Origin of the sequence: Pseudomonas fluorescens (assembly GCF_902497995.1) — a bacterium.
Classification (GTDB): Bacteria; Pseudomonadota; Gammaproteobacteria; order Pseudomonadales; family Pseudomonadaceae; genus Aquipseudomonas; species Aquipseudomonas fluorescens_BK.
Genome location: NZ_CABVII010000021.1, coordinates 1 through 57,251, shown reverse-complemented (window position 1 = coordinate 57,251; position 57,251 = coordinate 1). Strand labels below are relative to the sequence as shown.

The following is a 57,251-nucleotide window of genomic DNA, read 5'->3' as shown; positions in this document are numbered from 1 at the left end:
TGGCAATCAATCTCGATGTTGCCACCGTGTTCGATGACCAGTGCCTGCGCATCTTCAAGTCCCAAACTGACCAACGCATTGGCCGAACGTTCGCGCGAGCAGCTGCAACGGAAGCGCAGTTTCTGCACATCGAACAGACGAACCTGCTCTTCGTGGTAGAGGCGATGGAGTACGGTTTCGTTGTCCAGGCCGAGCAATTCATCGGCGGTCAGGGTGCTGGCCAGCGCGGTGATGTGCTGCCAGCTAGCGGCGCGTTCTTCTTCATCTTTCAGACGGTCGGCGGGCAATTGCTGCAGCAACAGGCCGCGGGCGCGACGACCATCGGCGTACAGCCAGAAACGCGTATTCACCTGCTGCGACATGACGAAGTAGTTGGTGAAACAATCCGACAGGGTTTCACCGTCGAGATCGACGATACCTTGGTAACGCTGGCCCTGGACCGGATCAACGGTCAGCGCCAATACGCCGTTGGGCATCAGGTCGGCGAGGGTCGCGTCAGGTGCGATCTGGTCTGCCTCGTAACGGGCCAAGCCACGGATTTCGCGCTCGCTGGAGCATTCGATCATCAGTAGCGGCACCGGGCCATCGGAACGGGCCTGAAGAATCAGCAAACCGTCGAACTTCAAAGTGCCGACCAGCAACGACGCTGCCGCCATCAGTTCGCCGAGCAGTTGTGCGACCGGCTCCGGATAGGGATGTTTGGCAAGGACTTCGGCATAGCTTCGCTCCAACGTAACCAGCTCGCCGCGGGTGTCGCTGTCATCGAAGATGAAGCGTTGGGTGTAGTCGGTATCCGTCAGGTCGGTCATAGGTCTGGGTATCTGAAGTAATGGCAATAGGGTTACAAGCGTTTAACATTGCGTCTGTTGCACTCGAGTGGTGCGCAACGTTCAGCCAAGAGCGGCATTTTATGAACAATCCGTGGTTTGTTCCAGGCAAGGTGCAACCTGCGCCGGTCGGGCTTCGTGCAATTTCGCCCGAACGACACACAATCAAACAGCATTACTCGTCGTTGCTGCTGCCGCGAAACTTGAACAAATCCCGTCGCTGTTTCTTGCTGGGCTTGCCATCGGTGCTCATGCCCAGCGAACCGGCCTTGCGCATGGCGGCCGCCGCTTCGCGTTTGGCGATGCTGGCTTCGGTCTCGGTGTATAGCGCATGAGCCTCGGGCGCGCCACGGCGCACGATGGATAATGCCTGGACCACCACCGTGCGTTCCTCGAAGCCTTGGCGAATCTGAAACTCGTCACCGATCCTCGGTTCCTTGCCCGGCTTGCAGCGCTCGCCCCGGCAATGCACCTTGCCGCTTTCAATCGCCGCCTTGGCCAAGGCACGTGTTTTATAAAAACGCGCAGCCCACAACCACTTATCGAGACGGACCTTGTCGTCCTCTTCGCTTTTTTGTGCCATGGAATTTCCTCATCCAGAAATATTGGTGAACTGTACTACCGTTTCTGTCGTGCCAAGAAATCCACCGTCTCGGACTACAATATGCACATTCCAGAGCCTCCCCGAAGGACTGGAAATCCGGGCCGTAGATATCTGTCGCCTTTTAACCATTATTCTGCGTGAATACCGCGAATCCGGCCGTTTTCGGCCCGAGCGGTTTATGCCGGTTGAGTACCTTTGAAGACATTTGACCATTTGACCGTTGTCGGTCTGCGCGAGTGGGTGGCGCTCCCGGATTTGGGAGTCGCAGGCCTGCGGGCAAAAATCGACACCGGCGCCAGCACCTCCAGCCTGCATGCCACCGACATCGAGCCATTCGAGCGCGAGGGCGAACAGTGGGTGCGCTTTACTGCGCACCTGGGCACGGTGGTGCAACTGCGTCACCGGCGCTGCGAAGCACCGCTGGTGACGCGCAAAACCATTAAAAGCTCCAACGGCCACGCGCAGATGCGTTACGTAGTCAGCACTACCCTGGCCCTCGGTGATCGGGTCTGGCGGGTCGAGTTCACGCTCGCCTGCCGCAAATCCATGCGGTATCGCCTGTTACTCGGCTCCAAAGCCCTGATCGATGGCCAGCTGGTGGTCAATCCGGGCATTAAATACGTTCAAGACAAGCCGGTGTTCCCGGTATCTACCTCCTCCACAGGTGTTGCATGAAGATCGCTGTGCTGTCGCGGAACCCGCGTCTGTATTCCACTCGTCGTCTGGTTGAAGCCGGGACCGAGCGTGGCCATGAAATGGTGGTGATCGACACCCTGCGCGCCTACATGAACATTGCCAGCCACAAGCCGCAGATCCATTACCGCGGCAGGCCGCTGGAAGGTTTCGACGCGGTGATTCCGCGGATCGGTGCGTCGGTGACGTTTTATGGCTGCGCGGTATTGCGCCAGTTCGAAATGATGGGCGTATTTCCGCTCAACGAATCGGTGGCCATCGCCCGCTCGCGGGACAAACTGCGTTCGCTGCAATTGCTGTCGCGCCGCGGGATCGGCTTGCCAGTCACCGGTTTTGCCCATTCCCCGGACGACATTCCCGATTTGATCGCGATGGTCAACGGCGCGCCGCTGGTGATCAAGGTGCTGGAAGGCACCCAGGGCATCGGCGTGGTGCTGTGCGAAACCGCGACCGCAGCGGAGTCGGTGATCGAGGCGTTCATGGGCCTCAAGCAGAACATCATGGTTCAGGAATACATCAAGGAAGCCGGCGGTGCGGACATTCGCTGCTTCGTGGTCGGTGACAAGGTGATTGCGGCGATGAAACGCCAGGCCAAGCCCGGGGAGTTTCGCTCCAACCTGCACCGGGGCGGCAGCGCCAGCCTGATCAAGATCACGCCGGAAGAGCGCATGACCGCGTTGCGTGCGGCGAAGGTGATGGGGTTGTCGGTGGCCGGTGTGGACATCCTGCGCTCCAATCATGGGCCGCTGGTGATGGAAGTGAACTCTTCGCCGGGGCTGGAGGGGATTGAAACCACCACCAGCAAGAACGTGGCGGGGATCATCATTGAGCATCTGGAGAAGAATGGTGGGCCGAATATGACTCGGACCAAAGGTAAGGGTTAAGACCCGGGTTTTATAGCGGCTGTAAGGCCGCCTTCGCGGGCAAGCCCGCTCCCACAGGGTTTCAGGTCTTACACAGAATCTGTGATCCACCTGAACTACTGTGGGAGCGGGCTTGCCCGCGAAGGGGCCATCGGCGACACCGAAGATGCCAGCGCTTAAACCGCATCCCGAGGCAACATCAACCCCAACGGCAGCCGCACCCGCGCTTCCAGCCCGCCACCGGACCGGTTGCGCAGTTCGACATTGCCGCCATGCATCGAAGCAATCCGCTTCACGATGGCCAATCCCAACCCGGTCCCCTTCCCGCCCCGGGCACGATCACCGCGAGTGAACGGGTTGAAGATCGCTTCCAGCTCTGACGGATCAATCCCCGCTCCCCGGTCCATGACACTGAGCACCACATAGGGTGCACTGACATCCCCGGACACATAAGCCGCCACTTCAACCCCGCTGCCAGCATGATGCAGCGCGTTGCCGATCAGGTTATTCAGCAGCCGCTTCATCGACACCCGACGCAAGGGGAAGGGTTGAATCGGCTCCAGGCGCAGCCGGACTTTTTCTTCATTCTGGTTGTACGGCGCGGCGACTTCACGCACCAGGTCAGTCAGGTCCACCTCTTCCACCGACTCGTCACGGCCATCGCGGATGAAGGCCAGGAACTGATCGAGAATGGCGTCCATGTCTTCGATGTCGCGGACCATGTCGTCAGTCAGGTCGCTATGGTCGCCCATCAACTCCAGGGACAGCCGCAAACGGGTCAACGGCGTTCGCAGGTCGTGGGACACGCCGGCCAACATCAGCTCGCGCTCGCGGCCAGCCTGTTCGACGTCTTCGGCCATCTGGTTGAAAGCGCGGTACACCTCGGTCATTTCACTGGGCGTATCGCTGATGGGCAGGCGCACGCTGCGGCCCTGACCGAGTTGCCGAGCGGCATAGACCAGACGTTTCAAGGGTTGGTTGAGCTGGCTGACGAAGATCCACGCCGAAGCTGTGGACAGCAAGCCAATGGCGAGGAACCAGCCGAGCACGTTCCAGATTTTCTGGCCCCGCAACGGATGCGGGTAAAGCGGCACTTTCAGCCAGCCATCGCCCAGGCTGGGTGCCCGAACCCACAGTGCCGGCGGCGAGTGCATGCGTAATCGCACTTCGGTGTCGGCCCCCAGTTCGGACTGCATCTGTCGCTGGTAGATCTCGCTGTACGGCCAGTGCTGTTCACCTTCCGGCACACCGGCGCCCACCACCCTGATCAGGGTGGCGGCATCGGCGATCTTCTCGCGGTTTTCTTCATCCGCCGCCCAATAGGCGCGTAGCGTCAGGGCGACGCCGTGGCTGTATTGGCGGTCCACCAGCACATCTTCGTTCATCAACAGGTAAACCAGGGTCAGCGCCTTGGAGAACAGGACGACGATCAGCACCAGCCAAAGGGTGCGTGAAAAAAAGCTCTGGGGGAACCAAACGGGGGTTTTCATGAATAACCGCTACATACATGCAGAAGCGAGCGATGCTCGCATATTGCAGATCGCGAGTCTGCGGGCAAGATCATATGATCCGTCGCCCGCTCGACTCGCCCCTACAAATCGCCGATCACTTGGTGGCGGCGCCATCCGGAACGAACACGTAACCCACGCCCCATACCGTCTGGATGTAGCGTGGCTTGGATGGATCAGGCTCGATCATCCGGCGCAGACGGGAAATCTGCACGTCGATGGAACGCTCCAGCGCATCCCACTCGCGACCACGGGCCAGGTTCATCAGTTTATCGCGGGTCAGTGGCTGGCGAGCGTTCATCACCAGCGCCTTGAGCACGGCGAACTCACCGGTGGTGAGCATGTGCACTTCGTCGCCGCGTTTGAGTTCGCGGGTAGCCAGGGACAGCTCGTAGTCACCAAAGGTCACGCTTTCGTCTTCGCTGCCCGGCGCGCCCGGCACCGGTGCTGCCTGACGGCGCAGGACGGCTTTGACCCGAGCCATCAGCTCGTCCGGGTTGAACGGCTTGGCCAGGTAATCGTCGGCGCCCAGTTCGAGGCCTTTGATGCGGCTCAGCTCATCGCCCTTGGCGGTGAGCATGATGATCGGAATCTGATTGTTCGCGCCGCGCAGGCGGCGGCAGGCGGTCAAGCCGTCTTCGCCGGGCAGCATCAGGTCGAGGACAACCAGGTTGAACACTTCACGCGCCAGCAGGCGGTCCATTTGTTCGGTGTTCGGGACGGCGCGGGCGCGGTAGCCCTTGCTGACGAAAAAGCGTTCCAGCAGGCTGCTGAGCCCCGGATCGTCGTCAACGATAAGAATTTTTTCGCCTTCAGCAATGTTTGCAGTGCTGCTCATTGGATGCTCCTTTGATCTCGGCGCGCATTATGGCGTAGCTGTCGTTATACGCACCGTGTGCATTGTTAGCAGATTTTTCCTTTACCGCCAGGAATCCGGGCAATGTGCCTACAGCCTCTGATGCCCCCGAATGACCGAACGCTGGTTATAATGCGCGGCCTTTTGTGTCAGGCAACGTCTGATCATTACTGCAGCGGCCGCTTTTTATTTTCATGGCGCTGGCAGTAATTGTTCGATTTCACGGGTCAACGGGAAGCCTGTTGATCCAGGTAGCGGCGCAGGCCAGGCCGCTCAACCAGACTCGTCGCGCCTTTAACCCTGTGCCTGCGAGCCTGCTTTCACAATTTGTCAGGTGGTTTTATGGACAGCATCAACAGCCGCATCGCCGAGGAACTCGGTGTCCGCCCACAACAGGTCGAAGCGGCCGTCGCGCTACTCGATGAAGGCTCCACAGTGCCCTTTATCGCCCGTTACCGAAAAGAAGTGACCGGCAGCCTCGATGACATCCAGCTGCGTCATCTGGAAGAGCGTCTGCGCTACCTGCGAGAACTCGATGAACGGCGTATCAGCATCCTCTCCAGCATCCAGGAGCAAGGCAAGCTGACCCCACAGCTTGAGCGCGACATCAAACTCGCCGACACCAAGACCCGCCTCGAAGACTTGTACCTGCCGTACAAGCAGAAGCGCCGAACCAAGGGCCAGATCGCCCTGGAAGCTGGCCTCGGCGAGTTGGCCGACGGTCTGTTCAACGACCCGACATTGACGCCGGACACCGAAGCGGCACGCTTCATCGATGCCGAAAAAGGCGTGACCGACGTGAAGGCGGCCCTTGAAGGCGCCAAGTACATCCTGATGGAACGCTTCGCCGAAGACGCCGGCCTGCTGGACAAACTGCGCAGCTACCTCAAGCAGGAAGCTACCCTCAGTGCCCGCGTAATCGCCGGCAAGGAAGAGGCAGGCGCCAAGTTTCGCGACTACTTCGAACACGACGAACCGCTGAAAAGCATGCCATCGCACCGTGCGCTGGCGATTTTCCGTGGCCGCAACGAAGGCATCCTCAGCTCTGCGCTGAAAGTCGGCGACGAGCTGCCGGGCACCATGCACCCATGCGAAGGCATGATCGGCCAGCAATTCGGCATCCAGAACCAGAACCGCGCCGCCGACAAATGGCTGGGCGAAGTGGTGCGCTGGACCTGGAAGGTCAAGCTTTACACCCACTTGGAAACCGACCTGCTGGGTGAGCTGCGCGACGGCGCGGAAACCGAAGCGATCAACGTGTTCGCCCACAACCTGCACGACTTGCTGTTGTCGGCCCCGGCCGGCCCGCGTGCCACCCTGGGCCTCGACCCGGGCCTGCGCACCGGTTGCAAGGTCGCCGTGGTCGATGCCACCGGCAAGCTGTTGGATCACGCCACGGTTTATCCGCACGTGCCGCATAACAAGTGGGACCAGACCATCGCGATTCTGGCTGCCCTGTGCGCCAAGCATGCGGTGGACCTGATCGCCATCGGCAACGGCACCGCCAGCCGCGAAACCGACAAGCTGGCCGCTGAGCTGATCAAAAAATACCCAGCCATGAAGATGACCAAAGTCATGGTCTCCGAGGCCGGCGCATCGGTTTACTCGGCGTCGGAACTGGCTTCGAAGGAATTCCCGGACCTCGACGTATCGATCCGTGGCGCGGTATCGATCGCTCGCCGCCTGCAGGATCCACTGGCTGAGCTGGTGAAGATCGACCCGAAATCCATCGGCGTCGGCCAGTACCAGCACGACGTGTCGCAGCTGAAACTGGCGCGCGGCCTGGACGCCGTGGTCGAAGACTGCGTGAACGCCGTGGGCGTCGACGTCAACACCGCTTCCGTGGCGCTGCTGGCCCGTATTTCCGGCCTCAACGCGACGTTGGCGCAGAACATCGTCAGCCATCGCGACGAGCATGGCGCATTCAAGACCCGTGCGGCGCTGAAAAAAGTCGCGCGCCTGGGCGAAAAAACCTTCGAACAAGCCGCCGGCTTCCTGCGCGTGATGAACGGCGACAACCCGCTGGATTCGTCTGCGGTTCACCCGGAAGCCTATCCGCTGGTTCAGCGCATCGCCGCCGAGACCGATCGCGACATACGTTCGCTGATCGGCGACGCCACCTTCCTCAAGCGTCTTGACCCGAAGAAGTACACCGACGAAACCTTCGGTCTGCCGACGGTCACCGACATCTTGCAAGAGTTGGAGAAACCGGGTCGCGACCCGCGTCCCGAGTTCAAGACCGCCGAGTTCCAGGAAGGTGTCGAAGACCTCAAGGACCTGCAACCGGGCATGATCCTCGAAGGCGTGGTGACCAACGTGACCAACTTCGGTGCGTTCGTCGATATCGGCGTGCATCAGGACGGTTTGGTACACATCTCTGCGCTTTCGGAGAAATTCATCAAGGATCCTCGTGAAGCGGTCAAGGCCGGTGATGTGGTGAAGGTGAAGGTCATGGAAGTCGACATCCCGCGCAAACGCGTTGGCCTGTCAATGCGCATGAGCGACACCCCGGGCGAGAAAATCGACGGCGCCCGTGGCGCGCGTCCTGGTTCGGCTCCGCGCCAGTCCCAGAACACCGCGCCACGCAAGGAAACCACGGCGGCGGCCCCGACAAACAATGCCATGGCTTCGCTGTTCGCCAACGCCAAACCGTTGAAGAAACGCTGATGGACATTCCTGTCGGGCTGACCGAAAGCGCTTTTTTCAAGCTGCTGGGGTGTCGCTTGCACAGCCTGGAGACCGGGGTGGCGCAAGTCGCCCTGGCGCTTGAACCAGAGCTGCGCAACCGCGGTGGCAAGCTGCACGGCGGGGCCTTGTTCAGTCTGGTGGACATTGCCATGGGGCTGGCCTGTTCCAGCACCCACGGCTTTGACCGGCAGAGTGCGACCATCGAGTGCAAGATCAACTACATTCGCGCCGTGTCTGACGGTGAAGTGATGTGTACGGCGCGGGTGATCCACCCGGGCCGCCGCACGTTGGTGGTCGAAGCCGATGTAATGCAAGGCGACAAACTCGTCGCAAAAGCACAAGGCACGTTCGCTGTCCTGTAGATGAATGCCATCATTTTGAGTTAATTTCAGCGCTATAAAACCTGTGGGAGCGGGCTTGCTCGTGAATGCGGTGTGTCAGGCAACTGTTACTTGACTGAAACACCGCATTCGCGAGCAAGCCCGCTCCCACAGGATTGTGGTGACTTGGCTGACTGACATTGGTCTGACCGGTCCAAAAACCAGGCGAAAACGCCAGTTTTAACTTCACCCTTGTAGACCGTCTTGCCCACCCCCATATTGGGGCGACTGACGCGTGAAGGAATCCAACTTGAGCGAACTTCTCAACCGCCGCCTGGCTCTGCTCGGCGAGCGCGCTAACCTCTCTCTGCTCGAACAGTGTCTTCACGGCATCGAACGTGAATGCCTGCGCGTGACCGGCGAAGGTCGCCTGGCGCAAACGCCGCACCCGGAAGAATTGGGTTCCGCGCTGACCAATGAACAAATCACCACCGACTATTCCGAGTCGCTGCTGGAGTTCATCACCCCGGCCCTGCCCGATCCGGCAGACACCTTGGCGAGTCTGGACAGCATTCACCGTTTTGCCTACAGCAAGCTCGGCAACGAGTACCTGTGGAGTCCATCGATGCCGTGCCCGTTGCCGGCCGAGGAAGATATCCCGATCGCCTATTACGGCACCTCCAACATCGGTCAGCTCAAGTACGTCTACCGCAAGGGCCTGGCCCTGCGCTACGGCAAGACCATGCAGTGCATCGCCGGGATCCATTACAACTTTTCCCTGCCGGAAAAGCTCTGGCCGCTGCTCAAACAGTCTGAAGGCTTTGTCGGCACCGACCGCGACTACCAGTCGTCGGCCTATATCGCGCTGATTCGCAACTTCCGTCGCTATAGCTGGTTGCTGATGTACCTGTTCGGTGCTTCGCCAGCGCTGGACGCCGGTTTCCTGCGTGGGCGTTCGCACCAGCTGGAACAGTTGGACCCGGACACCTTGTACCTGCCGTATGCCACCAGCCTGCGCATGAGCGACCTGGGTTACCAGAGCAACGCCCAGGCCGGTCTGACGCCGTGCTACAACGATCTGGCCAGCTACACCGACAGCCTGCGCAAAGCGGTGGCCACGCCCTATGCACCCTATGTCGAGATCGGTACGCACAAGGATGGTGAGTGGGTCCAGCTCAACACCAATATCCTGCAGATCGAAAACGAGTACTACTCCAACATCCGCCCGAAACGCGTGACCTACACTGGCGAACGGCCGATCCAGGCGCTGGTGGCCCGTGGCATTCAGTACGTCGAGGTGCGCTGCCTGGACATCAACCCTTTCCTGCCGATGGGCATCGACTTGCCGGAGTCGCGGTTCCTCGACGCGTTCCTGCTGTACTGCGCGCTGAACGACAGCCCGCTGCTGACCAATACCTCATGCGGTAACGCGACCTCGAACTTCCTCAGCGTGGTCAAGGAGGGTCGCCGTCCGGGCTTGCAACTGCAACGCGATGGTCAGCCGGTGGATATGAAAGAGTGGGCCAGCGAATTGCTGGAGAAGATTGCGCCGCTGGCAGCGCTGCTGGATCAGAGCCATGGCGGCGAGGCCCACAGCAAGGCACTGGATGCGCAACTGGCCAAGGTCAGGGATCCGTCTCTGACGCCATCGGCCCAAGTGCTGGCGGCGATGGCTGAGCACAAGGAAAGTTTTGCCCGGTTCTCCCTGCGTCAGAGCCAGGTGCATGCGCAGTATTTCCGCAGCGAGCCGTTGAGTACCGAGGAGCAAGCGAAGTTTGAAGAGCGGGCGCGTTCGTCGCTGGCTCAGCAGGTGGAGCTGGAGCAGAACGAAGTTGGCGATTTCGATGTGTTTGTCGGGTCGTATCAGGCGAGCATTTTGGCCATTAGCAACTAATCTCCGAAGGTCCTGCGGACCTTATCGCGGGCAAGCCTCGCTCCTACAGATCCGGGATCACACACAATCGCGGAACCAACACAAAACCCTGTAGGAGCCGGCTTATCGGATCGCCGCACCGCAGCGAAGGCGGCCTGAAATCCACCGCAAATCTTAAGGGCCTCATCACTGTAGGAGCGAGGCTTGCCCGCGAAGGCCGCGCCGCGGTCTCCCTTAGAATTTTCCGCTCATAAGCTCATTCTAAAAAGTTATTTATTTTCCAGTTCTTATATCATTTAGTCTCCTTTCACGCCGACCCTCGGTCGCCTGACAAGGAGCTTCCCCATGAAAATGAATTTCCCCCTTCGCCTCCTGGCAGCCGCATCGCTGGCTGCGGCGAGTTTTTTTACCCAGGCAGCCGACATCACCGTCGCCTACCAGACCACCGTTGACCCGGCCAAAGTCGCCCAGGTCGACGGCGCCTACGAAAAAGCCACCAACGCCAACATCGATTGGCGCAAATTCGACAACGGGGCCGACATCATCGCCGCCATCGCTTCCGGCGACGTGCAGATCGGCTACCTCGGTTCCAGCCCCTTGACGGCTGCAATCACCCGCAAAGTCCCGGTAGAAACGTTCCTCATCGCCACCCAGATCGGCGCCGCCGAAGCCCTGGTCGCCCGCGACGGTTCCGGGATCAAGACCCCGCAGGACCTCATCGGCAAGAAAATCGCCGTGCCGTTCGTTTCCACCGGCCATTACAGCCTGCTCGCCGCGCTGAAGCACTGGAACATCGACCCGTCGAAAGTTACCGTGCTCAATCTCGCCCCGCCAGCGATCATCGCTGCGTGGAAACGCGGTGACATCGACGCCACTTACGTGTGGGACCCCGCGCTCGGCGTGGCCAAGGAAAACGGCAAAGTGCTGATCACCTCCGGCGAGCTGGCCAAGTTTGGCGCACCGACCTTCGATGCCTGGATCGTGCGTAAAGATTTCGCCCAGAAGCACCCGGAAATCGTCACCGCGTTCGCCAAAGTGACCCTGGACGCCTACGCCAATTATCGCAAAGACCCGAAAGCCTGGCTCGCCGACCAATCCAACGTCGACAAGCTTGTGAAACTCTCCGGTGCCAAGGCCAGCGACATTCCATTGCTGCTGCAAGGCAACGTCTACCCGCTGGCGGCTGATCAGGTGATCACCCTCGGCGCGCCAACCACCAAGGCCATCACCGACACCGCTGCGTTCCTCAAGGAACAAGGCAAGGTCGAAGCCGTGCTGCCGGACTACGCGCCGTATGTCAGCGCCAAGTACATCACCCACTGACCGGGAGTTAACTGCCATGGCTCTGCTACAACTGGAGCGCATCAGCGCACAGTACCCAGGCAGCCCGGAACCGGTGCTGGCGGATATATCCCTGAATCTGGGGCCCCGGCAATTGCTGGTCGCCCTCGGCCCGTCCGGCAGTGGCAAGACTTCGCTGTTGAACCTGATTGCCGGCTTCGTCGAGCCCAGCGCCGGGCGCATCACCCTCGATGGCGTGCCGGTCAAAGGCCCGGGTGCCGAACGCGGCGTCGTGTTTCAGGACGACGCCTTGCTGCCTTGGCAGGATGTGTTGGCCAACGTCGGATTCGGTCTGGAACTGGCCGGCGTTTCCCGTGATAAACGCGAAGTTCGTGCCCGGGAAATGCTCGCGCTGGTGGACCTTTCCGATTTCGAGAACCGACGCATCTGGCAGCTCTCGGGCGGCCAGAAGCAACGCGTCGGCCTGGCCCGCGCACTCGCCGCCGACCCTCGGGTTCTGCTGATGGATGAACCCTTCGGCGCCCTCGATGCCTTCACCCGCGAACAAATGCAGGAGTTGCTGTTGCAAGTCTGGCAGCGCACCGCCAAACCGGTGTTCCTGATAACCCACGACATCGAAGAAGCGGTGTTCCTCGCCACAGACCTGATTCTGCTGGCGCCGAACCCCGGGCAAATCGTCGAGCGTCTGAGCCTGGATTTCGGCCAGCGTTACGCCGCCGGTGAATCGGCACGGTCCATCAAGTCCGACCCGCGCTTTATCGAAACCCGTGAACACGTGCTCGCCAAAGTGTTCTCCCAACGCAGTGCCGTCCAGCGGCAGGAGCGCGCATGAGCAGCTATGAAATTCCCGCCGCGGCGCTGAAACCGGGCTCTACGGTGACTCCGGTCCGTCGCGGCTTGAGCACGCGCTGGATCAGTGTACTGACACTGGTCTCGCTCATTGCCATCTGGTGGGCCGTCACCGCCACTGGAATGATCGAACCGCTGTTCCTGCCGCCGCCTTCCGCCGTGCTGCACAAAGGCTGGCTGCTGGTGACGACCGGCTACATGGATTCGACCTTGTGGCAGCACTTGGGCGCAAGCCTCGGCCGGATCGGCCTGGGTCTGGGCTTCGCGGTATTGACCGCGGTCCCGGTCGGCATTGCCATCGGCCACAATCGTATCGCCCGCGGCATTCTCGATCCGCTGATCGAGTTCTACCGCCCGATTCCACCGCTGGCTTATCTGCCGCTGATCGTGATCTGGTGCGGCATTGGCGAGTTGTCGAAGGTGTTGCTGATTTACCTGGCGATCTTCGCCCCGATTGCCATCGCCACCGCCACCGGTGTGCGCACTGTAGACCCGGCCAAGTTGCGCGCCGCGCAGTCGCTGGGCGCAACCCGGGCGCAGTTGATTCGCCATGTGATCCTGCCAAGTGCCTTGCCAGACATCTTGACCGGAGTGCGCATCGGTCTGGGCGTGGGCTGGTCGACCCTGGTCGCCGCCGAGTTGATCGCCGCCACCAGCGGCCTGGGCTTCATGGTGCAGTCGGCTGCGCAGTTCCTGGTCACCGATGTGGTGGTGCTGGGGATCCTGGTGATCGCGCTGATCGCCTTCGCCATGGAAATGGGCTTGCGCGCCCTGCAACGCAAACTGGTGCCGTGGCATGGCCAGGCCCACTAACTAACCCTGTGGGAGCGGGCTTGCTCGCGAAGGCGATTTAGCATTCAACATCCAAGTTGACTGACAGGGCCTCTTCGCGAGCAAGCCCGCTCCCACAAAAGCTCGCAACTTTGGATTAAAGAACATGAGCAACCTGACCATCGTCCCCCTCAGCTCGGCCCTCGGCGCGCAAATCAGTGGCGTCGACATCAGCCAGCCGCTGAACCTGGAACAGCGCAACGAGATCGAGCAGGCGCTGCTCGAATACCAGGTATTGTTCTTCCGTGATCAGCCGATCGAGCCACAGCAGCAGGCGCGATTTGCCGCGTATTTCGGTGACCTGCATATTCACCCGATCTACCCGAATGTGCCGGAACAGCCGCAAGTGCTGATCCTCGATACCGCCGTCACCGATGTGCGTGACAACGCGATCTGGCACACCGACGTGACCTTCCTGCCGACCCCGGCCATGGGCGCGGTGCTCAGCGCCAAGTTGCTGCCGGAGTTTGGTGGCGACACGCTATGGGCCAGCGGTATTGCCGCGTATGAAGCGTTGTCCGCGCCGATGAAAACCTTGCTTGAAGGACTGACCGCCACCCACGACTTCACCCGTTCGTTCCCGCTGGAGCGTTATGGCAACACGCCCGAAGCGCTGGCCCAGTGGGAAGAAACGCGCAGGAAGAATCCGCCGCTGTCGCACCCGGTGATTCGCACGCACCCGGTGAGCGGGCGCCGCTCGTTGTTCGTCAATGAAGGCTTCACGGCGAAGATCAATGAGCTGTCGGAAACCGAAAGCGAGACGATCCTGAAATTTTTGTTCGCCCATGCGACCCGGCCGCAATTCACCATTCGCTGGCGCTGGCAGAAGGATGACGTGGCGTTCTGGGATAACCGCGTGACCCAGCATTACGCGGTGGATGATTACCGGCCGGCGCGGCGGGTGATGCAGCGGGCGACGGTGTTGGGGGATGTGCCGTTTTTCAGGTAACCACCCAGCCTCTTTACTGACTTTGATGGCCTCTTCGCGAGCAAGCCCGCTCCCACAGTTGATCGCATTCTTATTGAAAGACTCGATCTAATGTGGGAGCGGGCTTGCTCGCGAAGGCTATCTGACAGACGCCAGAAGACCCGGCGCCAGACACTATTCAGCCGTCGAAGGCTTCTCCCAAAGATTAACCCCACCCTCTTGGGCAAACCGGTCAATCTGCGCCAACTCCTCCGAACTGAAGCTCAGATTCTGCAACGCCCCGACGTTCTCGATAATCTGCTCCGGCCGGCTCGCGCCGATCAGTGCCGAGGTCACCCGCGGGTCTCGCAGCGTCCAGGCCAACGCCAACTGCGCCAGGCTCTGGCCACGACGCTGGGCGATTTCATTCAACGCACGCACGTGAGCGATATTCGTGTCGGACAAGTGCGACGCCTGCAACGAGCCACCGCCCGGACGATTGACCCGCGCATCCGCCGGCACACCATTGAGGTACTTGTCGGTCAACAATCCCTGCGCCAGCGGAGTGAAGGCAATCACCCCCGTGCCGAGTTCGTCGGTGGTGTCCAGCAGGTCCTTTTCCACCCATCGATTAAGCAGATTGTAGGCCGGTTGGTGAATCAGCAACGGTACTCTCCACTCTTTGAGCAGCGCCGCCATTTCGCGGGTTTTCACCCCGGAATACGACGAGATGCCGATGTACAGCGCCTTGCCCTGCTGCACCGCGGTAGCCAGTGCGCTGGCGGTTTCTTCCAGCGGGGTGTCCGGGTCGAAGCGGTGGGAGTAGAAGATGTCCACATAGTCCAGCCTCAGGCGCTGCAGACTCTGATCCAGGCTGGCCAGCACGTACTTGCGCGAACCGCCGCCCTGGCCATAAGGGCCGGCCCACATGTCCCAACCGGCCTTGCTCGAGATGATCAACTCGTCACGGTACTGCTTGAAGTCTTCGCGCAGCAAACGACCGAAGTTGATCTCGGCGCTGCCGTACGGCGGGCCGTAGTTGTTGGCCAGGTCGAAGTGGTTGATGCCCAAGTCGAACGCGGTGTGCAACAGCGAGCGCTGAGTGTCGATCGGGGTGCTGTCGCCAAAGTTGTGCCACAGGCCCAGGGACAGCGCAGGCAGCACCAGACCGCTGCGACCCACGCGGCGGTAAGGGATAGAGTCGTAGCGGTTTTCGGCAGCGGTGTAGGTCATCGAATCCTCTCTTGTGTGACTTGAAATTGGTATCGATTGCTTCGCAAGTGGCCCAGCATACGCCCGGACAATCGCCAATAAACCCCGGATTCGAGAAAAAGATGAAACGTTTCACCTATTTCATCTTGGCCGGCGGAGACGACCAGAAGACACCTTCCGCGTCGTGTCCTTCCTGGTGGGTCCTGACTCGGGCTGGGTCAATTGGCAAATTCTGCGGGCGAATGGTGGGTTGGTTTAACTATGCTCGATGTGTAGGGTGAAACAGTCAGGCCGCCTTCGCGGGCAAGCCTCGCTCCTACAGGTTCCGTGTCGGACGCAATTGCGTGAACGACATTGAATCTGTAGGAGCGAGGCTTGCCCGCGAAGGCGGCCTGACAGGCACCACACATCCGCAGGGAGGAAACTCACCATGCACACCACCATCATCATCTTCTTCGGCCTGGTCCTACTGGCACTGATGCTGTTCATCGGCGAAAAAATCGGCTTCAGCCGCCAGACCCTGACCTACAGCTTCATCGTGCTATGGCTGGCACTGACGATGATCAACGGCGCCATCGGCGTGGTCACCGCCGGCCAGTCCGTCACCACGGAACTGGTGGTCGGCAGCATTGTGTTTGGCGTGCCGGTGGCGGCGCTGGTGTTGTTCATGGTGTTGAGCACTGATACCTGAACAATCCAGCCCCGCCGCCTATGGGGTCAACGCACCAAATGCAAAAACTGCAGGTGCCGCTCGTACTGGTCGAGGATGTCGTTGATGACCTGCTCCTTGGTGTAACCCACCAGATCGTAATCCTGACTGCCCTCGCTCAAATGCACTTCGGCCCGGTAGTAACGACGGTTGTTGAGTTCCTTGGAACCCATGCCGCCACGAGCGAAAGATGGCGTGAAGTAGCCACGCATCTGCACCTGATAGATGAATGGATGCTGCTCGCCATGGCCGATTTCCAGGCTGACGCTGTCGTTGGCCGGATCGGGCTGGGCGACGACGTGCAACCCTTTCTCGACGAACACCGCAGTCACGTCTTCAATCGCTGGACGCACCGTCGTTTCGAGGAAACGGTAAACCTCATCCCGCGAAGGGAAATGCACCGCCTGACTCAAGCGCTGACGCCAACCGCCACGGCGCGAGCCGGATACCGGTGCCAGGGAGTGCAGCTGCGCGATCTGCTTCTGCGATTCCAGATAGAACGCCTTGTGCAGTCCCCACATCATCAACAGTAGAATCATCGAGAACGGCAAGGAGGTCAGCACCACCGCTGACTTCAGTGCATCGATGCTGCCGGAGAACAGCAGCGCACTGGTAACCAGCGCAGTCATCGCGCCCCAGAACACCCGCAACCATTTCGGCCCGTCTTCATCCGGATTGCCGCCCTTGGCGGACAGCGTCGATAGCACCACGGTGCCGGAGTCGGCCGAGGTGACGAAGAACACGAAGCTGATGAACACCGTGACCGCGATCACGGTTTTGCTCCACGGATAGGTTTCCAGCAACAGGTAAAGCGTCATCGATGGATTGTCGATGGCCGACATGCCCAACGCGCTCATCCCGTGATTGAGCACTTGATCGATGGCGCTGTTGCCGAAGATCGACATCCAGGCCAGGGTGAACCCGAGCGGAATCAGCAGCACGCCGAAGACGAATTCCCGGATGGTCCGGCCACGGGAAATCCGCGCGATGAACAGGCCCACGAACGGCGACCACGCGATCCACCAGGCCCAGTAAAACACCGTCCAGCCACCCAGCCAGTCGCTCGGTTTGTCGTAGGCGTAGAGGTCGAAACTCTTCATCGGCAAGGCGCCGAGGTAATCGCCGATGTTCTGGATCAGGGTGTTGAGCAAGTGCTGGGTGGGACCGGCGAACAACACAAACAGCAGCAGCGCGCAGGCCAGCAGCATGTTGATGTCCGACATCACCCGCACGCCTTTATCGACACCGGACACGGCCACGATGATCGCCGCGCCCATCATCAGCGTGATCAGGCCGACCTGAATCCACTGGGTATGAGCGATGCCGAACAGGTAGTCCAATCCCGAGTTGAGGTGCAATACGCCAAAGCCCATGTCGGCGCCGAGACCGAATACCGTGGCGATGATGCCGAAGCCGTCCACCGCGTAACCGATCGGGCCGTTGATGCGCTTGCCGATCAGCGGATAGAGCGCCGAGCGCAGGGCCAGCGGCAGGTTGTGACGATAGGCAAAGTAAGCCAGTGCCATGCCGACGAAGGCGAACACGCCCCAGCCGTGCAGGCCCCAGTGCAGAAACAGAATCTGCATCGCCTGGCGCGCCGCGTCCGCCGTGCCCGCCTCACCCTGAGGCGGCTGCGCCAAGTGGGTCAGCGGTTCGGACACACAAAAGAAAAACAGCGTGATGCTGATGCCGGCGGCGAACAACATGCCAGCCCAGGACAGGTAACTGAATTCGGGTTCGTCGTGGTCGGCACCGAGCTTGATCTTGCCGTAGCCGGACAAGGCGGTGACCACCACGAAGACCAGATACAGAGTCATCGCGAGCATGTAGTACCAGCCGACCGTGTTGGCCGCCCAGTTTTGCGCCGCCAGCAACCAGGCACCGGCTTGTTCGGGCATGACGATCACGACAACGCCGAACAACAGAATGAAACTCGCCGCGAAATAGAACACCGGCGGATTCATGCGGACCTGGCCGCTAGGGGGGAGGGACGATGCACTCATGAAAGGGGCACCTCGAGGGGGTGAAACAGGGCAATCAGTAACGGACTCGGCAAAGGCAAGCCTCCTGTTGTGAGCGGGCAGCAAACCGGTGGTTTAACTTGAATGAGCGTTCAAGTTAAACATAAATAGCCAGCTAAGGACTAATCGCAGGGCTCGGCGGTGCAGTTTGTACGCTAGCTCAAGGAGGGGGATGACGCGGGGGTTGGGGGCTTCGTTCAGCGGGAAATCAGCTAAATGCCTTTATCTCGATCCGGTTTGAACCATTCGCGGGCAAGCCTCGCTCCTACAGGATTTGAGTCGTACACAAATATTGCGTACGACTCAAATCCTGTAGGAGCGAGGCTTGCCCGCGAACGGCTGCCTGACAGTCAGCGGAGATTGGGGGCCTTACTTCTGCGTCCCATCATCATGCTGCAGATTCGCCTGCGTCAGGTTGCTCCCCGCCGGCACGCTGCGGGTCAGCCAGACATTGCCGCCAATGGTCGAACCCTGGCCGATGGTGATCCGGCCCAGGATTGTCGCCCCGGCATAGATCACCACATCATCCTCGACAATCGGATGTCGCGGTTGCCCCTTCTGCAACTGGCCGTCCTCATCCGCCGGGAACCGCTTGGCACCCAGGGTCACGGCCTGATAAATCCGCACACGCTCGCCGATGATGGCGGTCTCGCCGATCACCACGCCCGTCCCATGATCGATGAAAAAGCTGCGACCGATCTGCGCCCCCGGGTGAATGTCGATACCGGTGGCGGAGTGGGCGATTTCTGCGCTGATCCGCGCGAGCAGCGGCAGCCCGGCGCGATACAAGTGATGGGCGAGGCGATGGTGAATCACCGCCAGGATGCCCGGGTAGCAGAGCAACACCTCATCGACGCTACGCGCTGCCGGGTCGCCGTGATAGGCCGCCAGCACGTCGGTATCCAACAGACTGCGCAAGCCTGGCAGGGCGAGGGCGAAGTCCTGAATGATCTGAATGGTCCTGGCCTCGACTTCGGTCTCGCCCCGGGCGCCGTGGCGGGCGGCGTAGCGCAGTTCCAGTCGCGCCTGAGCCAGCAACGCATTCAAGGCCACGTCCAGCGTGTGACCGACATAGAAGTCTTCACTCTCTTCGCGCAGGTCTACCGGGCCCAGGCGCATCGGGAACAACGCACCACACAAGGCTTCAAGAATCTCCGCCATGGCCGCTCGGGAAGGCAACTCGCGACCGCCCTGCTCGCCGCTGGCGCGGCCGTTTTGTGCACGCCACTCGTCACGCGCCGAACGCAGCTGACTGACGATGGTCTGCAATTGCCAATGGCTGGAACGCTCGCTCACGGTAAAAACTCCTCATGGGCGGCCGGACTGTCTGGCCGCGCTGACGGCGATTACTTTACGGCAAGGTCTGAACGGCGGATTAAGAACCAATAGTGCTGAATCAAACACTTTTGGCTATAAGCGATTGGCGGTTGCCCCGATAAATAGGCGTGCCTATAGTCCTGACACCTATTCCCTGCAGGAGCAGCCGGTCGACGCTCGATTGCTCGCGAAAAACTCGAACCCGCCGCGGGGTGTCAGGTTTATCGCGGTATCGTTAGCGACCATCGTCGGAACGCCACCCGGACCACGCCCGCTCCTACACTCTTGCGCCAGTACGGAAATCATGATCAAACAACAGCTCGCCCGTTTTGACCGCCTCGATCTACTCGGTCACCCCACGCCACTGGAAAAACTCGAACGCCTGTCGACCTGGCTGGGCCGCGATCTCTACGTCAAACGCGATGACCTGACGCCGCTGGCAATGGGCGGCAACAAGCTGCGCAAGCTCGAATACCTGGCGGCCGATGCCCTGGCACAAGGCGCAGACACGTTGATTACCGCGGGTGCGCTTCAGTCCAACCATGTGCGTCAAACCGCTGCCGTTGCGGCCAGGCTGGGTCTCGGCTGCGTGGCATTGCTGGAAAATCCCCTTGGCACCGACGATGCCAACTATGTCGGCAATGGCAATCGGCTGTTGCTGGATCTGTTCGATGCCAAGGTTGAGATGGTAGAAAACCTGGATAACGCCGACGAACAGTTGGAGGCGTTGGCCGCACGACTGCGCAGCAACGGCAAAAAGCCGTATCTGGTTCCGATTGGCGGCTCGAATGCGCTGGGCGCTTTGGGTTATGTACGCGCCGGGTTGGAACTGGCCGAGCAGATCAAGGACACCGGCATCACATTCGCCGCTGTGGTTCTGGCCTCGGGCAGCGCCGGCACTCACAGTGGCCTGGCGCTGGCATTGAGCGAAGCACTGCCGCAATTGCCGGTGATTGGCGTCACGGTTTCGCGCAGCGATGAAGATCAGCGACCAAAGGTCCAGGGGCTCGCCGAGCGGACGGCGCAGTTGTTGGATGTGAAACTGCCGGCGAGTTTCAAAGTCGAGTTGTGGGACGAATATTTCGGCCCGCGCTACGGCGAACCGAATGCCGGAACGCTGGCGGCGGTGAAGCTGGTGGCGAGCCAGGAAGGTTTGCTGCTCGACCCGGTTTATACCGGTAAAGCCATGGCCGGGTTATTGGACGGGATGGGGCGTCAGCGTTTCGATGAGGGGCCGATTATCTTCCTGCACACCGGTGGGGCGCCGGCGCTGTTTGCCTATAAAGATTTTCTGTAACGAAGCGAAAGATCAAAGATCGTCCGAACGCGGCCCGAGCCTTCGGCAGCTCCTACAGAGCCAGGGAACATGCCGTAATTTTTGCGACGACGTTGAACTGTAGGAGCCAGGCTTGCCGGCGAAGGCGATGGTGGCCGTGATGGCGCATTCGCTGCGGTGCGGCGATCCGATAAGCCAGCTCCTACGGCGAACCAGGCGCCGCGGTGTCTCTGTAACACCGCGTCATCGTTCTTCGCCGGCAAGCCTGGCTCCTACAGGGGAGCGGCGTTCACCTGAGCTGCCGCAGGCTGCGATCTTTCAGAGATCGCCACATATACCAAAAAAGAATAATAAAATTAAATTTTATTATTTTCCAATCTAAAAGCCTCGTCATATAGTCGCGCCGCAGGCGAATTTGAAACAAGACGCATAGACTGCTTTAGGGCAGGATATCGCAGTCGTTAAAATCCCGAATTTGCCAACTTTCCTAAAAGCGTCTTCATAAGAAAATACAGGGGCTTGTCATGAATTTTTCCGCACTACGTCGAAACCTGCTGGTAGGTTCGCTGGGCCTGGCACTCAGCGCCGGCCTGTTGGGACAAGCAGTTGCCGGTGAGCAGCTGCAAAAAATCAAGGACGCCGGCGTGATCAACGTGGGTCTGGAAGGCACTTACCCACCGTTCAGTTTCGTCGACGCCAACGGCAAACTGGCCGGCTTCGAAGTCGAGTTCTCCGAAGCCCTGGCCAAAGAGCTGGGTGTGAAGGTCAAACTGCAACCGACCAAATGGGACGGCATTCTCGCAGCCCTGGAATCCAAGCGTCTGGACGCCGTGGTCAACCAGGTGACCATTTCCGAAGAGCGCAAGAAGAAGTATGACTTCTCCGAACCGTACACCGTTTCCGGTATTCAGGCCCTGGTTCTGACAAAGAAGGCCGCCGAGCTGAACATCAAGACCGCCGCCGACCTGGCCGGCAAGAAAGTCGGCGTTGGCCTGGGCACCAACTACGAGCAGTGGCTCAAGGACAATCAGCCGAAAGCCATCATCAAGACCTATGACGATGACCCGACCAAGTTCCAGGATCTGCGAGTCGGCCGCATCGACGCCATTCTGATCGACCGCCTCGCCGCGCTGGAATACGCCAAGAAGGCCAAGGACACCACCGCCGCCGGCGAAGCGTTCTCCCGCCAGGAAGCCGGCATTGCCCTGCGCAAAGGCGAACCCGAACTGCTGGCTGCGGTAAACAAGGCCATCGACAAACTGCGCGCCGACGGCACCCTCGCCAAGCTCTCGCAGAAATATTTCAACGCTGACGTCACTCAATAATGGAAGAAGCTTTCCAACTCGCACTGGATTCCGCGCCCTTTCTGCTCAAGGGCGCGTATTACACGGTGATCCTCAGCCTGGGCGGGATGTTCTTTGGCCTGGTGATGGGGTTTGGCCTGGCGCTGATGCGCCTGTCGCGCTTCAAACTGGTGAGCTGGATCGCCCGCGTCTACGTGTCGTTCTTCCGCGGCACGCCGTTGCTGGTGCAACTGTTCGTGATCTATTACGGTTTGCCGCAATTGGGTATCGAACTCGATCCGCTGCCGGCAGCCCTGATCGGCTTCTCGCTGAACATGGCCGCCTATGCCTGTGAAATCCTGCGTGCCGCCATCAGCTCCATCGAACGCGGTCAGTGGGAAGCCGCTGCCAGTATCGGCATGACTCGGGCGCAAACCTTGCGCCGGGCCATCCTGCCGCAAGCCATGCGTACGGCACTGCCACCGCTGGGCAACAGCTTCATTTCGCTGGTCAAGGACACCGCACTGGCAGCCACCATCCAGGTGCCGGAACTGTTCCGTCAGGCGCAGCTGATTACCGCCCGCACCTTTGAAATTTTCACCATGTACCTTGCCGCCGCGCTGATCTACTGGGTTCTGGCCACGGTGCTGTCGCACCTGCAGAATCAGTTGGAAGCACGGGTCAATCGGCACGACCAGGAGTCCTGACCCAATGATTGTCGTGGAAAAACTGACAAAGCAGTTCAAGGGTCAAGTGGTGCTCAACGGCATCGATCTGCAAGTGAAGGAAGGTGAGGTGGTGGCGATCATCGGGCCCAGTGGCTCGGGTAAAACCACCTTCCTGCGCTGCCTGAATTTCCTGGAGGAGCCCACCAGCGGCCGGATCAAGGTCGGTGACATCGAGATCGATGGCAGCCGCCCTTTGAACCAGCAGCAGAGCCTGGTGCGTCGCCTGCGTCAGCACGTGGGCTTCGTGTTCCAGAACTTCAACCTGTTCCCCCATCGGACCGCCCTGGAAAACGTCATCGAAGGCCCGATCATCGTGAAGAAAATCCCACAGGCCGAAGCCATTGCCTTGGGTAAAAAGCTGATGGCCAGGGTCGGCCTGGCGGGCAAGGAAGACGCTTACCCGCGTCGCCTGTCCGGTGGCCAGCAACAGCGCGTGGCCATTGCCCGCGCGCTGGCGATGGAGCCGGAGGTGATTCTGTTCGACGAACCCACCTCGGCCCTCGACCCCGAGTTGGTCGGCGAAGTACTGGCGACCATCCGCAGCCTGGCCGAAGAGAGACGCACCATGGTTATCGTCACCCACGAAATGGGTTTCGCCCGGGACGTGGCCAACCGTGTGGTATTTTTCGACAAAGGGGTGATCGTCGAGCAAGGCGAAGCCAAGGCATTGTTTGCCAACCCTAAGGAAGAACGGACGAAACAGTTTCTCAGCAAGTTTCTGAATAACGCCCACCCCTGAAACACCCGCGCAATACAGGTCAATTTCCATGGATGGAAGTCCCTCGCCCCTTTAATCATCCTCCCTGCACTTAGTTGATGTTTGCGCACAATGCATAACTTCTTGTCAGCGTGCGCGATACATTTATATGCCCTGTCACAGATTGACCACATCCAATACTCTGGAGCCTGACATTTGGTGACAGATGTGCAACCACCGCCTCATCTCCAGAAAACCGGGAAATTTAACGGTTATCTTCGACAGATCGATAGGGCTTCTTAACCTCAACGCGTAGGAACTTTCTGAATTATGCCGGATTTTGAATTTGACTAATCCACTCTATTGACACTTATTCAAGTTCACTCTTATCTAGCTTCAGCAATAGATTCTCATCACGCTCACTATTATTCAATTCAAGTAATGAGCGATGTTGTTGTTTGGAATTCGCATTTTTTATTTCAGAAATGGACTTCGTTGCAAGACTTCAAGGAGAACCCATGAAAAGCATCTCGAACACACCCAAACTGGCTGTGCCCTCGCTGGCGCAATCACACAAGAACGGTATCAACATCACCTCGGCGGCTCACCTGCTGGTCGACGTGGCGCCCTACCCCGGCATGGATGAAGGCGACCTGATCGAACTGTTCTGGGACAACTGCTACGTGGCCTCCAGGGTGCTGAGTGCCCATGATGTCGGCAATACCGTCAGCCTGCGAGTGCCGGAAAGCTTTATTGCCAACGGTGCTTCACGCATCCACTACCGGATCATGCGAGTCGGGCAGGGGGCAGCCCTGTCACCCGACGTGAGCGTCCAGATCAAACTCGACTGCCCCGGTGGCCAACCGTCTGCAATGTTCGCCGACGAAAACCAGAACCTGGCGCCAGTGAGCCTCCCCGAGACCATTCGCCGCCAGGGGGTCAATCCGAATCAGATCAAGCGCGGCGTCCCGGTGACCATCGAGCCGTACCTGAACATGGCCGCCGACGACGAAATCACCCTGCGCTGGGGCGATGTGCGCATGGACCTGCCCAGGCTCAAGGCTTGCGACGTCGGCCAGCCGATCCAGGTCTGGGTGCCGCCGGCAATCATTCTCGAGGCTGGGGAAGACCTTCGGCTGGAAGTGACCTACTGCATCCTCGATCGGGTCGGTAACAACTCGCGCTGGGCACCGGCTCGGACGTTGAAGATTGGTTGTGCCAATCCCTACCTGAAGGCCCGGCCGAAGGAACTGCTCATGGCCGCCGAATCCCCCAAACACAGAGTTCCCCTGTAGGAGCGAAGCTTGCTCGCGAAGGCGGTCTCGAGCCGTGCAGTGCAGTGCCCATGACAACGCCTTCGCCGCGGTGCGGCGATCCGACAAGCCGGCTCCTACACGGGTCTGTAATAGCTCTTCTATCTATATTCCTAAAAGTTAGTTTATTTATTTTTTGTGAGCGTTTAGGGTATATGCACCGGACCACCGGACATTCTTGTTTTCGTTCGCCGCACCGATCGCGGCGTTTTCATGAGATGTGAGGTAGGTATGGTCCGGAACACAATCACCCCAGTGCAGATCGCCCGGGCATTGCGTGCAGCCAAGGAGCGGCACTGATGTCCAGTCTGGCAGATGCAATCGTTCAGAGTGATCTGGACGTCGCCCCCTTGTTGTTGCCCGCGCAAGTCTTGCGCAACGATGCACAAGCCATCAAGGCGGCCCATGAACTGGCGCAAGTCGCCCGCTTGCAAGCAGCCAAACGTGACCGGCAGCGCAAACTGCCATGGTCGGAAATCGAACAGTTCACTCGCAGCGGGCTGGGCAGCATCGCCATCCCGCGCGAGTATGGTGGCCCACAGGTTTCATTCGTCACCCTGGCCGATGTGTTCGCGATCATTTCCGCGGCCGACCCGGCACTCGGGCAAATCCCGCAGAACCAGTTCGGCATTCTCAATCTGGTGCTCGGCAGCGCCACCGAATCACAGAAAAAGCAGCTGTTCAAAAGCGTGCTCGAAGGCTGGCGGATTGGTAATGCCGGGCCGGAACGCGGCACCAAGAATACCCTTGAACTCAAAGCGCGGATCACCGCCGACGGCGATGGCTTCGTCATCAGCGGGCAGAAGTTTTATTCGACCGGCGCCCTGTTCGCCCACTGGGTCGCCGTCAAGGCGCTGAACGACGATGGCAGGCAAGTGCTGGCCTTCGTCCGTCGCGGCACACCCGGTTTGCGCATCGTTGATGACTGGTCCGGTTTTGGTCAGCGCACCACCGCCAGCGGCACGATTTTGCTCAACAATGTGCGGGTCGACGCCGAGCTGGTGGTGGATACCTGGAAGCTCAACGACAAGCCGAACATCCAGGGTGCGGTATCGCAGTTGATTCAAGCGGCGATCGACGCCGGTATCGCCCGGGGCGCCATCGACGACGCCATCGAGTTCGTGAAAACCCGAGCCCGGCCATGGATCGATGCCAAGGTCGACAGGGCCAGCGATGACCTCTACGTGATCGCCGACATCGGCAAACTGAAAATCGAACTGCACGCCGCCGAAGCCTTGTTGCGCAAGGCCGGGCGGGTGCTCGACCAGGTCAGCGCCGCGCCGCTCACTGTCGAGTCCGCCGCGCGTGCCTCGATTGCCGTGGCCGAAGCCAAAGTGCTGACCACCGAGATCTCGCTGCTGGCCAGCGAAAAACTCTTCGAACTGGCCGGCAGCCGCGCCACCCTCGCCGAATTCAACCTCGATCGCCACTGGCGCAACGCTCGCGTGCACACGTTGCACGACCCGGTGCGCTGGAAATATCACGCCATCGGCACTTACCGCTTGAACGGCACGTTACCCGCTCGCCACTCCTGGATCTAACGACCAGCACACTTTTGACCAGATCTCTGGAGAAACACATGACTTTTTCTCACCACGTCGCGGTCATAACCAGCGATGAGCAAGCCCTGATTGTCGCCAGTGACCTGGCCGAGGATTTCAAACGCGACAGCGCCCTGCGCGACCGCGAACGGCGTTTGCCGCACCCGGAACTGGAAGTGTTTTCCCGCTCGGGCCTGTGGGGCATCAGCGTGCCAAAGGAATACGGCGGTGCCGGGGTTTCCAATGGCACGCTGGCCAAGGTGATCGCGCTGATTGCTCAGGCTGACGGCTCTCTAGGACAAATTCCGCAGAACCATTTCTATGCCCTCGAAGTGCTGCGCGTGAATGGCAGCGCCGAGCAGAAAAAACGCCTCTATGCTGAAGTGTTGGCCGGTCAGCGCTTCGGCAATGCACTGGCCGAACTCGGCACAAAAACCGCCCACGACCGCGTCACCCGCCTCACTCGCGACGGTGATGGTTACCGCATCGACGGCCGCAAGTTCTACGCCACCGGTGCCCTCTACGCCCAACGCATCCCAACCTCGGTGGTGGATGAACACGGCGTGCAGCAACTGGCTTTCGTACCCCGTCACAGCAAGGGCCTGACGGTCATCGACGACTGGAGCGGTTTCGGCCAGCGCACCACCGGCAGCGGTTCGGTGGTATTCGAAGACGTCTTCGTCGCCGCCGAAGACGTGATCCCGTTCCAGAGCGCTTTCGAGCGTCCGACCACCGTCGGCCCGCTGGCGCAGATTCTTCACGCCGCCATCGACACCGGCATCGCCCGCGCCGCCTATGAAGATGCGCTGCACTTCGTGCGCACCAGGACCCGGCCATGGATCGATTCGGGCAATGAAAACGCCACCGAAGACCCCCTGACTCTCAAGAGCTTCGGCCACTTGAGCATTCGCCTGCACGCCACCGAAGCGCTGCTGGAACGCGCCGGCGAATTCCTCGACAAGGCCCAGGCCCAGACTGACGCACAGACCGTCGCCGCTGCGTCGATTGCCGTCGCCGAAGCCCGGGCCATCAGCACCGAAATTTCTCTCGCCGCCGGCAGCACGCTGTTCGAATTGGCCGGCAGTCAGGCCACACTTGCCGAACACGGGCTGGATCGCCACTGGCGCAACGCTCGGGTGCATACGCTGCATGACCCGGTGCGCTGGAAGTATCACGCCGTCGGCAACTACTACCTCAACGATGAAAACCCGCCGTTGCGGGGGACCATCTGAATGGCCACGCCTCAGACAACCAAAAAAAAGATCCTGCTCAATGCCTTCAACATGAATTGCATCGGGCACATCAACCATGGCCTGTGGACGCATCCACGGGACAACTCCACCCAATACAAAACCATCGAATACTGGACCGAACTGGCACAACTGTTGGAGCGCGGGCTGTTCGATGGACTGTTCATCGCCGACATCGTCGGGGTGTACGACGTCTACCAGAACTCGGTGGGCGTGCCGCTGCAAGAGTCGATTCAGTTGCCGGTCAACGATCCGCTGCTACTGGTCTCGGCCATGGCCGCCGTCACCAGAAACCTCGGCTTCGGCCTGACCGCCAACCTGACCTACGAACCGCCGTACCTGTTCGCCCGACGCCTGTCGACCCTCGATCACCTGAGCCGCGGCCGGGTCGGCTGGAACATCGTCACCGGCTACCTCGACAGTGCCGCCAAGGCCATGGGCCTGAGCGAACAGGTCGAACACGATCGCCGTTACGACCAGGCCGACGAATACCTGCAGGTGCTCTACAAACTCTGGGAAGGCAGCTGGGAAAACGGCGCGGTGCTGAACGATCCGCAGCAACGGATCTACGCCCAACCGGAAAAAGTGCACAAGGTCGAGCACAAGGGCGAGTTCTATCAGGTCGAGGGCTATCACCTGTGCGAACCGTCGCCGCAACGCACGCCGGTACTGTTCCAGGCAGGGAGTTCCGATCGCGGTTTGCAGTTCGCCGGGCGCCATGCCGAGTGCGTGTTCATCAGCGGCCAGAACAAACCGGCGACCAAGGCTCAAGTGGACAAGGTTCGCGCCAGCGCCGTCGAGGCCGGGCGCAACCCCGAGGACATCAAGGTGTTCATGGGGCTCAATGTGATTGTCGGCGCCACTGAAGAACAGGCCTGGGCCAAGCATGCCGAGTACCTGAGCTACGCCAGTGCCGAGGCCGGAGTCGCGCATTTCTCGGCGTCCACCGGGATCGACTTCTCTGAATACGAGATCGACGAACCGATCCAGTACGTGAAGAGCAACGCCATCCAGTCCGCCACCAAAAACCTGCAAAACAACGACTGGACCCGGCGCAAATTGCTCGAGCAACACGCCCTCGGCGGGCGCTACATCACGGTGGTCGGATCGCCTGAGCAGGTGGCTGATGAGCTGGAGTCGTGGATTGCTGAAACCGGGCTCGATGGTTTCAACCTGACGCGGATTGTTACACCGGAAAGCTATGTGGATTTTATTGAGCTGGTGATTCCGGAGTTGCAGCGTCGAGGATCGTACAAGACGGCTTACGACAACGGCAGCTTGCGGGAAAAGCTGTTTCACAAAGGGGCGCATTTGCCTGAGCAACACACAGGCTCGGCGTTTCGCCGTTAAAAGCATCGCGGGCAAGCCTCGCTCCTACACAGGAACTGCGAACGCCATAGATCCACTGTAGGAGCGAGGCTTGCCCGCGAAGAGGCCCGCCCAAACACCCCAAATTCATGCACCGACTGGAAAACTCATCATGACCAATACACTCTTAACCCGCCCAGTCAAAGCACTGGCCCTGGCCCTCGGCCTCTTCAGCTCCATCACCTTCGCAGCCGACGCGCCGCTGAAAGTCGGCACCACCGCCGCCTTCGCCATCCCCCTGGAAGCCGCCGTCGAAGAAGCCAAAAAACAAGGCCTGCAAGTCGACCTGGTGGAGTTCAGCGACTGGATCGCCCCCAACGTCAGCCTCGCCGCCGGCGACATCGACGTGAACTACTTCCAGCACATCCCGTTCCTGGAAAACGCCAAGGCCGCCGCCGGTTTTGACCTAGTGCCATTCGCCCCGGGGATCATCAACAACGTCGGCCTCTACTCGAAAAAATACAAAAGCTTCGACGAGCTGCCCGAAGGCGCCAGCGTGGCCATCGCCAACGATCCGATCAACAGCGGGCGTGGCCTGCAACTGCTGGCCAAGGCTGGCCTGATCAAGCTCAAACCGGGTGTCGGCTACAAGGCCACCGAAGAAGACATCGTCGCCAATCCAAAGAAAATCAAAATCCTTCAGGTCGAAGCCGTGCAACTGGTGCGCGCCTACGATGACGCCGATCTGGTCCAGGGCTACCCGGCCTACATCCGCCTGGCGAAGACCTTCGATGCCGGCTCTGCCCTGCTGTTCGACGGCCTCGATCACAAGGAATACGTGATTCAGTTCGTAATCCAGCCGAACAGCAAAACCGACCCGCGCCTGATCAAGTTCGTCGACATCTATCAGCACTCACCCGCCGTTCGCGCAGCCTTGGATAAAGCCCATGGCAAGCTCTACCAAGCCGGCTGGGAAAGCTGAGCATGACGGCCGCGATCCTACGGCGACTGGAGATTCCAGAGCCCCGCCATATCCCGGAGCATGTCGAACAGACCGAACTGCACCCGGACCTTAATCGCGCCCATGTGCGCTTCATCGCCCTGGGCAAAACCTACAACGGTCAGCAAGGTCCCGTGGCGGCATTGCACGGCATCGACCTGGCGATCCAGCGCGGTGAAGTGTTCGGCATCATTGGCCGCAGCGGTGCCGGCAAGTCGTCGCTGATCCGCACCATCAACCGTCTCGAACAGCCGAGCACGGGGCGCGTGCTAATCGATCAAGTGGACATCGGCGAGTTCGATGAAGACCGGTTAGTCGCGCTGCGTCGGCGCATCGGCATGATCTTCCAGCACTTCAACCTGATGTCGGCCAAGACGGTCTGGCAGAACGTCGAGTTGCCGCTGAAAGTCGCCGGTGTGCCGAAGGAAAAACGCGAGCAGAAAGTCCGCGAACTGCTGGAGCTGGTAGGCCTGCAAGAGAAGCACAAAGCCTATCCGGCGCAGCTGTCCGGCGGGCAGAAACAGCGCGTCGGCATCGCCCGGGCGCTGGTGCACGACCCGGCGATTTTGCTTTGTGACGAAGCGACTTCGGCGCTGGACCCGGAGACCACGCAATCGATCCTCGGCCTGCTGCGCGAGATCAATCGGCGCCTGGGCCTGACCATTGTGCTGATCACTCACGAGATGGCGGTGATTCGCGATATCTGCGACCGGGTGGTGGTGCTGGAGCACGGACGAATCGTCGAGCAAGGGCCGGTATGGGAAGTCTTCGGCAACCCGCAACATGAGGTCAGCAAGACGTTGCTGGGGCCGTTGCAACACGCGCTTCCGGAAGAATTGCAAAGCCGGTTGCGTTCACAGCCGAAGTCCGCCGAGGACGCCGTGGTGCTGCGACTGCAGTTCACCGGAGCAGCTCATGATGAACCTGACGTGGCCGCATTGTTCAGCGCCCTCGGCGGCCGCGTGCGCTTGCTGCAGGGTGGCGTTGAACGGATTCAGGGCCATGCCCTCGGGCAACTGCTGCTGGCGGTGACCGGTTCGTCTCTCGGCGCCGAAGAACTGCGTCAACGCGCCGGCAAATGGTCTCAACAGGCGGAGGTGTTGGGTTATGTGGTTTGATCGCTTGCTGCAAGGTTTCATCGACACCTTCCTGATGGTCGGTGTGTCGTCGTTGATTGCACTGCTGGCGGGCATTCCCTTGGCGGTGATCCTGGTGACGAGTTCCAAGGGCGGCATCTACGAAGCGCCAGCGCTGAACCGCACTTTAGGCGCGTTCGTGAATCTGTTTCGCTCGATTCCGTTTTTGATTTTGATGGTGGCGTTGATTCCGTTTACCCGGTTGATCGTCGGTACCACCTACGGTGTCTGGGCCGCTGTAGTGCCGCTGACCATTGCCGCCACGCCGTTTTTCGCGCGTATCGCTGAAGTCAGCTTGCGCGAGGTCGACCACGGGTTAATCGAAGCGGCGCAGGCGATGGGTTGCCGGCGCTGGCACATCGTTTGGCATGTGCTGCTGCCCGAAGCGTTGCCGGGGATTGTCGGGGGTTTCACCATCACCTTGGTGACGATGATCAACTCGTCAGCGATGGCCGGGGCGATTGGTGCGGGTGGGCTGGGGGATATTGCTTATCGGTATGGGTATCAGCGCTTTGATAGTCAGATCATGTTGACGGTGATTGTGTTGCTGGTGGTATTGGTGGCAATCATCCAATTGGGTGGGGATCGCTTCGCGCGGGGGCTGAATAAGCGTTGATCAAGTGCAGGTTAAGATCATAACCAGTGGAGGGCGTAAGAGTGGCGTAGCATCCCACTCTTACGCCACTAAATTTTGTTTGCGACGCAGCTGTAGCTCCGGCCTGTGAAGTTCAGCTTCAAATAACTGCTTAAACTCCGATGCATTTTTCCCAAAATCATCACTATTCCCTACCAACATATTGAGCAAATTTCGCTTTACTTCCGTGGAGAGTTCTTTATATTTCTCGACCTTGCCCACCCCGTTTTTAGCCATATCAGACGCTATACTAAAATCATCAACGCTGTCGCCTCCAGACACAAAATCATCCGGAACCTTAAACGTTTTTGGCTCATTCAACGATCTAGACGTTCCAACTAATACCGGCACACTTCGATACCCTTCTACTGCCTGTAAAGGCAGACCGCGCACATCATTTAAAGTAAATCCAACCGTCTGCCTTTCATCACTTTTAAAAATCTGTATTGCCTGTAGATGCGAGGGTCCAACAGGATTATCCGGGGAATGAATTATGGGTTTTCCACCGTCATGCGTCCCACCCTCCTTGAATGGTGCTCTCCATTCTTCAACCACAGCTCTTTGCCTGACCATTGCCAATGGATATATATTAACCTCCCCACTGACAACGTTTGCTATCCCGGCAAAACTATTACCCGGCTCTGATTGCTCAAGATAAAAACCAAGCTCCCAACTTTGAACAAACGCGGGAATCTTGTAGTTCACGACAAGACTCGAGTGAACAAAATCATCACTGTCGAGTGCTTTTTCCGCAAAATTTAAAACAACCGTACCTTCGTGATCAACAAAAATGATTGGATTGTTTTCTAGATAGCGATAAATATTCAATCCGTCCACCGCCCCAAGGGGGTCAGCACTCAACCACCGTTGTAACCATGGCGTGCAATACCGATATCCGTAATAATAAAGCCCCGTCGCATCCCGTTCTTTGCCTGAATAACGAATGGTTTTGTACTTCGCCACCATTTCACTTTTGCCCGCCCAGCAGGCCGTACCGCCGAAGGGATAATAGTGTTCTTGAGTCAGCACACCCGCTTCCTCGTCCAGTTCCAACGTGCTGGAGCCGAGATGATCGCTGAGGCTGTAGCGCTGTTGATCGGTATGAGCACCTTCGGGCCAGTGCAAGGCTCGAACACTGCTACGTCCGGCTTCGGTGCTGATGACATGGTGCACTTGACCATCGGCCTCACGGTGGATTTCCAGATTGGGGAGGTAACGGACTTCAGCGCGTAACGTCCGCCGATTGGTTTGGCTGAAAAGTACTTTGCGCAGCCGATGGCCGGGGCGGTCGTAGGCATACCATTCGTAGTCATCAGCTTCACCCTTGCGCTTGACCAACGTCACCCGGCTCAACTGATTGCGGATATCCCAAAGCATGGTTTGCCCGCGTTGCAGTTCCCGTTGGTTGCCGCAGGCATCGAAGCCTGAGGCGATCTCAGGCTCACCCGGCAAGGTTCCGTCATCCCATTGCGCCAGGCTGCGGTTGCAGTTGGCAGAAGTGAACATCGAGAAGCCGGGCGCACCGCTGTGGTGGCGGGTGATCAGATTGCCCGCCGCGTCGTAGTCGAAGTGCTGGGTGTAATTGCGCCGCTGATTAGGATCCAGCGGTGTGGGCAGCAAGTCCGGTAGTGCGGGTCCATGGCTGGGCGTACTGACCTCCCAACCCTTGGCCTCGACCAACTGATACAGGCTGTCATAGCGGTAGCGGTTGATCGGGTTGATACGCTGGTTATTGAAGTAAGTAACGGCTTGGGACTTGTCCTCCAGCTCGACAATATTGCCCACTTGGTCGTAGTGGTAGTTCAGGTCCTGCAACGGCTTTTGATCGCCAACTTGCGCCATCAGCCTGATCAACCGACCGTCTTCGGCACTGTAGACAGCACGCGTCACCACACCATTACCTGCGGTTTCGCTTTCGATTTGACTATGGGCGTTGTACAGGATGTCGCTGACCAGTCGCTGCTGTGTCTGGCCATCCCCCGCCTGCAACAACCAAGTCTCGCTCAGGCTACCCGCCATGTCGTAGCCAAAGGTTCGATCATTACCCATGGCATCGGTCTGACGTTGAATGTCGCCTGTTGGACGGAACACGTGCCGCGTGACGAACGATTGATCTTCCAGCCACGCCTCTCGGGACTCCGGATCATCCGGCCAATCCGGTGTTTCAAGGTCGGTGAGAAATCGCCGCTCCTCAACCAGGGCAGAACCGGCAAGCCCATAGTCGGTGAAGCATTGACTGCCCGCAGGATCATCATGACGAATCAGCCGTCCGCATTGATTGTGTTGAATGAATGCTTCAGGAGAACCGCCGTAGGTCAGTCGCTCCACGACACGGGGCAGTTCCGCGCTAGCCTGCTCCGTGACCGTGATCGGACGTTGTTGATTGTCATGGTCGGTGTGCCGCTGATTGCCTCGGGCATCCCAGGACGAACAAGGCAAACCGGCCTGATCCAGCAGGTTCAGCTGCCAGCCGGCATCGACGCTGTCCGTCAGTAACGGCTGATCGTTCAAACCGTAGAAGGTGTACAGATTCGCCTTCGGCGCCGTTCCCCATAATCGTGGATCCCACGACTCACACAGCCGCCCCGCACCGTCGAACACTTGCCGGGTGATGCGCGGCTCGACATCTGACTTATCCGGATGGCGGCAGTAACCCACGCTACGGACGGCCAGCGCACGTGGGTCCATGACCGACAAGGTCGGGGTGTGATGGTGAACGTTCATGGTATCGACGGTCCTTCGTTCTGGTAGAGGAAAGACTGAACGCTTTTTCACCTGACGGATACTGTAAGAAGTAACAGGTAAGCACCGACTCCAAAGGGGAAGTTTTCGCACAGAAAAATCAGCGTTCCTACAAGGCTAATCCCTTCCCTTTGCAGGACGTTTCCTAGATTATTCCGCACGCTTGCGCCGACAGATTTCCGTGCCTAGTCTTCGTCCGTCACTGCTCATCAGTGATCGGGTTTAGTAGCCCGAATCAATAGGTGCATAGCGTTTTCATGCTCATGCCCGGTAACTCTGCCGGGTACTGAATATGGTGGCTGTGCGTGGGGCATCTTCGGATGCACCGGGTTTCCTATTGACCGGCCTACTAACCTGCGCACAGCCGCCACCCATCGTTTAGTAGGCGAGAAGTGTCGGCTCCCACGCAGCAATAGGAGCAACACAGATGAAACGGCCAGTTCCCGATCCACCCTCCAATTCAACCAGAAACGACGACCCCCTCAGAGACCGCTCCGCACTCTACCGGGCGATCGATTTCTACCTGACCGGCGAACAACCCTCGGCACCGGATGAGCTACGGTTCTACAACGTCAGCAATGATGTGAGCTTCGAAGACACCCAGCTCTACATCGCCGATTTGCTGCGCTGTGCCTCGGTCACCGCCTATCAATGTGGCGACCACCTCAAAGGCGCCGACAGGGCCATGGTGTTTTCCATCTGGCATCTGCTGGAGATCGCCAAGGCCATGGTTGATCGGTCGATTGATTGTCTGGGGATGAAGCAAAGCTGAGTCTGATCCAAGTCATTGGTCGCCAGTGATACCGCCTTCGCGGGCAAGCCTCGCCCCTACAGGGATCGTGGATCGCCTGAATGGCATAAAACCTGTAGGAGCGAGGCTTGCCCGCGAGTGGCTGCGAAGCAGCCACCGGCTTGATGGCGTATATTCGGCGAATTCACATTGCCTGCGCAGCCGACCATGAAACAGACTCCCGCCGACCTCGAGCAGATCACCGCCACCACCCTGGGCCATTACAACTCGGTGGCCGAAGGTTTTCGCGAGGGCACCCGCGATCACGATGTCAGCCAGAACATCGATGCCCTGTTGCGGCATATTCAGGGTGAGGCGCCGTTCGATATTCTCGACTTCGGCTGCGGGCCTGGCCGCGACTTGCAGACCTTTACGCGCATGGGCCATACCGCCGTAGGCCTCGATGGTTCGGAGAAGTTCGCGCAGATGGCGCGCGAGGACAGTGGCTGCGAGGTCTGGCAGCAGGACTTTCTGAAACTGGATCTGCCGGCCGAGCGATTCGACGGGATTTTTGCCAATGCGGTGTTGTTCCACATCCCGCGCCAGGAGTTGCCGCGGGTGTTGAAGGAACTGCGTGGGGCGTTGAAACCGGGTGGCGTGTTGTTCAGCTCCAATCCGCGCGGGGAGAATCAGGAGGGGTGGAACGGGCCGCGTTATGGGGCGTATCACGATCTTCAAGCGTGGCAGCAATTGCTGACAGAGGCGGGGTTTGTCGAGCTGGAGCATTACTACCGGCCGGCTGGGCTGCCGCGGGAGCAGCAGCCTTGGTTGGCCAGTGTTTGGCGCAAGCCTGCGTAGTCCGTCAGGACGCCATCGCGGGCAAGCCCGCTCCCACAGGGAACCGAGTTTTCCTGGACGACTCGGTCAACTGTGGGAGCGGGCTTGCTCGCGAATAGAGCGCGCAGCGCTCGCCTTTATGCGACCTCTTTCTTCGGCTCGCGAATCTTGTACCAAGCCACATACAGCGCCGGCAAAAACAGCAGCGTCAGCAAGGTGGCGATGATGATCCCGCCAATCATTGCGTAAGCCATCGGCCCCCAGAACACTTCCCGGGCGATCGGGATCATCCCCAGGCTCGCCGCTGCCGCCGTCAGCAGAATCGGTCGGCGCCGATGCTCGGTCGCTTGCAGCACCGCGTCCCACGGTGCGTAGCCGTCCTTCTCGAACGCCTCGATCTGCGTCACCAGGATCACCGAGTTGCGGATGATGATGCCGATCAGCGCCAGAATGCCGAGGATCGCCACGAAGCCCATGGGCGTGCCGGTCGGGATCAGCGCCAGCACCACGCCGATCAAGCCGAGGGGTGCGACGCTGGCCACCAGGAACAGCTTCTGCACGCTGTGCAACTGGATCATCAGGAAGGTCGCCATCAAGAACAGCATCAACGGCACCACTTTGGCGATCGGCCCCTGGGCCTTGCCGCTTTCCTCGACCGTACCGCCCGTGGCGACCTTGTAGCCCACCGGCAAACTGGCGGCGAATTTCTCGATGTCCGGTTTCAACTGCTTCACCAGGTCAGTCGGCTGGATCTCGTCACGCACCGCGGCCTTGATGGTGATGGTCGGCTTGCGGTCTCGGCGCCACACCAATGGCTGTTCAAGCTCATAGCGCACGGTAGCGAAAGCCAGTAGCGGAATGGAAGTGCCGCCCGGTGAGACGATCTGCAGATTCTGCAGGGTTTCCGGCGTACCGCGCTCCTCATCGATAGCACGACCCACGACATTGATCAGATAGATATCGTCATCGACCTGGGTCACGGGCGCGCCGACGACGATGCTGTTCATCAAGTTGGCCACGTCTTCCGACGACAGCCCCAGTTGCCGCGCCTTGTCCTGGGCGATGTCGATGCGCAGGACTTTGCCCGGCTCGTTCCAGTCGAAAATGATCTCGCCGATGTGCGAGTTTTTATCCAGTTCGGTGGCCAGGGCAATCGCGTGCTTGCGCACCTGATCGATGTCCTTGCCGCTGACCCGGTACTGAATCGGCCGCCCCACTGGCGGCCCCATTTCCAGGGCCTGGACGTAGCTGCCGATGCCGACGAAGTCTTTGCGCAGCCGTTCACGCAAGCGCTGGCTCAAGGCCGTGCGCGACTCCAGGCCCTTGCTGACGATCACCAATTGCGCGTAGTACGGGTTTTGCAATTGCTGGTCCAGAGGCAGGTAGAAACGTATCGCACCTTCGCCGATGTAGGTGCTCCAGCGCACGATGTCCGGATCGTCCTTGAGGGTCGCCTCGAGCTTGTCCACGGCTTTGCGGGTTTCGGCGATCGAGGCGTTTTGCGGCAGGTTCAGGTCGACGAGGATTTCCGGCCTGTCGGAGGACGGGAAGAACTGGTTCTGCACGAACTGCATGGAGAACACCGACGCCGCGAACAGTGCAATGGTGATGCCGATGGCCCACCAGCGGTTGCGCATGGCCCAGAGCATGCCGTAATTGAACGTGCGACCGATGCGACCGGGTTCCGCGTCATGGGGTTTCACATTGGCGCTGAGGATGTGCACGCCGATCACCGGCGCAAACAACACCGCGACAACCCATGACACCAGCATCGCCACGGCGATCACCGCAAACAGGGTGAAGGTGTACTCGCCCGCCGAACTGGCGTTCAGACCGATAGGCACAAAACCGGCCACTGTCACCAAGGTACCGGTGAGCATCGGGAACGCGGTCGAGGTGTAGGCGAACGTGGCTGCTTGCTCCTTGGTTTCGCCCATCTCCAGCCGGGTGACCATCATCTCCACCGTGATCATCGCGTCGTCCACCAGCAGGCCGAGGGCGATGATCAGCGCACCGAGGGAAATCCGCTGCATGGTGATGCCGCTGTATTCCATGAAGACGAAGACCATCGCCAACACCAGCGGAATCGAGCACGCCACCACCAGCCCGGCACGTACGCCGAGGCTGATGAAGCTGACGACCAGCACGATGACCACCGCCTCGAACAATGCGCTGGTGAAGCCGCCGACAGCTTTTTCCACCACGTCAGCCTGGTCGGAAACGTTGTGCACACCGACGCCCACCGGCAGCTCTGCGGTCAGGTCATTCATGCGCTGGTGCAGGGCCTTGCCAAACTCCTGAATGTTGCCGCCTTTCTTCATGGCGATCGCCAGGCCAATGGCTGGCTGGCCATTGAAGCGAAATTGCGGCGTGGCCGGGTCGACATAGCCACGGCTGATTTCAGCAATGTCGGCCAGACGATAGAAGCGATCATTGAGCCTTAAATTGACGTTGGCCAAGTCTTTTTCGGACTCGAACTGACCGGACGTGCGCACGGAGATCCGCTCCGGCCCGGCTTCGATCACCCCGGCCGGGGTCACCGCGTTTTGCGATTGCAGACTTTGCACCACCTGGCGCTGATCAATGCCCAGCGCCGCCAGTTTACGGGTGGAGAAATTCAGATAGAGCACTTCATTCTGCTCGCCCACCATCTCGACCTTGCCCAGCCCCGGCACTTCGCGGATCTCTGCACGGACTTGTTCGACGTAATCGCGCAACTGGCGCATCGACAAGCCGTCGGCAGTAAAGGCGTAGACCGAGCCGAACACATCACCGAATTCGTCGTTGAACCCCGGCCCTTGCAAACCCTTGGGGAATTCGCCGCGAATATCGTTGATCTTCTTGCGCACCTGGTACCAGATCTGCGGAATATCCTTGGCGCTGGTGGTGTCGCGCAGGTAGACAAAGACTGTCGATTCGCCGGGCCGGGTGTAGCTTTTCACATAGTCGAGAGAGTCGAGTTCTTCGAGTTTTTTCTCGATGCGGTCCGTGACCTGCTTGAGGGTTTCTTCCTGGGTCGCACCCGGCCAGCGGGTCTGGATCACCATGGTCTTGATGGTGAAAGAAGGGTCTTCTTCGCGGCCGAGGTTCATGTACGAGAACACACCCATCAGCAGCGCGACGAACATCAAATACCAGACAAACGACTGATGCTTGAGGGCCCATTCGGATAAGTTGAAACTCCCTTTCATTGCGGGCTGTCCTCGTCGATTTTCACTTTCTGCCCCGGTTTGAGGCTGTTCACTCCCGCACTGACGACCCGCTCGCCGGACTTCACACTGCTGGTCAGGACCACGGTGCTGTCAGTCCGGCTGATGAGACTGACGTCCCGCGGGGAAACGGTTTGCGTCTGTGGATCGACGACCCAGATCCGCGATTTGCCATCCACCTCTTGCAGCACGCTCAGCGGCAGTTCGATGCGCGGCTTGATCGCGGAGCTGATGGTCACGCTGATTGCCGTACCGAGGCGCAAACCCGGTGGCGTGTCCGTCAGGCTCAGGCGGGCGCGACGGGTACGGGTCGCACTTTGCGCCTGGGGTTCGATTTCACGGACGATGGCGGTGGTGGTGATACCCGGGTCCAGTTGCGCGGCAACCTGAAACACCACGTCCGCCGGCAATTGGTCGACCAGGGTGTCGGGCAGGTCGATCACTGCTTCCTTGATGTCCGGCTGCGCCAGGGTCACCACTTGCTGGCCAGCCGTCACTACTTGCCCGGCTTCGGCGTTCCATGCAGTGACGATGGCTTTGTGGTCGGTGCGCAGTTCGACGTAGTCGAGTTGATCCTTGGCCTGAGCGACCGCCGCCCTGGCCTGGTCGAGGGAAGCCTGAGTGGTTTTGAGGTCGGTCTGCGCGATGTCCAGTTGGGCCTGCGCACCGACTCCGCGATCGAACAACTCCTGCTGGCGGCGGGCGTTGGCCTGGGCGTTGATCAACTGCGCCTGGACGCGAGCCAGATCGCCTTGGGCCGAGCGCAACTGGTTTTGCTGATCAGTGGGGTCAAGCGTTGCCAGCAAGGCGCCCTTCTCGACTTCGGCACCGACATCGACGTTGCGGCTGGCGATGCGTCCCGGCACGCGAAAACCGATATTGCTTTCATAACGGGCCTGGATGCTGCCGGCGAAGCGGCCGAGATTTTCCTCGTCCAGCGCCTGTACCTTGATCGACAGCACCGGGCGTACCGGCTCCGGTGGCGGTTCTTTTTTCGAGCAGGCCACCAGCATCACACCGGCGCAAACCAGTAACAGACGCTTCATGGTTGGGCTCCCGCGCCTAAGTCTTTATAGGTGTTTTCGGCAATCTCCACTTTCACCCCGGGATGCAGCAGCTGGCCGCCCGCGATGACTACTTTTTCACCACCCTTGAGGCCAGCGCTGATAACGACATGACCGGTGAGGTAACGGCCGACCGTGACTGTATGCAGCTGCGCCTTGCTTTCGTCGTCCACCAGCCACACGGCCGGGTCGCTGAGATTTTTGGTCAAGGCCGACCAGGGTAGCTCCACGGCGGACTTACCGGCTGTCTTGGCCGTGGCACTCACCACCGAGCCGAGCTGCATGCCTTGCGGCAGGCCATCGAGGCTGACTTTGACCTGCACCGTACCGGTCTGCGCGGATACCGCCGGGGTGATTTCGCGCACGGTGCCGGTGGTTTTGATTGCTGGATTTCCGAGCAGGCTGACCACCACCGATTTATCCGACGGCGGTTCGGCCAGCAGCGACTCATAGACGTTGAACACCGCGTCGCGCTCACCATCCCGGGCCAGGCTGAAAATTGGCACCGTGGCCTGCACCACCTGGCCGACTTCCGCCTGGCGGGCGGTAATCACCCCGGGTGCATCGGCAATCAACGCGGTGTAGCTCAGCTGTTCACGGGCGTTGGCCAATTGCGCCTGGGCAGCCGCCAGGGCGCTTTGACTGCTGTGCAATGCGGCCTGGGCGGAATCGTATTCGCTTTGGCTGGTGTAGCCCTTGGGCAGGAGTTTTTGCTGGCGCACGAAAGCGGCGGCGGTCTGTTTGACCCGGGCCTGTTCGGCAACCACCTGCGCCTGGGCCGAATCGACGCTGGTTTGCAGGTCCTTGGGATCGAGCCGGGCGAGCACCTGCCTGGCCGACACCCGATCACCCACATCGACCGTGCGCTGGATGATCTTGCCGGCGACGCGAAACGACAGCTGCGTCTGCACCCGCGCCTGGACATCACCCGTGAGGGTCACCGAGGCCGCATAGTCGGCCGGCTTGACCTCTTGCACGAACACTCGCGGACGGTCCTTTTCGACCTGGGGTTTATCGCCGCAGGCGGTCAGCAAAGCCAGGAAACCCAAGCCAAGCACTGTTTTCAATCCGGGACCAGCCATGCAGACTCCTTTGCGTTGTACGGGCGTGCCAGTTCGATACGACTGTGAGCTTAGAACAGGGTTCCACCTTCGCCTACGCTGACATGCATTTCCTACTGCATGGGTTGCAGATAAGTCCTACAAGTCAAATTCGCCAATGCGGTTATCCTGATGCCGTTTCGGGACCACAGGGAAAGTCCTTTATGCTCAAAACGCTCGCGGTAGCCAACTACCGCTCGATCAATAAACTGGTGATCCCGCTAGGCCGGTTGAACCTGATCACCGGCCCCAACGGCAGCGGCAAATCCAACCTCTACCGTGCATTGCGCCTGCTGGCGGAAACCGCCCAGGGCGGCGTGGTCAACGCCTTGGCCCGCGAGGGTGGGCTGGATTCGACTTTCTGGGCCGGCCCGGAAAATATCAGCCGACGCATGCGCAACGGCGAAGTCCCGATCGAAGCGACTGTGCGGCACGGCGTCAAACGCCTGCGTTTGGGGTTTGCCGGGGAAGACTTCAGTTATTCCATTGCGCTGGGTCTGCCGGAAAAGACCCTTTCCTGTTTTTCCCTCGACCCGGAAATCAAAAAGGAATGCATCTGGTCCGGGCCTTTCTACCGCCCGGCCAGCCTGCTGGTGGACCGCGACGGCCCGATGATTCGTGCGCGTGAAGGTCGCTGTTGGGAAGTACTGGCCCAGCACACGCCAAATTTCGACAGCCTGTTCGATCAGGTCGGCAGCTTTCGCACCTCGCCGGAAGTCTTGCAGCTGCGTGAGTTCATCCGTCGCTGGCGTTTCTACGATCACTTTCGCAGCGATGCCGACGCGCCAGTGCGCCAACCGCAACTGGGCACCCGCACGCCGGTGCTGCACCACGATGGTCGTGATCTGGCTGCGGCGTTGCAGACCATTCGCGAAATCGGTGATCCCGAGGCTTTGCACACTGCAATCAGTGACGCGTTCCCTGGCGCGCGATTGAACATCGCGCCGTTGCAGGGCGGACGGTTTGCCATCGAGTTTTATCAGGAAGGGTTGTTGCGACCGTTATCGGCCGCCGAGTTGTCCGATGGGACGTTGCGCTACTTGCTGCTGGTTGCAGCGCTGCTGACGCCTCGGCCCCCGTCGCTGATGGTGCTGAACGAGCCGGAAACCAGCCTGCACCCGGACCTGTTGCCGGCGTTGGCGCGGTTGATTATCCGGGCGTCAGAGCAGTGCCAGGTGTGGGTGGTGTCCCATGCTCGGCGACTGATTTCGGCGTTGCAGGAGGATGATGAGTGCAATTGCATTGTGCTGGAGAAGACATTGGGCCAGACCGGGATTGTCGGGCAGCGGATGCTGGATGAGCCGGCTTGGTATTGGCCGGATTGAAGGTTCTGCATTGCGTGCGGCTCTATTTGGAGTGACGTCGAATGCTTTTGGCACTCTTCACAATGCGAACCTGCCTGTCGAGCTGCTCCTTCAAGAAGTCAACCGCCCGGTTAGGACGCACGGGAAAATTGAACGTCTCAAAACCAATCGGCCCAGGTGTTGGAAATGGAGCTGATGCTTGAGGTGAGCCCGGCGTCGGAGGAGGGGCTGACGGCACAATATTGTCATCAGCAGCCAAAGGGTTTTTATATTTCCCAAGTTTCGGTCCGCTGTAGGCAACGTCCACGGCACCGATCCTGTTCAACTTGTGAGCACGATATTTGTAAGCCACCGAAGCGCCTGATGCAGCAAAAGACAGCACGCTAATCGCGGTTATTGCAAAGAGCAGAGGGTCTTGAGCGGAAGTATCCGGATCTGTGGCGCTCATGATGGATCTCGTCACCCCCGCCCCGGCGCCAATAACACCTGCGACCGCCCCCGCCGCCCCTAAATACGTGGCTCTTTTCGCAAGAGATGCCGAGGCCGCAATACTTGTGGTTTTTAAACCAACTATCGAGAGCCGTGCAGAGACAAGCCCAACACCGCCCGAAACAAGACCCAGAAGATTCATTGCTACGACCAACCAGGGTTGCCAGGCTTCTCGTCCCGTTGGATCGGTGAAATTCACCGGATCTCCCTGACAATACGCATACGGATTCAATCCACCCCGACCAAACGGACTCAATCTGTCGGGACTGTTGAAGCGCATCAGCACCGGGTTGAATGCCCGATGGCCATTGCCCAGCAAATAATGGCGGGTGACCGGATCAACCGCTTCGCCGTTGAAACCCAGAAGACTACCGAGGCCGCTTTCGACCCAGCGATGACCGTAAGCCGTATACACCTGCTGCACAGGTCCGGCAGAGTCGGTGACACGCAACACGCAACGTTTTTGATCGGTGGCCAGTAACTGACTTTTGAAGTTGTCGCCTTCGCGCGATTGCAGCGCCAGCAGTTGATTGCCCTGCTGCAATACGCTCTGGCTGGAGAGACCTTGAATCTCGGTTGCCAGATGCTCGAGACGATAAAACCTTTGCAACGTTGCTTGCCCGACGGGCTCAAGTCCAGTCAGCTGATCCAGTGCGTTGTAGCGATAACGACTCGAGCCGGACTTGAACGTTTCCATTACAGAACCCCTCACCGCCAGGCAGTCAGTGTGCACCAACGACGGCACTCCGCCACCTAGTAGAACTGCTAGGTAGCCAGCTGAGGAATCATCGCGTAGTCAGATCAATCACCCGTTTCCACTCTCGACAATCACGCCTTGCGGCTTGGTTCATCGCGCAATTCGCCAAGATCAAAAGATCGCAGCCTTCGGCAGCTCCTACAAGGATTTGTGTGCACCTGTAGGAGCTGCCGAAGGCTGCGATCTTTGATCTTTTGCAAAAAAAACGCCGACGCTGTATTAGCCGTCGGCGTTGAAACCTTGAAGGGTTTACCTCGCAAATCAGAACGCTGGCAGTACTGCGCCGCTGTATTTCTTCTCGATGAAAGCCTTCACTTCAGGACTGGTCAAAGCCTTGGCCAGTTTCTGGATCGCGACGCTGTCCTTGTTGTCCGGACGAGCCACCAGGAAGTTCACATAAGGCGAATCGGCACCTTCGATCACCAGCGCGTCTTTAGCCGGGTTCAGGCCCGCTTCCAGTGCGTAGTTGGTGTTGATCATGTCCAGGTCGACCTGGTCCAGAACACGCGGCAACATCGCGGACTCAAGCTCCTTGAACTTGAAGTTGTGCGGGTTCTTGGCGATGTCTTTCGGGGTAGCCAGGGCGTTTTTCGGGTCTTTCAACTCGATCAGACCCGCTTTTTGCAGCAGGATCAGGGCGCGGCCGCTGTTGCTGCCTTCGTTCGGGATGGCGATGGTCGCGCCGTCTTTCAATTCAGCCAGGGTTTTGACTTTCTTCGAGTAGCCACCGAACGGCTCGACGTGCACGCCTATCACGGTCACCAGATTAGTGCCTTTGCCTTCGTTGAAGCTTTTCAGGTACGGCAGGGTCTGGAAGTAGTTCGCGTCCAGACGCTTCTGGTCGACCTGTACGTTGGGTTGAACGTAGTCGGTGAAGACTTTGATTTCCAGGTCCACGCCTTCTTTGGCGAGGGTTGGCTTGATCAGTTCAAGAATCTCGGCGTGTGGGACCGGGGTCGCTGCAACCACCAGTTTCTCGCCAGCCTGGGCCAGGCCCGCAGTCAGGGCAGCCGCCAGTGCGGTGAACAACAGAACCTTTTTCATGCAGTGTCCTTATCGAAAATCGCGGTCGTTATCAACGACGGCTTTTAATACAGGTGCCAGTGAAGTGCTATCGCTGACGTGACGGGGACAATACCGGGATTTTTTATTCCCGAACAATATCTTTTATTCACTTTCATATGCCATTTTGTTCATACAGCTCTGACTGGCTCGTTCCCTGTAGGAGCGAGGCTTGCCCGCGAAGGCGTCCTTCCTGACACACCGCGTCGCCTGGTTCGCCGTAGGAGCGAGGCTTGCCCGCGAAGGCGTCCTTCCTGATACACCGCGTCGCCTGGTTCGCCGTAGGAGCGAGGCTGAACTGGTCAAGTAATCTTGGACACCAGTTAAGGTTTACGCCGCCAGTCTCTCCCTGGCGACTGGCGACCGATAGTTGTTGTAGCTATGGGGCCTGGTGATGTTGTAGCGCGAGACGTAGCGCTGCACATCCGCTCGGGCCTCATGTTCCGATTCATAGCCTGTTTCCGGCACCCACTCTGATTTTAAACTGCCAAAAAAACGCTCCATCGGGGCGTTGTCCCAGCATTCGCCTTTACGGCTCATGCTTTGCCGAAGCCCATGTTTCAGCAGCTCATTCCTGAACTTGTGGCTGGTGTACTGGGCGGATTCAACCGGTCGTCGCAACACCTTGATCGAGGTGTTTATGGGACGACCCGCAGGATGGATGCAAAAATTGACGGGCCGGGGAGCGATGCGTTCTCCAGGTGCGCCCTCACTTCGTAATGAGATTGAGCGGCTATTTTGGGTGCAGATTGCAACAGGCATCACAAGCGAAAAGGCAGCACAAGCCGTTGGCGTATCAACGGCGGTAGGCACACGCTGGTTCCGTCATCGAGGCGGGATGCCATTATTCATGTCGAACCACATATCAGGACGATACTTATCGTTCGCAGAGCGAGAAGAGATTGGGCTGCTTCGAGCGCAAAGTGTTGGCGTTCGTGAGATTGCCCGTCGCCTTGGACGAAGCCCATCGACAATTTCACGGGAGCTGGCACGTAATGCTGCAACTCGTTGCGGTCGGCTTGAGTATCGAGCGTCAGTCGCGCAATGGAAGGCAGAACTGGTGGCCAAGAGGCCGAAACCAGCGAAACTGGTCACTAACTCGCGACTGCACCAATACGTACGCGACCGCCTTGAGGGCAAGGTTCAAGACGCCGATGGTCGTGAGATTTCTGGGCCTCGGCAAGCGCCCTTCAAAGGCCGAAATAAACCGCATCGCAGTGACCGTAAATGGGTCAATGGCTGGTCGCCTGAACAGATTACCAACCGGCTCCAGATCGATTTTCCGGATGATGAATCCATGCGCATCTCTCATGAAGCCATATATCAGGCGCTCTACATTCAGGGTCGAGGAGCTCTCAAGCGCGAACTGGTGAGCTGCCTGCGCTCAGGACGAGCATTGCGCGTGCCGAGAGCCAGAGCGCAGGCCAAAGCGTGGGCACACGTCAGCGAGGACGTCATGATCTCCAGTCGCCCTGCTGAGGTAGAAGATCGGGCTGTACCCGGGCATTGGGAGGGCGACCTGATCATCGGTCTGAACCGTTCTGCGATTGGAACTCTGGTCGAGCGCTCAACTCGATTTACCATGCTCGTCCATCTGCCTCGCGAGAAAGGTTATGGGCTAATTCCCCGCACGAAGAACGGCCCGGCGCTGGCCGGCTATGGGGCTGTTAGTATGGCCAACGCATTGAAGAAAACGGTGACTGACCTTCCCATCGAGCTGTGGCGATCTTTGACCTGGGATCGTGGAAAGGAGCTGTCGGATCACGCTCGATTTACCATCGAGTCCGGAGTGAAGGTTTTCTTCGCTGATCCACATAGTCCATGGCAGCGCGGCACAAACGAAAATACGAACGGCCTTCTACGGCAATACTTCCCGAAAGGCACTGACCTCTCTCGTTGGAGTGCCCAAGAAATACAGGCGGTAGCTCACGCACTTAACACTAGACCTCGAAAAACACTCGGCTGGAAAACACCTGCCGAAGCACTGAATGAGTATCTAAAGTCTGTACAACAATCCAGTGTTGCGACGACCGGTTGAATCCGCCCTGACAACCTTGGTCAGAGTGAAACAGCACATCTTTGGGGCGACCCCGCAGCTCAACCGCCATGCGCAGGGCTTCGCAGGTCAGCGTGGCATCGGAGATCATCGAAAACGACCAGCCCACTATCCGGCGCGCGTACAAATCCAGAACCGCTGCGAAATACAGCCAGCGCTTGCCCACCTTGATGTACGTCACATCGCCACACCACACCTGATTGACCGCCGTGACATCAAACTTGCGCTTGAGGACATGCGGCGCCACCAACGCCTCCACGCCGGGTGACTTGTACTTATGGCGCCTGCGCTGACGACTGGCGATGCCAGCTTCACGCATCAAACTGCGAGCCATGAACCGTCCGACCTGATACCCACTGGCTTGTAGCTCTTTAGCCAGAGTGCGCGCGCCCGCAGAGGCCCTCGACGCCCTGTGATGCTTGACCAGCACGGCTTTGAGCTTCTCCCGCTCGGGATTCACCTTGCCTTGGCGCTGACGCCAAGCGTAAAAGCTGCTGCGGTTGATTCCGAACGCCCGACAGCAATTGTTAACGCCGTACTGCTCGTCCAGCTCATCGATCAACGAGAATGATCTTTGGCGTCCAAAAGCAGGAGAGCACTGGCCTTTTTTAGGATTTCGATATCCAGGTCTTTTTGCCGGAGCAACGCTTTGAGTTTCTGGATCTCTCGCTGATCCGCGGTAATCGCCTTGGCGCCCACCGGGGTCGAGCCCAAGCGTTCTTTACGAACCTGATCGACCCAGCGGCGCAACGCAGTAGGGCCAATATCCAGACTGACACAGACCTCGGGAACCGACTGCCCCTCGTCCAGCACCATGCTGGCTGCCTTGAGTTTGAACTCACTCGAATAAGATTTACGCATATCCAAACACCTCAGATTTGGGCGCCATCATAGCGCCCGATTGAAGTGTCCAAAATCATTAGGCCAGTTCAGGCTTGCCCGCGAAGGCGTCCTTCCTGATACACCGCGTCGCCTGGTTCGCCGTAGGAGCGAGGCTTGCCCGCGAAGGCGTCCTTCCTGATACACCGCGTCGCCTGGTTCGCCGTAGGAGCGAGGCTTGCCCGCGAAGGCGTCCTTCCTGATACACCGCGTCGCCTGGTTCGCGAGCAAGCTTCGCTCCTACAGAAACGCGGCGTCTTTCAAGAGTTGTTTCAGCGCTGCTTGTTCGCTGGCAGTGCCTTGGCTGAGGATGTGCTTGAGTTGCCGCTCGATCGCCACCAGCGAGACAGGGACTTCAGGCAAATTCAAATGCTCCGGCAGAATCTCATCGCCGGTACTCACCAGCAACGCAAAATGAATGACGTTTTCCAGCTCCCGGGTGTTGCCCGGCCAACTGTGCTGTTCGAGCAAATGCTGGGCGGAGTCGCTGATCAGCGGTACCGGCAAATCGAGGCGCTGGCTGTAGATACCGAGGAAGTATTCGGACAGTGACAGGATATCGCCCACCCGTTCGCGCAAGGCCGGCAGTTCGAGCTGGCCTTCGCTGAGGTAGTGATAAAGCCGCTCGTGGAATTTACCTGCGGCGACCGCCTGGGCCAGATCGATGCTGGTGGCGGCCACCAGGCGCACGTCCACCGGGCTCGGTCGCTGAGCACCGACGCGGGTGACTTCGTGGTTTTCCAGGGCGGCGAGCAGTTTGATCTGGATCGGCAGCGGCAGGTCGCCAATCTCGTCCAGATAGAGCGTCCCGCCATTGGCCGAACCGAACCAGCCCGCGCGGCTGCTGGCCGAACCGCTGTAGCTGCCGGCAGCGTAGCCGAACAGTTCGGCATCGGCGTAAGTGGGGCTGATCGCACCGCAATTCACCGAAACGAACAAGCCACTGCGATCACTGGCGCGGTGGATGTGGCGCGCCAGCAATTCTTTACCGCTGCCGGTTTCGCCACGGATTAACACGGAGATCGAACGCGGCGCCAGTTGTTCCAGCTCCTGGCGCAACTGGCGCGAGCGCGGATCGACGAACACCAGCGCCTTGGCGCGAATGCTCAAGGGACTTTTTTCTGCATCGGGAAAGGTCAGCAGCGGCTGACCGAAGGCTTCAAAACTCATGGCAGACTCCCGCCCAAAACCGCCGGGAGACGGGGGCGTTTGAAAAAAAGGAAATTCAGGCGCGGCGCAGGGCGTGGTGTTCCATGCGGTTTTGCAGGCGATAGAGATAAGCAAAACCCTGCTCCCAGCGCTGGTGACCGGACTTCACATTGATGTGTCCGGCCCCCGACAAAATCCCCGCCTCGGCCCCCCATTTGCGGGCCAGCTCCAAAGCACGCGGCGCACTCACGGCGCTGTCGTTATCGGAACTGACAACCTGGCTGGGGAATGGCAAAAGGTGGGTCGGGATCGGTGCGAAATTGCGCAATGCCGGCGCGCAGGCAGGGCGTTCGACATCCGCAGGCGCGACCAGCAACGCACCGCGAACCTGACGTAAAACCTGCACAGGCGCAGTGGCGGCCCAATGGGCAACGGTGATGCAACCCAGGCTGTGGGCGATCAGGATGACCGGCGTGCTGTCGGCGGCAATCGCCTCGGCCAGTGCCGCGACCCAGTCTTCACGACGTGGCGTCAACCAGTCCGCCTGCTCCACCCGTGCGCTATTCGGCAGGCTGTTCTGCCAGTGGCTTTGCCAATGATCTTCTGGCGATCCTTGCCAGCCCGGCACAATCAGGTAGCGAATTGATTCGTTGCGCATGGGGGAAGCTCTCCTGCTGCGTGTCTGTTCCCGAGCAAGTATAGGGAGGAGAGTTATATTCTTTAAGGAATAAGAAGCTATTTATTAAGACCAATATCGAATATGAGACACCGCAACCTGTAGGAGCTGGCTTGCCGGCGAAAGCGTCCTGCCAATCGATAAATATACTGCCAGTTACACTGCTTTCGCTGGCAAGCCAGCCCCTACAGGGTCGGAACAAAAAAAAGGGGCCGCACCCTGCCAAGGAGACGGCCCCGGAAAACTCAAATTCTGTCAGCGCCATTCACCAGCGCCGGGATACGATAATTGGCTGAAACGGTTATCTAATAAAGGAATATTTAATTACTTTATTAGGTCTGAATCGCATATGCCGATCAACCAACCCAGACGTTCACTGCCTGCGTCATAACGTATCGTCCCTTTGGGTCAAATTGATGACCGGGGTTTGAGTTTTCCGATGCATCTGTCAAACCTCGGCCGCACGCACCTGATGCGGCTCGACCACATCCTTGCGAACCAAAGCGGTTCGCCCGGGTAAACGTTCCCACCTGGCGTATTGCGCCGATCGCCGTACTGCATTCAGTCGCTGGGGACTTGCAGAAGTACCGTCCATGCTTCCATCCTCTGGTTATTGATGTTCGCATCCTGCCTTGTGAACCCTCGCAATGTGGTAGCCGTGAACGCCAACCCGTTGACCGGAAGCGCCAATCAGCATGACTGAACCGACCTCCCTCGCCAGCTGGACCCGTGCCCTGCGCAAACAACTCGATGCGCTTGGTCTCGACAGCACCGCGCTGTGCCAGCAGGCGGGGCTCGACCCGCAACTGATGGACGACCCGAACGCCCGTTACCCGTTGTCCGGAACGACGCGCCTATGGGAAATCGCGGTGCAGGTCAGCGGCGATCCGGCAATCGGCTTGCGTGTGTCGCGCTTTGTCAGCCCGACCACGTTTCACGCGCTCGGTTATGCGCTGGTGGCCAGCGGCAGTCTTCGGGAAGTGTTCGAGCGCATCGTGCGCTATCACCAGGTGGTCAGCGACGCCCTGGAACTGGAGCTGATCCGCGGCGAAGACCGTTACCGTTTCCGTCTGAAAATCCCGCCCGGCAATCCGGCACCGGCTTTCGAAGCCATCGATGCCTTCGCGGCGATTTACGTACGTACCTGTCGCAATCGTCTCGGGCGCGACTACGCGCCGCTGGCGGTGTATCTGCGGCGTCCGGAACCCAGCGACTCACATCAATGGCACAAGGTCTTTCGCTCGCCGGTGTACTTCGCCGCCGATGAAGACCGACTGGAATTTTCCTTGATGGATTTCGACAGCCACCTGGACGATGCCAACCCGGAACTGGGCGAGCATAACGAAGCGGTGATTGAGCCCACGCTCGCGCAACTCAAGCTCCTGACCTGGGAGCGCAAGGTGCGCGACGCCATTGAAGAGCAATTGCCCGAAGGCGAGCCCAGCGCCGAACGCATCGCCCAGGCCCTGCATCTGAGCTTGCGCAGCCTGCAACGGCATCTGGCGGACGAGGGTTGTCGGTTTGATACCCTGCTCAATGAAAGTCGCGAAAACCTGGCGCTGCTGCACCTGCGTGACCCGCAGTGTTCGTTGAGTGAGGTCAGCTATTTGTTGGGGTTTGCCGATACCAGCAGCTTCAGTCGCGCGTTCAAGCGCTGGACCGGGATGACGCCGGGGCAGTTTCGAGAGGGGCTGCGGTGACATGAATTCGGGAGGTGTGTTGCCTGGTCGGGCCTCTTCGCGAGCAAGCCCGCTCCCACATGCGATCGCATTTCTCCAGGAAGAACTCGGTCAACTGTGGGAGCGGGCTTGCTCGCGAAGGCGGTAGTCCACTCGCCGCAAAAACTTCAGCGCCCCCGATCCCGCCGCAGCAACTTGCGCACCCGCTTGACCAGCTCACTCACCGCAAACGGCTTGAGCAGATAATCATCTTCATGCAACTCCAGCCCGCGCAGGCGATCTTCGATTCCGTCTTTTGTCGTCAGGAGCAGCACCGGCGTGTCGCCGAGCTTGCGGATCTGTTGCAACAACTGCCAGCCGTTGAGCCCCGGCAGCATGACGTCGAGGATGATCAGCTCGTACTCGCCAGCCTCGATAAACCGTCGGCCGGCCATCCCGTTGACGGCCACATCCACCGCATAACTCGCCTCGCTCAGGCCCTTGGCCAGAAGCTTGGCGAGCTCAGGCTCGTCTTCCACTAACAGCACACGCATGGCACACCTCGATTGTCGTCATCACAGGCTAGGCGCCTTCGCGGATAAAGCCCATCAATAAAAAATCGTTCGAAGGTTCGGGCCGCCTTCGCAAGAGCTTTTTTCATATCATCGCCCATGTCCCGGTAACAGGTGCCGGACATGGGCGGTTGACTGCAGACTATCCTGTAAGGCAACAGGTTAATGGCGGAGCCACTGGCCACTCATCAGGCGTGGACGCCAGACCTGCCTCTCCATGAAAAATCCTTGAAATTGTCGCCTTGCTGACAGCGCGAAATATGAGCCTGGTCCATGATCCAGCACCCTACAGGAGGAACAACAATGAAAAGCCTCGTCGATCATCTCAGTCAATACGCCACCTACCATCGTGACCCGCGCAATATTGCCACCCACTTTGTCGGCATTCCGCTGATTGTAGTGGCGGTGGCGGTGTTGCTGTCCCGTCCGCAATGGGCCGGGGGCTGGCTGTCACCCGCGGTGCTGGTGGCTATGGCGTCGGCGTGGTTTTACCTGCGCCTGGAGGTGCGCCTCGGAATGCTGATGACCCTGTTGCTGGGGCTGTGTATTTGGGCAGGTCAGATGCTGGCGCAGCAAAGTACACTGGTCTGGCTGGCGAGCGGCGTCGGGATGTTTGTGATCGGCTGGGCGATTCAGTTTGTCGGTCATCACTATGAAGGACGCAAACCGGCGTTTGTCGATGATGTGACGGGGTTGATTGTCGGGCCGTTGTTCGTGGTGGTTGAGTTGGCGTTTTTGCTGGGGATGCGGCGGGAGCTGAAAGGGCAGATCGAGGCGCGGGCGGGTGGTGTGCGTTTGCGCCAGAAAAACGCTGCGGCGTAGGACGCCTTCGCGAGCAAGCCCGCTCCCACATTGGATCTGTGGCGTATACAAATCCAATGTGGGAGTGGGCTTGCTCGCGAAGCTTTTGATCTTAGATGTTGGCGACTTTCTGCCAGACCTTGGGCTTGAAGAACAGCGTCTCGCCCTTCGCCAACCCGGTCAGGCTGTCGTGATCCTTCACCACTTCAGCCTCGATCAACTCGCTCTGGCCTTCCACCTTCAACGTCACCCGGGTCGTCGCGCCCAATGGCCGGATATCCCGCACCTCGGCCGCGTGATGATCTTCCAGTTCATGGCGCGACAGCGACACTTCGTGAGGACGGAACAGCACATGGTTGTCTTCACCCAAATGCAGACGATTCGAGTCGCCGAGGAAGTGATAGACGAAATCGCTGGCCGGGTTTTCGTAGACGTCGCCCGGTGAGCCGATCTGCTCGATCACACCTTTGTTCATCACCACGATGCGGTCGGCGACTTCCATGGCTTCTTCCTGGTCGTGGGTCACGAAGACCGAGGTCAGGTTGATGTCCTCGTGCAGCCGTGCAAGCCAGCGGCGCAGTTCTTTACGGACTTTGGCGTCGAGGGCGCCAAACGGCTCGTCGAGCAGCAGGACCTTCGGCTCCACCGCCAAGGCGCGGGCCAGGGCAATACGTTGACGCTGACCGCCGGACAGCTGTTCCGGATAGCGATCCGCCAACCAGTCCAGTTGCACCATGTTCAGCAGTTCGTGGACTTTCACCGCGATCTGGCTCTCGCTGGGGCGCTGGTTTTTCGGTTTCATGCGCAGGCCGAACGCGACGTTGTCGAACACGGTCATGTGGCGGAACAAGGCGTAGTGCTGGAATACGAAGCCGACGTTGCGATCACGCACATCGTGGCCGGAAACGTCTTCACCGTGAAACACGATGCTGCCTTTATCCGGGGTTTCGAGACCGGCGATGATCCGCAGCAGCGTGGTCTTGCCGCAACCGGAGGGGCCGAGCAGCGCGACCAGTTCGCCGCTTTGAATGTCCAGGCTGATGTTGTCCAGCGCCTTGAACGCGTTGAAATTCTTGCTGACGTTACGCACTTCGATCGACATGTCTTATTCCTCCGCGGCGCTGGCGCGCAGGCGGTTGATACGGTTTTCGCTCCACTGCTTGAGCAGCAGGATGAAGAGCGCCAGGATCAGCAACAGGCTCGCTACGGCGAACGCGGCCACGTGGTTGTATTCGTTGTAGAGGATCTCGACGTGCAGCGGCAAGGTGTTGGTCACCCCGCGAATGTGCCCGGAAACCACCGACACCGCACCGAACTCACCCATGGCCCGCGCCGTACACAGCACCACGCCGTAGATCAGGCCCCATTTGATATTGGGCACGGTGACATGCCAGAACATCTGCCAGCCATTGGCCCCGAGCAGGCGCGCGGCCTCTTCTTCCTGAGTGCCTTGTTCCTGCATCAGCGGAATCAGCTCGCGGGCCACGAACGGCACGGTGACAAAAATCGTCGCCAGCACGATGCCTGGCAAGGCGAAGACGATCTGGATGTCGTGGTCTTGCAACCATGGCCCGAACAAGCCCTGGGCGCCGAACATCAGCACGTAGACCAGGCCGGCGATCACCGGCGACACCGAGAACGGCAGGTCGATCAGGGTCACGAGGATACTTTTGCCGCGGAACGAGTACTTGCTCACGCACCACGCCGCACTGACGCCGAACACCAGGTTCAGCGGCACCGAAATCAGCACGGCGATCACCGTGAGTTTCAGGGCCGACAATGCATCCGGTTCAAAAATCGCGGTGAAGAACGCGCCGATCCCGAGCTTCAGGCCCTGGGACACCACGATCACCAGCGGCAACAACAGGAACAGGGCAAAAATCAGCCAGCCAAGGCCGATCAGCAGTCGCCGCGATGAAGCGCTGCCACGGCGGGAGGCGTTCGAGGAAGCAGCAGCAATAGACGATCGGGACATTTGTGCGCCTCCTTATGGGGTTTCGATGCGCCGCTGCAGCAAGTTGATCAGCAGCAACAGGATGAAGGAAACCACCAGCATCAGTACACCAATGGAGGTAGCGCCGGTGTAATCGTACTGGTCGAGCTTGACCATGATCAGCAGCGGCAGGATCTCGGTTTTCATTGGCATGTTGCCGGCGATGAAAATCACCGATCCGTACTCGCCAACCCCGCGAGCAAAGGCCAAGGCGAAACCGGTCAACCAGGCCGGCAGCAATGCGGGCACCAGGATATGACGGAAAACCTGCAAGGGTTTCGCACCGAGGCACGCCGCCGCTTCCTCCACTTCACGCGGGATATCGGCCAATACTGGCTGTACTGTACGTACCACGAATGGAAGTGTTACGAAAGTCAGTGCCAGCGTGATGCCGAGGGGGGTATACGCGATCTTGAACCCCAGGTCGGCCGCGAACTGCCCCACCCAGCCGTTCGGCGCGTAGAGCGCGGTCAACGCGATACCGGCAACGGCAGTGGGCAATGCGAACGGAAGATCGATCATCGCATCGATGATTTTTCGTCCCGGGAAGGTGTAGCGCACCAGCACCCAGGCCAGCAGCGTGCCGATGATGCCGTTGATGATCGCGGCGTAGAGGGCCGTGCCGAAGCTCAGCTTCAACGCCGCCAGCACCCGCGGCGCCGAGATAATCGCCCAGAACTGTTCCCAGGTGAGTTGAGCGGCATGCACGAACATCGCCGCCAGTGGAATGAGCACAATCAGGCTGAGGTACACCAAGGTGTAGCCCAGCGTCAGCCCGAAGCCGGGTATGACGGGGGAGATACGACGAGACATAAAAGTCCTTGGTTGAGAACGCGCTAAGCCCCGACGGTTAAATCGGGGCTCGTTTATGACCTGGTGCAGGTTACTGCGCCTGGTAAATCTGGTCGAATACGCCACCGTCATTGAAGAATTTCGGTTGCGCGGCTTTCCAGCCGCCGAAGTCCTTGTCGATGGTCACCAGGTCCAGGGTCGGGAACTGTTTGGCGTACTTGGCGGCCACGCCCTTGTCACGTGGACGATAGAAGTTTTTCGCCGCGATTTCCTGGCCCGCCGGGCTGTACAGGTGTTTCAGGTAGGCTTCGGCAATTACGGTGTTGCCCTTTTTTTCGGCGTTTTTGTCGACTATGGCCACTGGGGGCTCGGCGAGGATCGACAGCGAAGGCACCACGATGTCGAACTTGTCGGCGCCGCCCTCTTCTTTCAGCGCCAGGAAGGCTTCGTTTTCCCAGGCCAGCAACACATCGCCCTGACCGTTGTTGACGAAAGTGATGGTCGAACCGCGAGCACCGGTGTCCAAAACGGGAACGTGCTTGAACAGGGCCTGCACGTATTCCTTGGCCTTGGCTTCGTCACCGCCGTTGGCTTTCAGGCCATAGGCCCAGGCTGCCAGGAAGTTCCAGCGCGCACCGCCGGAGGTTTTCGGGTTCGGGGTGATGACTTCCACACCACTCTTGGTCAAGTCGCCCCAATCCTTGATGCCCTTGGGGTTGCCCTTGCGCACCAGGAACACGATGGTCGACGTGTACGGCGTGCTCGCCTCTGGCAGACGCTTCTGCCAGTCGGCCGGCAGGGTCTTGCCGAGCTTGGCGATTTCATCGATGTCACCCGCCAGGGCCAGCGTCACCACGTCGGCGCGCAGACCGTCGATCACTGCACGGCCCTGTTTACCCGAGCCACCATGGGACTGTTGGATTTTCACGTTGTCGTCCGGATGTGCTTTCTTCCAGAAACTGCTGAACTCGGCGTTGTAATCCTGATACAGCTCACGGGTCGGGTCGTACGACACGTTGAGCAGTTCGTAATCCTTGGCAACCGCGGAACCAGCAAATAGGGCACTGGCCAGGGCGGCCAAAGCGAAATGACGAATCGACGACATGGTGAAAGCTCCTGGAATTCTGCTGGTGATGGCTTTTCTTATGGGTTCAAGGATCGCGGTTGCCGGTTAAAAGATCGCAGCCTGCGCCAGCGCCTGCCTCGGTCCCCCGCCGGAGCTGCCGCAGGCTGCGATCTTTTGATCTTTTTTTTCAGCTCGGTTTGTTGCTCGGGTTCTGCAAACGGAATTTTTCCTTGCGTTCGATCTGGACCACCTGAGCGTTGTGTACGGTGATTTCCACAGCGCCGAACCGCAGGTCGCGCAAGGCACTCTGGATCTCACGCAGGATGGTGGCTTCGTCTTGACCGTCAACGCTACGCAGGGATGCGCTCATGATGCTGCTCCTTCAACTGAGAGGTTGCCTGGCAGTGGGCGGCACTGCTTACGGCGTGAGACCAATAGTAGATAAGCGCTGATATTCTTAAAAAGACTATTTAAGAATGTTTATATAACCAAACTAAATTATCTGCCGAGACGGGGGTTTACGCCTGAGGGACGAATCAAAATCTAAAAATGGCTATCTTCATCTACCCCTACGCAACCCCTGTAGGCGCTGGCTTGCCAGCTCCTATGTATGGACTCGCCCCCACTGTCTACCCGCTTTCAAAAAAAACTGCCGCCCCGTTGCATCTATGTATTAGGCCTATTCGAGGAAGCCGTCATCGGCTTCTGGCCAAAATTGGAAGAGCTCGTGGCATGCCGATTACAGTCAGGCCTCGAAGGCCAGTAGGAG

Annotated in this window: 51 protein-coding genes and 1 pseudogene (1 of these 52 running past the window's edge); 28 read left to right on the top strand and 24 right to left on the bottom strand. The window is 59.3% G+C overall.

What is annotated here, in order from left to right; genetic code table 11:
• A protein-coding gene (gene hslO, locus F8N80_RS22715; RefSeq protein WP_150747229.1) for an Hsp33 family molecular chaperone HslO crosses the window boundary here: on the bottom strand, positions 1 to 809 show its 5' portion. The gene continues 94 nt to the left of window position 1, outside the view; 809 of the gene's 903 nt are visible here — the first part of the coding sequence; the start codon lies at positions 807 to 809; its stop codon lies off the left edge, out of view.
• 193 nt (positions 810 to 1,002) lie between these two features.
• On the bottom strand, positions 1,003 to 1,410 hold the full coding sequence (locus F8N80_RS22710; protein ID WP_150747228.1) for an RNA-binding S4 domain-containing protein: 408 nt from the start codon (positions 1,408 to 1,410) through the stop codon (positions 1,003 to 1,005).
• 216 nt (positions 1,411 to 1,626) lie between these two features.
• Here F8N80_RS22710 and rimB point away from each other — a divergent pair, with 216 nt between their 5' ends.
• Complete coding sequence (gene rimB, locus F8N80_RS22700) at positions 1,627 to 2,106, top strand: retropepsin-like aspartic endopeptidase RimB (protein WP_064675392.1); 480 nt, start codon at positions 1,627 to 1,629, stop codon at positions 2,104 to 2,106.
• Positions 2,103 to 3,008 (top strand): 30S ribosomal protein S6--L-glutamate ligase, encoded by a 906-nt coding sequence (gene rimK, locus F8N80_RS22695; RefSeq protein WP_150747226.1) that lies wholly within the window; start codon positions 2,103 to 2,105, stop codon positions 3,006 to 3,008. Before rimB ends, rimK begins: the two co-directional genes overlap by 4 nt.
• 155 nt (positions 3,009 to 3,163) lie before the next feature.
• On the opposite strand, the gene F8N80_RS22690 is transcribed toward rimK, so the two are convergent.
• Both F8N80_RS22690 and ompR read right to left on the bottom strand, forming a co-directional pair.
• A complete protein-coding gene (locus tag F8N80_RS22690) occupies positions 3,164 to 4,477 on the bottom strand; it encodes an ATP-binding protein (protein ID WP_150747225.1) in 1,314 nt (437 codons plus the stop codon).
• 115 nt (positions 4,478 to 4,592) lie between these two features.
• Positions 4,593 to 5,333 carry an osmolarity response regulator transcription factor OmpR gene (ompR, locus tag F8N80_RS22685; protein ID WP_064675389.1) on the bottom strand — a complete coding sequence of 247 codons (741 nt, stop codon included), beginning with the start codon at positions 5,331 to 5,333 and terminating at the stop codon, positions 4,593 to 4,595.
• Between the two features lie 360 nt (positions 5,334 to 5,693).
• Between ompR and F8N80_RS22680 the strand changes: the two genes are divergently transcribed.
• The 7 genes from F8N80_RS22680 (at position 5,694) to tauD (ending at position 14,163) form a co-directional block, all read left to right on the top strand.
• Complete coding sequence (locus tag F8N80_RS22680) at positions 5,694 to 8,018, top strand: Tex family protein (RefSeq protein ID WP_150784738.1); 2,325 nt, start codon at positions 5,694 to 5,696, stop codon at positions 8,016 to 8,018.
• Positions 8,018 to 8,401, top strand: a complete 384-nt coding sequence (locus tag F8N80_RS22675) for a PaaI family thioesterase (protein WP_150784737.1) — start codon at positions 8,018 to 8,020, stop codon at positions 8,399 to 8,401. Before F8N80_RS22680 ends, F8N80_RS22675 begins: the two co-directional genes overlap by 1 nt.
• Before the next feature lie 268 nt (positions 8,402 to 8,669).
• On the top strand, positions 8,670 to 10,253 hold the full coding sequence (gene gshA, locus F8N80_RS22670; protein ID WP_150784736.1) for a glutamate--cysteine ligase: 1,584 nt from the start codon (positions 8,670 to 8,672) through the stop codon (positions 10,251 to 10,253).
• Between the two features lie 324 nt (positions 10,254 to 10,577).
• A complete protein-coding gene (gene tauA, locus F8N80_RS22665) occupies positions 10,578 to 11,555 on the top strand; it encodes a taurine ABC transporter substrate-binding protein (RefSeq protein WP_150784735.1) in 978 nt (325 codons plus the stop codon).
• Positions 11,556 to 11,571: 16 nt separating this feature from the next.
• A complete protein-coding gene (gene tauB, locus F8N80_RS22660) occupies positions 11,572 to 12,366 on the top strand; it encodes a taurine ABC transporter ATP-binding subunit (protein WP_150784734.1) in 795 nt (264 codons plus the stop codon).
• The gene (gene tauC / locus F8N80_RS22655; protein WP_150747219.1) at positions 12,363 to 13,196 is read left to right on the top strand and encodes a taurine ABC transporter permease TauC; all 834 of its coding nucleotides are present in this window, start codon (positions 12,363 to 12,365) and stop codon (positions 13,194 to 13,196) included. Before tauB ends, tauC begins: the two co-directional genes overlap by 4 nt.
• A gap of 124 nt (positions 13,197 to 13,320) precedes the next feature.
• Positions 13,321 to 14,163 (top strand): taurine dioxygenase, encoded by an 843-nt coding sequence (gene tauD / locus F8N80_RS22650; RefSeq protein WP_150747218.1) that lies wholly within the window; start codon positions 13,321 to 13,323, stop codon positions 14,161 to 14,163.
• Positions 14,164 to 14,316: 153 nt separating this feature from the next.
• On the opposite strand, the gene mgrA is transcribed toward tauD, so the two are convergent.
• Positions 14,317 to 15,354, bottom strand: coding sequence for an L-glyceraldehyde 3-phosphate reductase (gene mgrA, locus F8N80_RS22645; protein ID WP_150784733.1), 1,038 nt, complete (start codon positions 15,352 to 15,354; stop codon positions 14,317 to 14,319).
• 130 nt (positions 15,355 to 15,484) lie between these two features.
• Here mgrA and F8N80_RS31705 point away from each other — a divergent pair.
• Positions 15,485 to 15,592 (top strand): annotated as a pseudogene (locus tag F8N80_RS31705) (3-ketoacyl-ACP reductase); the annotation flags it as partial.
• 171 nt (positions 15,593 to 15,763) lie between these two features.
• Positions 15,764 to 16,024 (top strand): hypothetical protein, encoded by a 261-nt coding sequence (locus tag F8N80_RS22630; RefSeq protein ID WP_150747215.1) that lies wholly within the window; start codon positions 15,764 to 15,766, stop codon positions 16,022 to 16,024.
• Between the two features lie 26 nt (positions 16,025 to 16,050).
• On the opposite strand, the gene betT is transcribed toward F8N80_RS22630, so the two are convergent.
• Together betT and epsC are read right to left on the bottom strand one after the other, a co-directional pair.
• Entirely contained in the window at positions 16,051 to 18,006 is a 1,956-nt protein-coding gene (gene betT / locus F8N80_RS22625; RefSeq protein ID WP_191632966.1) for a choline transporter BetT, read from the bottom strand.
• A 426-nt stretch (positions 18,007 to 18,432) separates the two neighbouring features.
• Positions 18,433 to 19,359: a serine O-acetyltransferase EpsC gene (epsC, locus tag F8N80_RS22620; RefSeq protein WP_150784732.1), complete on the bottom strand. Its 927-nt coding sequence runs from the start codon at positions 19,357 to 19,359 to the stop codon at positions 18,433 to 18,435.
• A 325-nt stretch (positions 19,360 to 19,684) separates the two neighbouring features.
• Here epsC and F8N80_RS22615 point away from each other — a divergent pair, with 325 nt between their 5' ends.
• The 11 genes from F8N80_RS22615 to F8N80_RS22565 all read left to right on the top strand — a co-directional run bounded on the left by F8N80_RS22615 (position 19,685) and on the right by F8N80_RS22565 (position 31,528).
• Entirely contained in the window at positions 19,685 to 20,677 is a 993-nt protein-coding gene (locus F8N80_RS22615; RefSeq protein WP_150747212.1) for a D-cysteine desulfhydrase, read from the top strand.
• A gap of 503 nt (positions 20,678 to 21,180) precedes the next feature.
• Entirely contained in the window at positions 21,181 to 21,981 is an 801-nt protein-coding gene (tcyJ, locus tag F8N80_RS22610; protein ID WP_150747211.1) for a cystine ABC transporter substrate-binding protein, read from the top strand.
• The gene (gene tcyL, locus F8N80_RS22605; RefSeq protein ID WP_150747210.1) at positions 21,981 to 22,646 is read left to right on the top strand and encodes a cystine ABC transporter permease; all 666 of its coding nucleotides are present in this window, start codon (positions 21,981 to 21,983) and stop codon (positions 22,644 to 22,646) included. The genes tcyJ and tcyL overlap by 1 nt, the downstream gene beginning before the upstream one ends.
• A 4-nt stretch (positions 22,647 to 22,650) precedes the next feature.
• Entirely contained in the window at positions 22,651 to 23,406 is a 756-nt protein-coding gene (gene tcyN / locus F8N80_RS22600) for an L-cystine ABC transporter ATP-binding protein TcyN (RefSeq protein ID WP_150747209.1), read from the top strand.
• Between the two features lie 476 nt (positions 23,407 to 23,882).
• The gene (locus F8N80_RS22595; RefSeq protein WP_150784731.1) at positions 23,883 to 24,659 is read left to right on the top strand and encodes a hypothetical protein; all 777 of its coding nucleotides are present in this window, start codon (positions 23,883 to 23,885) and stop codon (positions 24,657 to 24,659) included.
• Positions 24,660 to 24,976: 317 nt separating this feature from the next.
• On the top strand, positions 24,977 to 26,218 hold the full coding sequence (locus F8N80_RS22590; protein WP_150784730.1) for an SfnB family sulfur acquisition oxidoreductase: 1,242 nt from the start codon (positions 24,977 to 24,979) through the stop codon (positions 26,216 to 26,218).
• Positions 26,219 to 26,256: 38 nt separating this feature from the next.
• Entirely contained in the window at positions 26,257 to 27,450 is a 1,194-nt protein-coding gene (locus tag F8N80_RS22585) for an SfnB family sulfur acquisition oxidoreductase (protein WP_150784729.1), read from the top strand.
• Positions 27,451 to 28,818: an LLM class flavin-dependent oxidoreductase gene (locus F8N80_RS22580; protein WP_150784728.1), complete on the top strand. Its 1,368-nt coding sequence runs from the start codon at positions 27,451 to 27,453 to the stop codon at positions 28,816 to 28,818. It abuts the gene before it with no gap.
• A 130-nt stretch (positions 28,819 to 28,948) separates the two neighbouring features.
• Entirely contained in the window at positions 28,949 to 29,758 is an 810-nt protein-coding gene (locus F8N80_RS22575) for a MetQ/NlpA family ABC transporter substrate-binding protein (protein ID WP_150784727.1), read from the top strand.
• Between the two features lie 2 nt (positions 29,759 to 29,760).
• Positions 29,761 to 30,894, top strand: coding sequence for a methionine ABC transporter ATP-binding protein (locus F8N80_RS22570; protein ID WP_150784726.1), 1,134 nt, complete (start codon positions 29,761 to 29,763; stop codon positions 30,892 to 30,894).
• A complete protein-coding gene (locus F8N80_RS22565) occupies positions 30,884 to 31,528 on the top strand; it encodes a methionine ABC transporter permease (protein WP_150747202.1) in 645 nt (214 codons plus the stop codon). The genes F8N80_RS22570 and F8N80_RS22565 overlap by 11 nt, the downstream gene beginning before the upstream one ends.
• Positions 31,529 to 31,588: 60 nt before the next feature.
• Here F8N80_RS22565 and F8N80_RS22560 read toward each other — a convergent pair whose 3' ends face one another.
• Positions 31,589 to 34,270 (bottom strand): RHS repeat domain-containing protein, encoded by a 2,682-nt coding sequence (locus F8N80_RS22560; RefSeq protein ID WP_150747201.1) that lies wholly within the window; start codon positions 34,268 to 34,270, stop codon positions 31,589 to 31,591.
• Between the two features lie 445 nt (positions 34,271 to 34,715).
• On the opposite strand from F8N80_RS22560, the gene F8N80_RS22555 reads away from it, so the two are divergent.
• Both F8N80_RS22555 and F8N80_RS22550 read left to right on the top strand, forming a co-directional pair.
• A complete protein-coding gene (locus F8N80_RS22555; protein ID WP_150784725.1) occupies positions 34,716 to 35,060 on the top strand; it encodes a DUF6124 family protein in 345 nt (114 codons plus the stop codon).
• Between the two features lie 186 nt (positions 35,061 to 35,246).
• The gene (locus tag F8N80_RS22550; RefSeq protein ID WP_150784724.1) at positions 35,247 to 35,876 is read left to right on the top strand and encodes a class I SAM-dependent methyltransferase; all 630 of its coding nucleotides are present in this window, start codon (positions 35,247 to 35,249) and stop codon (positions 35,874 to 35,876) included.
• Positions 35,877 to 35,992: 116 nt separating this feature from the next.
• Here the strand turns inward: F8N80_RS22550 and F8N80_RS22545 are convergent, their stop codons facing one another.
• From F8N80_RS22545 to F8N80_RS22535, 3 genes are read right to left on the bottom strand one after another with little or no spacing between them, the layout of a single operon-like run.
• Entirely contained in the window at positions 35,993 to 39,046 is a 3,054-nt protein-coding gene (locus tag F8N80_RS22545) for an efflux RND transporter permease subunit (protein WP_150784723.1), read from the bottom strand.
• Positions 39,043 to 40,110 (bottom strand): efflux RND transporter periplasmic adaptor subunit, encoded by a 1,068-nt coding sequence (locus F8N80_RS22540; protein ID WP_150784722.1) that lies wholly within the window; start codon positions 40,108 to 40,110, stop codon positions 39,043 to 39,045. Before F8N80_RS22540 ends, F8N80_RS22545 begins: the two co-directional genes overlap by 4 nt.
• A complete protein-coding gene (locus F8N80_RS22535; RefSeq protein ID WP_150784721.1) occupies positions 40,107 to 41,210 on the bottom strand; it encodes an efflux RND transporter periplasmic adaptor subunit in 1,104 nt (367 codons plus the stop codon). The genes F8N80_RS22540 and F8N80_RS22535 overlap by 4 nt, the downstream gene beginning before the upstream one ends.
• A 182-nt stretch (positions 41,211 to 41,392) precedes the next feature.
• On the opposite strand from F8N80_RS22535, the gene F8N80_RS22530 reads away from it, so the two are divergent.
• A complete protein-coding gene (locus tag F8N80_RS22530; RefSeq protein ID WP_150784720.1) occupies positions 41,393 to 42,553 on the top strand; it encodes an AAA family ATPase in 1,161 nt (386 codons plus the stop codon).
• A 22-nt stretch (positions 42,554 to 42,575) separates the two neighbouring features.
• Here F8N80_RS22530 and F8N80_RS22525 read toward each other — a convergent pair whose 3' ends face one another.
• From F8N80_RS22525 to F8N80_RS32235, 3 genes are all read right to left on the bottom strand, one after another.
• Positions 42,576 to 43,718 carry an RHS repeat-associated core domain-containing protein gene (locus F8N80_RS22525; RefSeq protein ID WP_150784719.1) on the bottom strand — a complete coding sequence of 381 codons (1,143 nt, stop codon included), beginning with the start codon at positions 43,716 to 43,718 and terminating at the stop codon, positions 42,576 to 42,578.
• A 321-nt stretch (positions 43,719 to 44,039) separates the two neighbouring features.
• Positions 44,040 to 44,822, bottom strand: a complete 783-nt coding sequence (locus F8N80_RS22520) for a MetQ/NlpA family ABC transporter substrate-binding protein (protein WP_010464830.1) — start codon at positions 44,820 to 44,822, stop codon at positions 44,040 to 44,042.
• A 348-nt stretch (positions 44,823 to 45,170) separates the two neighbouring features.
• Entirely contained in the window at positions 45,171 to 45,653 is a 483-nt protein-coding gene (locus F8N80_RS32235) for a transposase (RefSeq protein WP_440131194.1), read from the bottom strand.
• On the opposite strand from F8N80_RS32235, the gene F8N80_RS22510 reads away from it, so the two are divergent.
• A complete protein-coding gene (locus F8N80_RS22510; RefSeq protein ID WP_440131193.1) occupies positions 45,583 to 46,878 on the top strand; it encodes an IS30 family transposase in 1,296 nt (431 codons plus the stop codon). The genes F8N80_RS32235 and F8N80_RS22510 overlap by 71 nt on opposite strands.
• Here F8N80_RS22510 and F8N80_RS31700 read toward each other — a convergent pair.
• The 4 genes from F8N80_RS31700 to F8N80_RS22495 form a co-directional block, all read right to left on the bottom strand.
• On the bottom strand, positions 46,781 to 47,458 hold the full coding sequence (locus F8N80_RS31700; protein WP_224790742.1) for an IS3 family transposase: 678 nt from the start codon (positions 47,456 to 47,458) through the stop codon (positions 46,781 to 46,783). The genes F8N80_RS22510 and F8N80_RS31700 overlap by 98 nt on opposite strands.
• On the bottom strand, positions 47,455 to 47,757 hold the full coding sequence (locus tag F8N80_RS31695) for a transposase (protein ID WP_224790741.1): 303 nt from the start codon (positions 47,755 to 47,757) through the stop codon (positions 47,455 to 47,457). The genes F8N80_RS31700 and F8N80_RS31695 overlap by 4 nt, the downstream gene beginning before the upstream one ends.
• A gap of 258 nt (positions 47,758 to 48,015) precedes the next feature.
• Positions 48,016 to 48,945, bottom strand: a complete 930-nt coding sequence (locus tag F8N80_RS22500; RefSeq protein WP_150747193.1) for a sigma 54-interacting transcriptional regulator — start codon at positions 48,943 to 48,945, stop codon at positions 48,016 to 48,018.
• A gap of 55 nt (positions 48,946 to 49,000) precedes the next feature.
• Positions 49,001 to 49,582: an alpha/beta hydrolase gene (locus F8N80_RS22495; protein WP_150747192.1), complete on the bottom strand. Its 582-nt coding sequence runs from the start codon at positions 49,580 to 49,582 to the stop codon at positions 49,001 to 49,003.
• A 713-nt stretch (positions 49,583 to 50,295) separates the two neighbouring features.
• Between F8N80_RS22495 and F8N80_RS22490 the strand changes: the two genes are divergently transcribed.
• A complete protein-coding gene (locus tag F8N80_RS22490) occupies positions 50,296 to 51,300 on the top strand; it encodes an AraC family transcriptional regulator (RefSeq protein WP_150784718.1) in 1,005 nt (334 codons plus the stop codon).
• Positions 51,301 to 51,446: 146 nt separating this feature from the next.
• Here the strand turns inward: F8N80_RS22490 and F8N80_RS22485 are convergent, their stop codons facing one another.
• A complete protein-coding gene (locus tag F8N80_RS22485; RefSeq protein ID WP_150747190.1) occupies positions 51,447 to 51,812 on the bottom strand; it encodes a response regulator in 366 nt (121 codons plus the stop codon).
• Between the two features lie 321 nt (positions 51,813 to 52,133).
• On the opposite strand from F8N80_RS22485, the gene F8N80_RS22480 reads away from it, so the two are divergent.
• Positions 52,134 to 52,652, top strand: coding sequence for an Mpo1 family 2-hydroxy fatty acid dioxygenase (locus tag F8N80_RS22480; RefSeq protein ID WP_150747189.1), 519 nt, complete (start codon positions 52,134 to 52,136; stop codon positions 52,650 to 52,652).
• 91 nt (positions 52,653 to 52,743) lie between these two features.
• On the opposite strand, the gene F8N80_RS22475 is transcribed toward F8N80_RS22480, so the two are convergent.
• The 5 genes from F8N80_RS22475 to oscA form a co-directional block, all read right to left on the bottom strand.
• Positions 52,744 to 53,733, bottom strand: a complete 990-nt coding sequence (locus tag F8N80_RS22475) for a sulfate/molybdate ABC transporter ATP-binding protein (protein ID WP_150747188.1) — start codon at positions 53,731 to 53,733, stop codon at positions 52,744 to 52,746.
• Between the two features lie 3 nt (positions 53,734 to 53,736).
• On the bottom strand, positions 53,737 to 54,606 hold the full coding sequence (cysW, locus tag F8N80_RS22470; protein ID WP_150784717.1) for a sulfate ABC transporter permease subunit CysW: 870 nt from the start codon (positions 54,604 to 54,606) through the stop codon (positions 53,737 to 53,739).
• Between the two features lie 12 nt (positions 54,607 to 54,618).
• Positions 54,619 to 55,437: a sulfate ABC transporter permease subunit CysT gene (cysT, locus tag F8N80_RS22465; RefSeq protein ID WP_064675347.1), complete on the bottom strand. Its 819-nt coding sequence runs from the start codon at positions 55,435 to 55,437 to the stop codon at positions 54,619 to 54,621.
• A gap of 70 nt (positions 55,438 to 55,507) precedes the next feature.
• A complete protein-coding gene (locus F8N80_RS22460; protein ID WP_150784716.1) occupies positions 55,508 to 56,521 on the bottom strand; it encodes a sulfate ABC transporter substrate-binding protein in 1,014 nt (337 codons plus the stop codon).
• Positions 56,522 to 56,669: 148 nt separating this feature from the next.
• Positions 56,670 to 56,852, bottom strand: a complete 183-nt coding sequence (gene oscA, locus F8N80_RS22455) for a sulfur starvation response protein OscA (protein WP_007945260.1) — start codon at positions 56,850 to 56,852, stop codon at positions 56,670 to 56,672.
• Between the last annotated feature and the right edge of the window lie 399 nt (positions 56,853 to 57,251).

Excerpts from the sequence above, each read along its gene's own strand:
- F8N80_RS22710 (WP_150747228.1), bottom strand. The coding sequence starts at position 1,410 with ATGGCACAAAAAAGCGAAGAGGACGACAAGGTCCGTCTCGATAAGTGG.
- rimK (WP_150747226.1), top strand. The coding sequence starts at position 2,103 with ATGAAGATCGCTGTGCTGTCGCGGAACCCGCGTCTGTATTCCACTCGT.
- F8N80_RS22690 (WP_150747225.1), bottom strand. The coding sequence starts at position 4,477 with ATGAAAACCCCCGTTTGGTTCCCCCAGAGCTTTTTTTCACGCACCCTT.
- ompR (WP_064675389.1), bottom strand. The coding sequence starts at position 5,333 with ATGAGCAGCACTGCAAACATTGCTGAAGGCGAAAAAATTCTTATCGTT.
- F8N80_RS22680 (WP_150784738.1), top strand. The coding sequence starts at position 5,694 with ATGGACAGCATCAACAGCCGCATCGCCGAGGAACTCGGTGTCCGCCCA.
- F8N80_RS22675 (WP_150784737.1), top strand. The coding sequence starts at position 8,018 with ATGGACATTCCTGTCGGGCTGACCGAAAGCGCTTTTTTCAAGCTGCTG.
- tauA (WP_150784735.1), top strand. The coding sequence starts at position 10,578 with ATGAAAATGAATTTCCCCCTTCGCCTCCTGGCAGCCGCATCGCTGGCT.
- tauB (WP_150784734.1), top strand. The coding sequence starts at position 11,572 with ATGGCTCTGCTACAACTGGAGCGCATCAGCGCACAGTACCCAGGCAGC.
- tauC (WP_150747219.1), top strand. The coding sequence starts at position 12,363 with ATGAGCAGCTATGAAATTCCCGCCGCGGCGCTGAAACCGGGCTCTACG.
- tauD (WP_150747218.1), top strand. The coding sequence starts at position 13,321 with ATGAGCAACCTGACCATCGTCCCCCTCAGCTCGGCCCTCGGCGCGCAA.
- mgrA (WP_150784733.1), bottom strand. The coding sequence starts at position 15,354 with ATGACCTACACCGCTGCCGAAAACCGCTACGACTCTATCCCTTACCGC.
- F8N80_RS22630 (WP_150747215.1), top strand. The coding sequence starts at position 15,764 with ATGCACACCACCATCATCATCTTCTTCGGCCTGGTCCTACTGGCACTG.
- betT (WP_191632966.1), bottom strand. The coding sequence starts at position 18,006 with ATGAATCCGCCGGTGTTCTATTTCGCGGCGAGTTTCATTCTGTTGTTC.
- F8N80_RS22615 (WP_150747212.1), top strand. The coding sequence starts at position 19,685 with ATGATCAAACAACAGCTCGCCCGTTTTGACCGCCTCGATCTACTCGGT.
- tcyJ (WP_150747211.1), top strand. The coding sequence starts at position 21,181 with ATGAATTTTTCCGCACTACGTCGAAACCTGCTGGTAGGTTCGCTGGGC.
- tcyL (WP_150747210.1), top strand. The coding sequence starts at position 21,981 with ATGGAAGAAGCTTTCCAACTCGCACTGGATTCCGCGCCCTTTCTGCTC.
- tcyN (WP_150747209.1), top strand. The coding sequence starts at position 22,651 with ATGATTGTCGTGGAAAAACTGACAAAGCAGTTCAAGGGTCAAGTGGTG.
- F8N80_RS22595 (WP_150784731.1), top strand. The coding sequence starts at position 23,883 with ATGAAAAGCATCTCGAACACACCCAAACTGGCTGTGCCCTCGCTGGCG.
- F8N80_RS22590 (WP_150784730.1), top strand. The coding sequence starts at position 24,977 with ATGTCCAGTCTGGCAGATGCAATCGTTCAGAGTGATCTGGACGTCGCC.
- F8N80_RS22585 (WP_150784729.1), top strand. The coding sequence starts at position 26,257 with ATGACTTTTTCTCACCACGTCGCGGTCATAACCAGCGATGAGCAAGCC.
- F8N80_RS22580 (WP_150784728.1), top strand. The coding sequence starts at position 27,451 with ATGGCCACGCCTCAGACAACCAAAAAAAAGATCCTGCTCAATGCCTTC.
- F8N80_RS22575 (WP_150784727.1), top strand. The coding sequence starts at position 28,949 with ATGACCAATACACTCTTAACCCGCCCAGTCAAAGCACTGGCCCTGGCC.
- F8N80_RS22570 (WP_150784726.1), top strand. The coding sequence starts at position 29,761 with ATGACGGCCGCGATCCTACGGCGACTGGAGATTCCAGAGCCCCGCCAT.
- F8N80_RS22565 (WP_150747202.1), top strand. The coding sequence starts at position 30,884 with ATGTGGTTTGATCGCTTGCTGCAAGGTTTCATCGACACCTTCCTGATG.
- F8N80_RS22560 (WP_150747201.1), bottom strand. The coding sequence starts at position 34,270 with ATGAACGTTCACCATCACACCCCGACCTTGTCGGTCATGGACCCACGT.
- F8N80_RS22555 (WP_150784725.1), top strand. The coding sequence starts at position 34,716 with ATGAAACGGCCAGTTCCCGATCCACCCTCCAATTCAACCAGAAACGAC.
- F8N80_RS22550 (WP_150784724.1), top strand. The coding sequence starts at position 35,247 with ATGAAACAGACTCCCGCCGACCTCGAGCAGATCACCGCCACCACCCTG.
- F8N80_RS22545 (WP_150784723.1), bottom strand. The coding sequence starts at position 39,046 with ATGAAAGGGAGTTTCAACTTATCCGAATGGGCCCTCAAGCATCAGTCG.
- F8N80_RS22540 (WP_150784722.1), bottom strand. The coding sequence starts at position 40,110 with ATGAAGCGTCTGTTACTGGTTTGCGCCGGTGTGATGCTGGTGGCCTGC.
- F8N80_RS22535 (WP_150784721.1), bottom strand. The coding sequence starts at position 41,210 with ATGGCTGGTCCCGGATTGAAAACAGTGCTTGGCTTGGGTTTCCTGGCT.
- F8N80_RS22530 (WP_150784720.1), top strand. The coding sequence starts at position 41,393 with ATGCTCAAAACGCTCGCGGTAGCCAACTACCGCTCGATCAATAAACTG.
- F8N80_RS22525 (WP_150784719.1), bottom strand. The coding sequence starts at position 43,718 with ATGGAAACGTTCAAGTCCGGCTCGAGTCGTTATCGCTACAACGCACTG.
- F8N80_RS22520 (WP_010464830.1), bottom strand. The coding sequence starts at position 44,822 with ATGAAAAAGGTTCTGTTGTTCACCGCACTGGCGGCTGCCCTGACTGCG.
- F8N80_RS31695 (WP_224790741.1), bottom strand. The coding sequence starts at position 47,757 with ATGCGTAAATCTTATTCGAGTGAGTTCAAACTCAAGGCAGCCAGCATG.
- F8N80_RS22500 (WP_150747193.1), bottom strand. The coding sequence starts at position 48,945 with ATGAGTTTTGAAGCCTTCGGTCAGCCGCTGCTGACCTTTCCCGATGCA.
- F8N80_RS22495 (WP_150747192.1), bottom strand. The coding sequence starts at position 49,582 with ATGCGCAACGAATCAATTCGCTACCTGATTGTGCCGGGCTGGCAAGGA.
- F8N80_RS22490 (WP_150784718.1), top strand. The coding sequence starts at position 50,296 with ATGACTGAACCGACCTCCCTCGCCAGCTGGACCCGTGCCCTGCGCAAA.
- F8N80_RS22485 (WP_150747190.1), bottom strand. The coding sequence starts at position 51,812 with ATGCGTGTGCTGTTAGTGGAAGACGAGCCTGAGCTCGCCAAGCTTCTG.
- F8N80_RS22480 (WP_150747189.1), top strand. The coding sequence starts at position 52,134 with ATGAAAAGCCTCGTCGATCATCTCAGTCAATACGCCACCTACCATCGT.
- F8N80_RS22475 (WP_150747188.1), bottom strand. The coding sequence starts at position 53,733 with ATGTCGATCGAAGTGCGTAACGTCAGCAAGAATTTCAACGCGTTCAAG.
- cysW (WP_150784717.1), bottom strand. The coding sequence starts at position 54,606 with ATGTCCCGATCGTCTATTGCTGCTGCTTCCTCGAACGCCTCCCGCCGT.
- cysT (WP_064675347.1), bottom strand. The coding sequence starts at position 55,437 with ATGTCTCGTCGTATCTCCCCCGTCATACCCGGCTTCGGGCTGACGCTG.
- F8N80_RS22460 (WP_150784716.1), bottom strand. The coding sequence starts at position 56,521 with ATGTCGTCGATTCGTCATTTCGCTTTGGCCGCCCTGGCCAGTGCCCTA.
- oscA (WP_007945260.1), bottom strand. The coding sequence starts at position 56,852 with ATGAGCGCATCCCTGCGTAGCGTTGACGGTCAAGACGAAGCCACCATC.